The organism is Halomonas sp. NO4 (assembly GCF_010994375.1).
GTDB lineage: Bacteria > Pseudomonadota > Gammaproteobacteria > Pseudomonadales > Halomonadaceae > Halomonas.
The window spans coordinates 1-57,671 of the sequence record NZ_WHMA01000017.1 but is presented as its reverse complement, the minus strand read 5'-3'; the positions used below and the strand labels follow the sequence as shown (position 1 = coordinate 57,671).

At 67.2% G+C, this 57,671-nt stretch carries 45 protein-coding genes (1 of these 45 running past the window's edge); 29 read left to right on the top strand and 16 right to left on the bottom strand.

Annotation, left to right across the window (positions count from 1 at the left end; translation table 11 throughout):
- The 16 genes from cheA to FEF15_RS12580 all read left to right on the top strand — a co-directional run.
- Positions 1-1,536, top strand: the 3' portion of a protein-coding gene (gene cheA / locus FEF15_RS12655; protein ID WP_163559534.1) for a chemotaxis protein CheA. 654 nt of this gene lie to the left of the window's left edge; only the last 1,536 of its 2,190 coding nucleotides appear in the window; its start codon lies beyond the left edge, outside the window; the stop codon is at positions 1,534-1,536.
- The gene (locus tag FEF15_RS12650) at positions 1,533-2,027 is read left to right on the top strand and encodes a chemotaxis protein CheW (protein WP_163559533.1); all 495 of its coding nucleotides are present in this window, start codon (positions 1,533-1,535) and stop codon (positions 2,025-2,027) included. Before cheA ends, FEF15_RS12650 begins: the two co-directional genes overlap by 4 nt.
- 91 nt (positions 2,028-2,118) lie before the next feature.
- Positions 2,119-3,768 (top strand): methyl-accepting chemotaxis protein, encoded by a 1,650-nt coding sequence (locus FEF15_RS12645; protein WP_346427863.1) that lies wholly within the window; start codon positions 2,119-2,121, stop codon positions 3,766-3,768.
- 101 nt (positions 3,769-3,869) lie between these two features.
- Positions 3,870-5,222 (top strand): methyl-accepting chemotaxis protein, encoded by a 1,353-nt coding sequence (locus FEF15_RS12640; RefSeq protein WP_163559554.1) that lies wholly within the window; start codon positions 3,870-3,872, stop codon positions 5,220-5,222.
- 153 nt (positions 5,223-5,375) lie between these two features.
- On the top strand, positions 5,376-7,559 hold the full coding sequence (locus tag FEF15_RS12635) for a methyl-accepting chemotaxis protein (RefSeq protein WP_163559532.1): 2,184 nt from the start codon (positions 5,376-5,378) through the stop codon (positions 7,557-7,559).
- Positions 7,556-8,440 carry a CheR family methyltransferase gene (locus FEF15_RS12630; RefSeq protein ID WP_163559531.1) on the top strand — a complete coding sequence of 295 codons (885 nt, stop codon included), beginning with the start codon at positions 7,556-7,558 and terminating at the stop codon, positions 8,438-8,440. Before FEF15_RS12635 ends, FEF15_RS12630 begins: the two co-directional genes overlap by 4 nt.
- 86 nt (positions 8,441-8,526) lie before the next feature.
- Positions 8,527-9,588 carry a chemotaxis response regulator protein-glutamate methylesterase gene (locus tag FEF15_RS12625; protein WP_163559530.1) on the top strand — a complete coding sequence of 354 codons (1,062 nt, stop codon included), beginning with the start codon at positions 8,527-8,529 and terminating at the stop codon, positions 9,586-9,588.
- Between the two features lie 69 nt (positions 9,589-9,657).
- Entirely contained in the window at positions 9,658-11,412 is a 1,755-nt protein-coding gene (locus tag FEF15_RS12620) for a methyl-accepting chemotaxis protein (protein WP_163559529.1), read from the top strand.
- A gap of 25 nt (positions 11,413-11,437) precedes the next feature.
- Positions 11,438-11,827: a chemotaxis response regulator CheY gene (cheY, locus tag FEF15_RS12615; RefSeq protein ID WP_163559528.1), complete on the top strand. Its 390-nt coding sequence runs from the start codon at positions 11,438-11,440 to the stop codon at positions 11,825-11,827.
- 45 nt (positions 11,828-11,872) lie between these two features.
- A complete protein-coding gene (cheZ, locus tag FEF15_RS12610; RefSeq protein WP_163559527.1) occupies positions 11,873-12,568 on the top strand; it encodes a protein phosphatase CheZ in 696 nt (231 codons plus the stop codon).
- A 271-nt stretch (positions 12,569-12,839) separates the two neighbouring features.
- Complete coding sequence (gene flhB / locus FEF15_RS12605; RefSeq protein WP_163559526.1) at positions 12,840-14,009, top strand: flagellar biosynthesis protein FlhB; 1,170 nt, start codon at positions 12,840-12,842, stop codon at positions 14,007-14,009.
- Positions 14,006-16,087, top strand: a complete 2,082-nt coding sequence (gene flhA / locus FEF15_RS12600; protein WP_163559525.1) for a flagellar biosynthesis protein FlhA — start codon at positions 14,006-14,008, stop codon at positions 16,085-16,087. Before flhB ends, flhA begins: the two co-directional genes overlap by 4 nt.
- Positions 16,088-16,090: 3 nt before the next feature.
- A complete protein-coding gene (gene flhF, locus FEF15_RS12595; RefSeq protein WP_163559524.1) occupies positions 16,091-18,298 on the top strand; it encodes a flagellar biosynthesis protein FlhF in 2,208 nt (735 codons plus the stop codon).
- A complete protein-coding gene (locus FEF15_RS12590; RefSeq protein WP_240454159.1) occupies positions 18,299-18,940 on the top strand; it encodes a hypothetical protein in 642 nt (213 codons plus the stop codon).
- Positions 18,937-19,341, top strand: coding sequence for a flagellar protein FlhE (locus tag FEF15_RS12585; protein ID WP_240454158.1), 405 nt, complete (start codon positions 18,937-18,939; stop codon positions 19,339-19,341). Before FEF15_RS12590 ends, FEF15_RS12585 begins: the two co-directional genes overlap by 4 nt.
- 58 nt (positions 19,342-19,399) lie before the next feature.
- A complete protein-coding gene (locus FEF15_RS12580) occupies positions 19,400-20,104 on the top strand; it encodes an RNA polymerase sigma factor FliA (protein ID WP_163559523.1) in 705 nt (234 codons plus the stop codon).
- Between the two features lie 42 nt (positions 20,105-20,146).
- Here the strand turns inward: FEF15_RS12580 and FEF15_RS12575 are convergent, their stop codons facing one another.
- Both FEF15_RS12575 and FEF15_RS12570 read right to left on the bottom strand, forming a co-directional pair.
- Positions 20,147-21,352: an HDOD domain-containing protein gene (locus tag FEF15_RS12575; protein WP_163559522.1), complete on the bottom strand. Its 1,206-nt coding sequence runs from the start codon at positions 21,350-21,352 to the stop codon at positions 20,147-20,149.
- 105 nt (positions 21,353-21,457) lie between these two features.
- Positions 21,458-22,240 carry an EAL domain-containing protein gene (locus FEF15_RS12570; protein WP_163559521.1) on the bottom strand — a complete coding sequence of 261 codons (783 nt, stop codon included), beginning with the start codon at positions 22,238-22,240 and terminating at the stop codon, positions 21,458-21,460.
- A 223-nt stretch (positions 22,241-22,463) separates the two neighbouring features.
- Between FEF15_RS12570 and FEF15_RS12565 the strand changes: the two genes are divergently transcribed.
- The 3 genes from FEF15_RS12565 to FEF15_RS12555 are packed head-to-tail and all read left to right on the top strand — an operon-like array spanning position 22,464 to position 26,728.
- The gene (locus tag FEF15_RS12565) at positions 22,464-23,282 is read left to right on the top strand and encodes a MotA/TolQ/ExbB proton channel family protein (RefSeq protein ID WP_163559520.1); all 819 of its coding nucleotides are present in this window, start codon (positions 22,464-22,466) and stop codon (positions 23,280-23,282) included.
- Positions 23,275-23,979 carry an OmpA family protein gene (locus tag FEF15_RS12560; RefSeq protein ID WP_163559519.1) on the top strand — a complete coding sequence of 235 codons (705 nt, stop codon included), beginning with the start codon at positions 23,275-23,277 and terminating at the stop codon, positions 23,977-23,979. The genes FEF15_RS12565 and FEF15_RS12560 overlap by 8 nt, the downstream gene beginning before the upstream one ends.
- A 13-nt stretch (positions 23,980-23,992) precedes the next feature.
- Positions 23,993-26,728, top strand: coding sequence for an EAL domain-containing protein (locus tag FEF15_RS12555; protein WP_163559518.1), 2,736 nt, complete (start codon positions 23,993-23,995; stop codon positions 26,726-26,728).
- A gap of 18 nt (positions 26,729-26,746) precedes the next feature.
- Here the strand turns inward: FEF15_RS12555 and argF are convergent, their stop codons facing one another.
- The gene (argF, locus tag FEF15_RS12550; protein WP_163559517.1) at positions 26,747-27,667 is read right to left on the bottom strand and encodes an ornithine carbamoyltransferase; all 921 of its coding nucleotides are present in this window, start codon (positions 27,665-27,667) and stop codon (positions 26,747-26,749) included.
- A 164-nt stretch (positions 27,668-27,831) separates the two neighbouring features.
- Between argF and FEF15_RS12545 the strand changes: the two genes are divergently transcribed.
- On the top strand, positions 27,832-28,182 hold the full coding sequence (locus FEF15_RS12545) for a Grx4 family monothiol glutaredoxin (RefSeq protein ID WP_163559516.1): 351 nt from the start codon (positions 27,832-27,834) through the stop codon (positions 28,180-28,182).
- A gap of 81 nt (positions 28,183-28,263) precedes the next feature.
- On the opposite strand, the gene rnt is transcribed toward FEF15_RS12545, so the two are convergent.
- On the bottom strand, positions 28,264-28,929 hold the full coding sequence (gene rnt, locus FEF15_RS12540; protein ID WP_163559515.1) for a ribonuclease T: 666 nt from the start codon (positions 28,927-28,929) through the stop codon (positions 28,264-28,266).
- A gap of 175 nt (positions 28,930-29,104) precedes the next feature.
- Here rnt and FEF15_RS12535 point away from each other — a divergent pair, with 175 nt between their 5' ends.
- The 3 genes from FEF15_RS12535 to FEF15_RS12525 all read left to right on the top strand — a co-directional run bounded on the left by FEF15_RS12535 (position 29,105) and on the right by FEF15_RS12525 (position 31,982).
- Entirely contained in the window at positions 29,105-30,325 is a 1,221-nt protein-coding gene (locus FEF15_RS12535; protein ID WP_163559514.1) for an argininosuccinate synthase, read from the top strand.
- A gap of 67 nt (positions 30,326-30,392) precedes the next feature.
- The gene (locus tag FEF15_RS12530; protein WP_163559513.1) at positions 30,393-30,695 is read left to right on the top strand and encodes an HlyU family transcriptional regulator; all 303 of its coding nucleotides are present in this window, start codon (positions 30,393-30,395) and stop codon (positions 30,693-30,695) included.
- Between the two features lie 159 nt (positions 30,696-30,854).
- On the top strand, positions 30,855-31,982 hold the full coding sequence (locus FEF15_RS12525; RefSeq protein WP_163559512.1) for a DUF294 nucleotidyltransferase-like domain-containing protein: 1,128 nt from the start codon (positions 30,855-30,857) through the stop codon (positions 31,980-31,982).
- A 13-nt stretch (positions 31,983-31,995) separates the two neighbouring features.
- Here the strand turns inward: FEF15_RS12525 and FEF15_RS12520 are convergent, their stop codons facing one another.
- The 6 genes from FEF15_RS12520 to FEF15_RS12495 all read right to left on the bottom strand — a co-directional run bounded on the left by FEF15_RS12520 (position 31,996) and on the right by FEF15_RS12495 (position 40,379).
- Positions 31,996-33,990 carry a methyl-accepting chemotaxis protein gene (locus FEF15_RS12520; protein ID WP_240454157.1) on the bottom strand — a complete coding sequence of 665 codons (1,995 nt, stop codon included), beginning with the start codon at positions 33,988-33,990 and terminating at the stop codon, positions 31,996-31,998.
- Between the two features lie 303 nt (positions 33,991-34,293).
- Positions 34,294-37,026: a sensor histidine kinase gene (locus FEF15_RS12515; protein ID WP_163559510.1), complete on the bottom strand. Its 2,733-nt coding sequence runs from the start codon at positions 37,024-37,026 to the stop codon at positions 34,294-34,296.
- Positions 37,027-37,030: 4 nt separating this feature from the next.
- Positions 37,031-37,231, bottom strand: coding sequence for a hypothetical protein (locus FEF15_RS12510; protein WP_163559509.1), 201 nt, complete (start codon positions 37,229-37,231; stop codon positions 37,031-37,033).
- The gene (locus tag FEF15_RS12505) at positions 37,228-39,291 is read right to left on the bottom strand and encodes a 3'-5' exonuclease (protein ID WP_163559508.1); all 2,064 of its coding nucleotides are present in this window, start codon (positions 39,289-39,291) and stop codon (positions 37,228-37,230) included. The genes FEF15_RS12510 and FEF15_RS12505 overlap by 4 nt, the downstream gene beginning before the upstream one ends.
- On the bottom strand, positions 39,291-39,662 hold the full coding sequence (locus FEF15_RS12500; RefSeq protein ID WP_163559507.1) for a response regulator: 372 nt from the start codon (positions 39,660-39,662) through the stop codon (positions 39,291-39,293). Before FEF15_RS12500 ends, FEF15_RS12505 begins: the two co-directional genes overlap by 1 nt.
- Positions 39,663-40,106: 444 nt before the next feature.
- The gene (locus tag FEF15_RS12495) at positions 40,107-40,379 is read right to left on the bottom strand and encodes a hypothetical protein (protein ID WP_163559506.1); all 273 of its coding nucleotides are present in this window, start codon (positions 40,377-40,379) and stop codon (positions 40,107-40,109) included.
- Between the two features lie 95 nt (positions 40,380-40,474).
- Here FEF15_RS12495 and FEF15_RS12490 point away from each other — a divergent pair, with 95 nt between their 5' ends.
- Positions 40,475-41,533, top strand: coding sequence for a DUF3524 domain-containing protein (locus FEF15_RS12490; protein ID WP_163559505.1), 1,059 nt, complete (start codon positions 40,475-40,477; stop codon positions 41,531-41,533).
- Positions 41,534-41,577: 44 nt separating this feature from the next.
- On the opposite strand, the gene FEF15_RS12485 is transcribed toward FEF15_RS12490, so the two are convergent.
- The 6 genes from FEF15_RS12485 to FEF15_RS12460 form a co-directional block, all read right to left on the bottom strand.
- Positions 41,578-42,651 (bottom strand): carboxysome shell carbonic anhydrase domain-containg protein, encoded by a 1,074-nt coding sequence (locus FEF15_RS12485; RefSeq protein WP_163559504.1) that lies wholly within the window; start codon positions 42,649-42,651, stop codon positions 41,578-41,580.
- Positions 42,652-42,742: 91 nt separating this feature from the next.
- A complete protein-coding gene (gene nth / locus FEF15_RS12480) occupies positions 42,743-43,378 on the bottom strand; it encodes an endonuclease III (protein WP_163559503.1) in 636 nt (211 codons plus the stop codon).
- Between the two features lie 112 nt (positions 43,379-43,490).
- Complete coding sequence (rsxB, locus tag FEF15_RS12475; RefSeq protein ID WP_163559502.1) at positions 43,491-44,297, bottom strand: electron transport complex subunit RsxB; 807 nt, start codon at positions 44,295-44,297, stop codon at positions 43,491-43,493.
- Complete coding sequence (gene metG / locus FEF15_RS12470; RefSeq protein WP_163559501.1) at positions 44,294-46,336, bottom strand: methionine--tRNA ligase; 2,043 nt, start codon at positions 46,334-46,336, stop codon at positions 44,294-44,296. Before metG ends, rsxB begins: the two co-directional genes overlap by 4 nt.
- Positions 46,337-46,436: 100 nt before the next feature.
- A complete protein-coding gene (gene thiI, locus FEF15_RS12465; protein ID WP_163559500.1) occupies positions 46,437-47,912 on the bottom strand; it encodes a tRNA uracil 4-sulfurtransferase ThiI in 1,476 nt (491 codons plus the stop codon).
- Between the two features lie 176 nt (positions 47,913-48,088).
- Positions 48,089-48,370, bottom strand: coding sequence for a hypothetical protein (locus tag FEF15_RS12460; RefSeq protein WP_163559499.1), 282 nt, complete (start codon positions 48,368-48,370; stop codon positions 48,089-48,091).
- Between the two features lie 533 nt (positions 48,371-48,903).
- Between FEF15_RS12460 and FEF15_RS12455 the strand changes: the two genes are divergently transcribed.
- The 5 genes from FEF15_RS12455 to FEF15_RS12435 form a co-directional block, all read left to right on the top strand.
- Positions 48,904-51,006 carry a TolC family outer membrane protein gene (locus tag FEF15_RS12455; RefSeq protein WP_240454156.1) on the top strand — a complete coding sequence of 701 codons (2,103 nt, stop codon included), beginning with the start codon at positions 48,904-48,906 and terminating at the stop codon, positions 51,004-51,006.
- Between the two features lie 76 nt (positions 51,007-51,082).
- Positions 51,083-53,257 (top strand): type I secretion system permease/ATPase, encoded by a 2,175-nt coding sequence (locus FEF15_RS12450; protein WP_163559497.1) that lies wholly within the window; start codon positions 51,083-51,085, stop codon positions 53,255-53,257.
- Complete coding sequence (locus FEF15_RS12445) at positions 53,257-54,684, top strand: HlyD family type I secretion periplasmic adaptor subunit (RefSeq protein ID WP_163559496.1); 1,428 nt, start codon at positions 53,257-53,259, stop codon at positions 54,682-54,684. Before FEF15_RS12450 ends, FEF15_RS12445 begins: the two co-directional genes overlap by 1 nt.
- Positions 54,684-55,292 carry a response regulator transcription factor gene (locus FEF15_RS12440; RefSeq protein ID WP_205598528.1) on the top strand — a complete coding sequence of 203 codons (609 nt, stop codon included), beginning with the start codon at positions 54,684-54,686 and terminating at the stop codon, positions 55,290-55,292. The genes FEF15_RS12445 and FEF15_RS12440 overlap by 1 nt, the downstream gene beginning before the upstream one ends.
- 157 nt (positions 55,293-55,449) lie before the next feature.
- Positions 55,450-57,671 (top strand): retention module-containing protein (locus FEF15_RS12435; RefSeq protein WP_163559494.1); only part of this gene is annotated, 2,222 nt, incomplete at its 3' end.

Sequence of the window (57,671 nt, the reverse complement as noted above, 5' to 3'; positions counted from 1 at the left end):
ACGGTCAGCGACGACGACATCGAGGCCGTGATGTGCTTCATCATCGATGCCGACCAGCTCGAGATCGGCGCCGCAGACGGCCCGGCAGCGGCCAAGGCCGGTGAGGCGGCGCCCGCCGATGACGAGGCCGCCCCCGAGGCGAGCGCCGGCCAGGAAGCCGCAACGCCGGCGGCCTCGGCGGAGAAGCAAACGGCGGATAAGGCCGCTGCCCAGTCGCCGACATCGGCCAAACCTCAGTCTGGGGGTAAACCCAAGGCCGCCGACAAGCCCAAGGCGAAGGCCAAGGGAGGCAGTGAGTCGACCTCGATCCGCGTTTCCGTCGACAAGGTGGACCAGATCATCAACCTGGTGGGCGAGCTGATCATCACCCAGTCGATGCTCGATCAGACCGTCAGCGAGCTGGAGGGCCCGGCCAACGGCAACCTGGTCAACGGCATGAGCCTGCTGCAGCGCAATGCGCGGGACCTGCAGGAATCGGTGATGTCGATCCGCATGATCCCCATGGACTTCGTGTTCAGCCGCTTCCCGCGCGTGGTGCGCGAGACCGCCGGGAAGCTCGGCAAGGAGATCGAACTGGTCACCGAAGGGGCGGCCACCGAGCTCGACAAGAGCCTGACCGAGCGCATCATCGACCCCCTCACCCACCTGGTACGCAACAGCCTCGACCACGGCATCGAGCCGCCCGAGTTGCGCGAGGCGGCGGGCAAGCCGCGGACCGGCAAGCTCACCCTCTCGGCCAAGCACCAGGGCGGCAACATCATCATCGAGGTGATCGACGACGGTGCCGGCCTCAATCGCGACAAGCTGCTCGACAAGGCGCGGGAGAGTGGGCTCAACGTCTCCGACACCATGAGCGACGACGAGGTGTGGCAGCTCATCTTCGCCCCGGGCTTCTCCACCGCCAAGGAGGTGACCGACGTCTCCGGGCGTGGGGTGGGCATGGATGTGGTCAAGCGCAACATTCAGGGCATGGGCGGCAACGTCCAGATCATGTCCCGGCCCGGCGAGGGCACCACCATCCGCATCGTGCTGCCGCTGACCTTGGCGATTCTCGACGGTATGTCGATCAAGGTGGGCAGCGAGATGTTCATCCTGCCGCTCTCTGCGGTGCTGGAGTCGCTGCAGCCGGCCAAGGAGGACCTCTACGCCATGGCCGGCGACGACGTGGTGCTCAAGGTGCGCGACGAATACCTGCCGGTAGTCGCCGTGCACGAGGCCCTCGATGTCGCCGATGCCCGCACCGAGCTCACCGAGACCATCGCGGTGATCGTCCAGGGGGAGGGGCGTCGCTACGCGCTGCTGGTGGATGATCTCGTCGGCCAGCAGCAGGTGGTGGTCAAGAATCTCGAGACCAACTATCGCAAGGTGCCGGGCGTATCCGCCGCCACCATCCTGGGCGACGGCAGCGTGGCACTGATCCTCGACATCACCGGCTTGCACAGGCTGAGCCGCCAGAAGAAGGAGGCGCGCCGCCCGCGGCGTGCCGACCGCTCGCTTGAATCCGTAACCGACAACGAGATGGAGACGTCATCATGAATCAAACGACCGATGCCGCCATGGCCACGGCAGAAGCGCAAAACAGCGAGTTCCTGGTCTTCTCGCTGGGCGACGAAGAGTACGCCATCGACATCCTCAAGGTGCAGGAGATCCGCGGCTACGAGAACGTCACTCGCATCGCCAACACTCCCGACTTCATCAAGGGCGTGACCAACCTGCGCGGCGTGATCGTGCCCATCGTCGACCTGCGCATCAAGTTCCATCTCGACAAGGTCGAGTACGGCGGCCAGACCGTGGTCATCGTGGTCAACGTCGAGGACCGCATCGTGGGTATCGTCGTCGACGGCGTTTCCGACGTCATGACCCTGTCGCCGGACCAGATCAAGCCGGCGCCCGAGTTCGGCGTGACCCTCTCTTCCGACTTCCTCAGCGGCCTGGGCAGCCTCGACGACCGCATGCTGGTGATCGTCGACATCGACAAGCTGCTCACCAGCGACGAGATGGCCCTGGTCGAGAAGGTGGCCGAGTGAGTCTTGGCCGGGGCCAAGTTTCATTTGCCCGGCTACTTTAGAATAAGCACAAACAGCGCCAGTGAGCCGTTTGGAAACAGGGGGTTGTAAGTTGAAACTGACGACGATGCAGAAACTGTGGGGCTCGTTCGCCTTCATCTGGCTGGCGATGATCCTGCTGGTCGCCTGGGGAGCCTGGGAGAATCGCCAGATCATGATCGAGGAGCGCAAGACCGCACTCACCGACTACATCGACATGGCGATGAACGCCATCGAGGGGTACACCCAGCGGGTCGAGGCCGGCGAACTCGACGAGAGCGAGGCCAAGACCCAGGCCGCCAGCGTGGTGCGCGACATGACCTATGACGAGGGGCGCGGCTACGTCTATGTCTTCAACGAGGACTACGAGCTGCTGGCTCACCCGCGTCTCCCCGTGGGCACCTTCGTCGGTGACTACCAGAGCGACGAGGGGCGCTACCTGTTCCGCGAGTTCTATGAATCGGTACGGAACGACGACGGTTTCGTCAGCTACCTGTGGGCCCACGAGGAGCAGGACTCGCTGGCCAAGAAGACTTCCTTCCACGAATACCATGCCGACTGGGGTTGGGTCGTGGGCACCGGCGTCTACGTCAACGACATCAACGCGGCCTTCTTTTCCACGTTGACCTGGAGTCTGGTGCGGCTGGTGGTCATCGGGCTGCCGCTGACGCTGCTGATCGGTGCCGTGTTCCGCGACATCGCCCGTCGCCTCGGCGGGGAGCCGCGCACGGCGGCCGAGTTCGTCGGCCATATCGCCGACGGCGATCTGGTCTCGGACGTGGCGCTGCGCAAGGGCGACGACAGCAGCCTGCTCTACCATATCGACCGCATGCGCGGCTCGCTGGCATCCACCATCGGCGAGATCAACCGCCGGGCGGACGAGGTCGACCACGAGGTGGAGAGCATCGTCGCCGTCAATGACGAACTGGCCACTCGCACCGAAGAGCAGGCGGCCTCGCTGGAGGAGACCGCCTCCAGCATGGAGCAGCTCACCCAGACGGTGAAGCAGAACGCCGAGCATGCTGATCAGGCCCGCCAACTGGCCGGCAATACCGAGCAGAGCGCCAAGCGCGGCAGCGAGGCGATGGAGAACGTCATCGCGGCGATGTCGAGCATCAACGACAGCGCCGTGCAGATGACCGGCATCGTCGACACCATCGAGGCGATCGCCTTCCAGACCAACATCCTGGCGCTCAACGCCTCTGTCGAGGCGGCGCGTGCCGGCGAGCACGGGCGGGGCTTTGCCGTGGTGGCCGAGGAAGTGCGCAAGCTGGCCAGTCGCAGTGCCGAGGCCGCTCAGGAGATCAAGGCCCTGATCGAGAAAGCCGACGGTCAGGTCACCAACGGCAGCCAACTGGTGCGCGAGACGGGGCAGGTGATCCAGGGCATGGTGCGCGACATCACCCAACTCAGCACCCTCGTCGCCGAGATCTCGTCCGCCTCCGTGGAGCAGAGCAGCGGCATCGAGCAGGTCAACCAGGCCGTCACCCAGATGGATCAGATGACCCAGCAGAATGCGGGTCTGGTGCAGAGCAGCAACAGCGCCACCCAGCGCCTGCGCGAGCAGAGCTGGCGGTTGACCCAGCAGGTGGCGCACTTCCGCGTCCCCGGGGTGGCGGCATCACCGGCGGCCATCGACCCCAAGCCGCCCCGGCTGGCCGATGCCAGCGCGCGCCGCCACGAGGATGCCTGGGCGTCACACCGCGAGCCGGCCGAAGCCTGAGACCGATGCGCCCGGTCGCGCTCGCGGCCGGGTGCATACCGATAACCATCAGGCTGCGTGCCTGTCGATCATGAGGGAATGACGTGAAGCTTCTCGACAACATGACCGTCCGGGTCAGCTGGAGTCTGGTGCTGGTGTTCTTCGCCGGCATGATCGTGCTGCTCAGCGGCCTGGGGCTCTACGCCCTGCACATCGGCACCAATGCCGTCGCCGACATTGCTCCCGAAGCCGGCGAGACGGGCCTCGCCCTGTCGCAATCCTACGCGGAAATCGCCGACTGGATGCGCCTAGGCATCATCGCCATCCTGATCGGCTCCGCCCTGGTCATGGCGATCGTGATGTGGGGCATCACCGTCAACGTGCTCAAGCCGCTGGCGCGCCTCGTCGGCTACTTCGAGGGCCTGGCCCAGGGCGATCTCTCCCAGCCGGTGGAGGAACGCGGCAGCAACGAGATCGGTCGTCTGTTCAATTCCCTGAAGCACATGCAGGACGGCCTCTCCGCCACGGTGGGCTCGGTGCGTGGCAGCAGCGAGGGCATCTACCTGGGCTCACAGGATATCGCCCAGGGCAACAGCGAGCTCTCGTCGCGCACCGAGCAGCAGGCCGCCTCGCTGGCCGAGACGGCGTCGAGCATGGAGCAGCTCGCCTCGACGGTGGAGCACAACGCCGACAATGCTCGCCAGGCCAGCCAGCTGGCCGCCGAGGCCTCGCGCACGGCCCAGCAGGGCGGTGAGGTGGTGGGGGAGGTCGTCTCCACCATGCACGAGATCAACCAGAGCTCGCACCAGATGTCGGACATCATCGAGGTGATCGACAACATCGCCTTCCAGACCAACATCCTGGCGCTGAACGCCTCGGTGGAAGCCGCACGGGCCGGCGAGCACGGGCGCGGTTTCGCCGTGGTCGCCCAGGAGGTGCGCAATCTGGCCGGACGCAGCGCCAACGCCGCCGGCGAGATCCGCACCCTGATCGAGGCTTCGCTCAAGCGCGTCGATGTGGGTACCCAGCGCGTCGACAAGGCGGGCAAGACCATGACCGAGATCGTCGAGGCCGTGCAGCGCGTCAGCGACATCATGGACGAGATCGCCTCCGCCTCCCAGGAGCAGAGCAGCGGCATCGGGCAGGTCAACCAGGCCGTCACCCAGATGGACGAGGTGACCCAGCAGAACGCCGCCCTGGTGCAGCAGGCCGCCACCGCGGCCACCCAGCTCGAAGCCGAGGCGGCCCGCCTGCGCGACGCGGTGATGCGCTTCCGCCTGGCCGGCGAGTCGGCGCGGGACGCCACCTCGGAAGCGCCCGCGGCGAATCGCGACGAGCCCCGGGGGGAAGCCGCCGCTATCGATCCCCGACCCGCCGATCGGCGCCGGGCGGCGCCGGCCTTGCCGGCGACACGCAGCGTCGCCCGCAAGGGGGAAGAAAAAGTCGACGAGGAAGAGGAGTGGGCCTCCTTCTGAGTGCCTAGCGGCTCGTATCGGCCGTGTCACGTCGCCATCACGACACTATAAAAAAATTGCACCACGCCGGCTCCCTCTGACGGACTCTCTTGCGCAGGCACATCGCCATGGCTCGCTTGAGAACGAGGGGCAAGAAGAAGAGCAGGAGAACACATGCGCAACAATCAGCCCGTCACCCAGCGGGAATTCCCCCTCGAGACAGAACACCTGCTGATCTCGCGGACCGACCTTAAGGGACGGATCACCTACGCCAACTCCGGGTTCATCGAGGTCAGCGGCTTCAGCTGGGATGAACTGGTGGGTTCGCCGCACAACATCGTGCGGCATCCCGACATGCCGGAGGCGGTGTTCGACGATCTCTGGGCGACGCTCCAGAAGGGCGACAGCTGGCAGGGGGTGGTCAAGAATCGCTGCAAGAACGGCGACCACTACTGGGTCCAGGCCACGGTGACGCCGATCGTCGAGGATGGCGAGTGCCTGGGCTACACCTCGGTGCGCACCAAGGCCGACCCCGAAGCGGTGGCGCGCGCCGACAGGCAGTATGCGCGTATGCGCGAGGCCAAGGGGAGCGGCCTCGCGGTGCACCGCGGCCAGGTGACGCGTCGCGGTGTCGTCGGCTGGTGGTCGCGCCTCAACCTGGGCAGCATTCGCGCCAAGCTGGTGCTGATGACCCTGGTGCCGCTGCTGATGCTCGCCGTGAGCAGTGGCGTCGGGCTCTTCAGCCTGCAAGTGTCTGGCGAACGCGTCAACGAGCTCAACCGCGATGGCCTGCAGGACGTCATCCGCCTGCAGCAGATCGGCCAGCTGGTGACAGAAGGACACCAGCGGGTGGGCAGCCAGGACCGCATGGAGATCCTCTCCGCCCGCGCGGAGCATGCCGCGGCGCTCGACGACACCATCACGCGCCTGCGTGATCTGTGGAGCCAGTACCGAGAGCGTGACGTCAATGCCACCGCGCTGGCCGATCGCTTCGGCGCGGCACTCACGACCTACCTCGACGAGGGGCTCGCCGATATGCGCGACGCCCTGGCCTCCGAGGATTCCCTGGATACCTTCACGGCGCTCAACAACGACGTGGCGCCGCTGCGGGCTCAGGGCGCCGAGCTCAGCGGCACGGTCAACGAACTCATCGAGCAGAAGCGCCAGGCGGCCCTGGCCATGTCGGAAGCGGCCGAGCAGGGCCAGCAGCAGATCCTGATCGGCCAGTCCGTCTTTCTGGTGATCGGTTTCCTCGTGCTGATTGCACTGGGCAGCTGGATCATGGCGTCGATCAACCGACCGCTCAAGCGGGCAGGCAACATCGCCCTGCAGATCGCCTCGGGCAATCTCGCCACCACGGTGCCCAAGCTCAAGAATGACGAGTTCGGCCGGCTGATGGCCACCCTCGGCATCATGCGCCACAGCCTCTACAACACCACCCTGGGCGTGAAGCAGGGCGTCGAGATCGTCGCACCCGCCAGTCAGTCGATCGCCGACGGCAACGACGCACTCGCCTCGCGCACCGAGCAGCAGGCGGCCTCGCTGCAGCAGACCGCCTCCAGCACCGAGGAGATGACCACCACGGTGCAGCAGAACAGCGACAACGCCCGTCAGGCCAGCGGCCTGGCCATGGACAATGCCACGCGCATGCAGGAAACCGGCGAGCTGATGCATGGCGTCGTGCAGAGCATGGAGCGCATCACCGCCAGCTCCCGCAAGATGAAGGACATCATCGGGGTGATCGACGGCATCGCCTTCCAGACCAACATCCTGGCGCTCAACGCCTCGGTGGAAGCGGCGCGCGCCGGCGAGCAGGGCCGCGGCTTTGCGGTGGTGGCCGGCGAGGTGCGCAGCCTGGCCGGGCGCAGCGCCGAGGCGGCCAAGGAGATCCGCGCGCTGATCGACGGCACCAACGGCGAGATCCAGGGCGGCGCCGACCGGGTGCAGCAGGCCGAGAGCGCCATGGTCGAGGTGGTGGAGACCGCCACTCGCGTCAACGACATCATCGGCGAGATCACCGCGGCTTCGGAGGAACAGAGCAACGGCATCGGGCAGATCAACCAGGCGATCACCGAACTCGACCAGGTCACCCAGCAGAACGCGAGTCGCGTGCAGGAGAGCGCGCGCGCGGCCGGCGAACTGCAGGCGCAGGTGGCCCGGCTCGCCCGCGACATGCAGGTCTACCGCATGCGTGGCATGGGGGTGGAGCAGGTGCCCGCGTCGACGTCGCGGCGCGACGCCGGTGGTCCGCGTCGCGACGCACCGCGCGAGGTACAGGGCGACCCCCTGCCCGTGACGCATCAACCGAGCCCGGCTCGCCACCGTGCGGCCGCTGAAGAGGAGTGGGAAACGTTTTGACCCAGCCAGTGGAAGGCCCGGCACCCGACTCGGGGCAATGGTCAGGGGGAGGTCAGCTGGAACGCGACCTCATCCTGACCGACACGGACTTCACGACCATCCGTCAGCTGATCTATGAGCGGGCGGGGATCGTGCTGGCCGAGCACAAGCGTGAGATGGTCTACAGCCGGCTGGCCAAGCGGCTGCGCCATCACGGGATGACGCGCTTCAGCGACTACCTGGCGCGCCTGGCGCAGAACCCCCAGGCACGGGAGTGGGAGGCGTTCACCAATGCGCTGACCACCAACCTCACCGCCTTCTTTCGCGAGGCGCACCACTTTCCGCTGCTCGCCGAGCATGTCCGCGAGCGCCGCGACGCGGTGTGCGTGTGGAGTGCCGCCGCCTCCACCGGCGAGGAGCCCTATTCCATCGCCATGACCCTGATGGAGACCCTGGGGGCGCGGGCCGCTGATGCCCGGGTCATCGCCACCGACATCGACACCGATGCGCTGGACCGGGCCCGGGCGGGCATCTACCCGGTGGAGCAGGTCAACAAGCTCGACGAGGAGCGGGTCAAGCGCTTCTTCCAGCGCGGGCGCGGTCGCCACGAGGGGCTGGCGCGGCTGAGGCCGGAAGCCGCCAATCTGGTGGAGTTCCATGCCCTCAACCTGCTGGCGCCGCAGTGGCCACCGGTGAAGGGGCCCTTCGACGCCATCTTCTGCCGCAACATCATGATCTATTTCGACAAGCAGACCCAGGCGCGCATCCTCGAGCGCTTTGCGCCGCTGCTCAAGCCGGACGGTCTGCTGTTCGCCGGTCACTCGGAGAACTTCTCCTACATCACCGAGGTGTTCCGGCTGCGGGGGCAGACCGTCTACACCCTGGCCGATCGCGGCCGCTAAAGTTACCCCCGCCCTGGCCGATAGGTCACTTAGTTCAATTTCGCCTTGGGTTGCAGGCAGCGACCCGGGAGACAAGGAGGCTTGCCTTGGGATCGAACCCGATCAAGGTGCTGTGCGTCGATGATTCGGCCCTGATACGCGACCTGCTCAGCGAGATCATCAACGAACAGCCCGACATGGAAGTGGTTGCCGTGGCGCCGGACCCGCTGGTGGCCCGCGATCTGATCAAACGCCACAACCCCGATGTGCTGACGCTGGATGTGGAAATGCCGCGCATGGATGGCCTCGATTTCCTCGAGCGCCTGATGCGCCTGCGGCCCATGCCGGTGCTGATGGTGTCGTCGCTGACCCAGGCGGGCTCCGAGATTACCCTGCGCGCGCTGGAGCTGGGCGCCCTGGACTTCGTCGCCAAGCCGTCGCTGGGTATCCGCAGCGGCATGCGCGAGTATGCCGACGACATCGCCGAGAAGATCCGCGCCGCCGCCAAGTCGCGCCCGCGCCAGGCACGCAAGCACGACACACCCGCCCCGGCGCGGCTCAAGGCGCCGATCAGCACCAGCGAAAAGCTGATCATCATCGGCGCCTCCACCGGCGGCACCGAGGCGATCCGCGCGGTGCTGGAGCCGCTGCCGGCCAACAGCCCGGCGATCCTGATCACCCAGCACATGCCGGGCGGCTTCACGCGCTCCTTCGCGGAGCGGCTCGACCGGCTGTGTCGCATCACCGTCAAGGAGGCGACCGACGGCGAACGGGTGCTGCCGGGGCACGCCTACATCGCTCCCGGTGACCATCACCTCAAGCTGGCGCGCAGCGGGGCCAACTACGTGGCACGCCTCGACGACGGGCCGCCGGTCAATCGCCATCGCCCCTCGGTGGATGTGCTCTTCCACTCGGCGGCGACCCAGGCCGGCCGCAACGCCATCGGCGTGCTGCTCACCGGCATGGGCAAGGACGGTGCCGCCGGCCTGGTGGAAATGCGCCAGGCCGGCTCGTCAACCATTGCCCAGGACGAGGCGAGCTGCGTGGTCTTCGGCATGCCGCGCGAAGCCATCGCCTTGGGCGGAGCGCAGGAGGTGGTGTCGCTGGAGCACATCCCCGAGCGGGTGATGGCGCTGATAGCCGCTTCGGGCCGAGCGCAGCGGGTATGATGGCATTCACCAATATCCGATAGTTTCCATTACACCCCTGATCGCAACGTGCTTTAGGAGCCGCGCTACATGTCCCGTCTATTACGCAATCTGAGCATCCGTGCTGCAGTGATCGTGGCTTTGACAACGCTGTTGTTGGCATTTTTCGCCACCATCGTCACCAGCATCCTGGCTGATCGCATGACTCAAGAAACGCTCGACACCCTCGAGCAGATCAATGTCGCGCAGCTCAACGAGATCAACCGGGCCGATGGACTGATTAGTGGCGCTCTCTATGACCTGGAAGTGGCCTCCAACATGTTCATGCTGGGGCGCAGCGGCCAGGCAGACGACCGCCTGGTCTCGGCTCTCGGCCAGCTGGAGCGTGCCGAAGCGCGCTTCGCGGACTTTGCTTCCGTGCCCCGTACTTCGCAGGGCGAAGCGCTGGGGGCGCGAGTCGAAGAGACGTTCCAGGCCGTTCTCGACCTGGCATACGACCAGCATGCGGCACTCGATCAGATGGACACCACGGCGTTCAACGTCCTGCGCGAGGAGATGGCCGAACCGGTAGCCGCTCAGGAGGAAACGTTGACCGAATTCGTGCGCTATGCCAGCGAGCGTGGCGATGCGCTAAAGGTAGAGCTCGAGGAAATCTCGACATTGTTCACATGGATCGAGTGGGGGCTTTTGGTTGCCGTTATTGTCGTTGCCGGCCTGATTTATTTCGGGTTGCGCAGCGTGGTGATTCGTCCCCTCAACGTGGCCGTCGAGAACCTGGACGCCATCGCCAAGGCCGATCTCACCTCGCGCATCCCCGAGGGCGGGCGCAACGAGATCGGACGGCTGCTCAACGCCATGCGCGGCATGCAGCAGAGCCTGACTGGGATCGTCGGCGACGTGCGCACTAGTAGCGACTCCATCCACGTGGGTACCCGTGAGATCGCCAGCGGCAACGCCGATCTTTCCTCGCGCACCGAGCAGCAGGCGGCCTCCCTGGAAGAGACCGCCTCGAGCATGCAGGAGCTCACCTCCACGGTGCGCCAGAACGCCGACAACGCCCGCCAGGCGAGTGGCCTGGCACTGGAGGCCTCGACCACCGCCGAACGCGGCGGCAAGGTGGTCGGCCGGGTGGTGACCACCATGGACGGCATCTCCGCGAGTTCCCAGAAGATCAGCGACATCACCGGGATGATCGACTCCATCGCTTTCCAGACCAACATCCTGGCCCTCAATGCCTCGGTGGAGGCTGCGCGGGCCGGCGAGCAGGGCCGCGGCTTCGCCGTGGTGGCCGGCGAGGTGCGCAACCTGGCCAGCCGCAGCGCCACGGCGGCCAAGGAGATCAAGACGCTGATCGACGAGTCCGTCACTCAGATCAAGGATGGCTCGCTGCTGGTGCGTGATGCCGGCGAGACCATGCAGGAGGTGGTCCAGGCCGTGCGCCGCGTGACCGATATCATGGACGAGATCTCGGCAGCCTCGCAGGAGCAGAGCGACGGCATCGAGCAGGTCAGCCATGCCGTCGAGCAGATGGACCAGGTGACGCAGCAGAATGCGTCGCTGGTTCAGGAGGCCTCGGCTGCCGCCGCCTCGCTGGAAGAGCAGGCCAATCGGCTCGAGCGGGCGGTGGCGGTCTTCCGCCTGGCCAGTGATGCTCAGCATGCCGCCCCGGCCGCGAGCCGCGCGCCGAGCACTCGCGAAGGCGAGAGCAGCCGTTCGGCGGCGACTTCCGCCAGCCTGCCGGCTCCCCGTGAGTCGCGCCGGGCGGCACCAGTGGATCCCAAACCCCAGCCCCGCCCGGCGGCCAGGCGTGAAGCCGTCGGCGAAGAGGATTGGGAAGAATTTTAATCAGTGAACGCAACGAGGAATTCCGATGGCCGATAAAAACATGAGCTTTCTGGTGGTCGATGATTTTCCGACCATGCGCCGGATCGTTCGCAGCTTGCTGAAGGAGTTGGGATACACCAACGTCGAAGAGGCCGAGGATGGCCAGGACGCACTGACCAAGCTGCGTGCCGGCAACTTCGAGTTCGTGGTGTCCGACTGGAACATGCCCAATCTCGACGGGCTGGAGATGCTCAAGCAGATCCGTGCCGACGACGCCCTCAAGGAGCTGCCGGTACTGATGGTTACCGCCGAGGCGAAGAAGGAGAATATCATCGCCGCCGCCCAGGCCGGTGCCAGCGGCTACGTGGTCAAGCCGTTCACGGCAGCGACCTTGGAAGAGAAGCTGAACAAGATCTTCGAGAAGCTGGGCAAATGACAAGACCGGCGGGCGCTTGGCGTCCGCCGGCACGAGGAGAAAGAGATGAGCGCAAACGAGCAGCCGGGCCAGGCTCGGTCATCGGGTGCTGCGGGCGATGATCTGGTTCTGCGCATCGGCCAGCTGACGCGCATGCTGCGCGAGAGCATGCGGGAGCTGGGGCTGGACAAAGAGATCGAAAAAGCCGCCGAGGCGATCCCCGACGCCCGAGACCGCCTGAGCTATGTGGCCAGCATGACCGAGCAGGCGGCGGAGCGAGCGCTGAACGCCATCGATCGCGCCCAGCCCCTGCAGGACTCGCTCAACGAGCGTGCCGTTGAGCTGGACAAGCGTTGGGCCGAGTGGTTCGCCGAGCCCAAGGAGCTCGATGACGCGCGTGACCTGGTCAAGGAGACACGCAGCTACCTTGCCGATGTGCCCGACAAGGCCCAGGCCACGCAGAAGGAGCTCCTCGAGATCATGATGGCCCAGGACTTCCAGGACCTGACCGGCCAGGTGATCAAGAAGATGATGGACGTGATCCGCGAGATCGAGCACCAGCTCGTGCAGGTGCTGATCGACAACGTCCCCGAAGAGCTGGCTCGCGAGAGCATGCAGCGCCAGGCCAACGACCATTGGGAATCGGACGCCCGCAAGCGGGAGGAGGGCCTGCTCAATGGTCCCCAGGTCAAGCAGGACGCCGCCGACATCGTCACCAACCAGGATCAGGTGGACGACCTGCTGGACCAACTGGGCTTCTAGCCTGCTGCGCCTCGGCTCTGCGTCCGAGGCTCCGCCCCGCGTACTCGCCGCGTCTGTCGACGCCGTCACTGACGACCGCTGCGGCGGTCTCTCCCCCCTGGCCTGCCACCGGCGGGCCCCGCCGGCCTCTCCACCCGGCTGCCGCTTTACCTGTCCCGGTGCCTCGGCTCCGGGTGGATAAGCCCACGATCATCAGCGCTTTTTGGCGTATGGCTTGTGATCTCTTGCCGCCACAATGGCAGGCTTGCAACCCTGTGCCTGGTAGTGGGCCATGGCCGACGAAAGCAGCGATCAGGAAAAGACCGAAGAACCCACGCCACGACGCCTGGAAAAAGCCCGTGAGGAGGGCCAGGTCGCACGCTCGCGCGAGCTGACCACCTTTCTCATGCTGCTGGGGGGCGTCGTGGGCATGTGGTCCATGGGTGGCTTGCTCTACGACCAGCTTGGGCTGGTGATGGAGCAGGCCTTCCTCTTCGAGCGGCGCCAGGCCTTCGACACCGGACCGATGCTCGCCAAGGTGCTGGAGCTCGGCGAGCGCACCCTGGTCGCCATGCTGCCGCTGTTCCTGCTGCTGGCGTTGATTGCCCTGGTGGCGCCGGCTCTGCTCGGTGGCTGGCTGATTTCGGCCAAGTCGCTCAAGCCGCAGCTCGGCAAGCTCAATCCGTTCAAGGGCCTCAAGCGCATGCTGGGGACCCAGGCGCTGGTGGAGCTCGCCAAGGCGATCGCCAAGTCGCTGCTGGTGGGCGGGGTCGGCATGGCCTTTCTCTATCTCAAGCGCCATGACTTCCTGGCGCTGCTCGATTTGCCCACCACCCAGGGCCTGGCTCGGGCGATGATGCTGGCGGCCCAGGCCTGCGGGCTGATGGTGCTGACCCTGCTGGTGGTGATCCTCATCGACGTGCCTTACCAGCTGTGGAGCCACACCAAGAAGCTGCGCATGAGCAAGGAGGAGGTCAAGCGCGAGCACAAGGAGTCGGAAGGGGATCCGCACGTCAAGGCCCGCATTCGCTCCCAGCAGCAGGCCATGGCGCGCGGACGCATGATGAGCAAAGTGCCCGAGGCCGACGTCATCATCACCAACCCCACCCACTATGCGGTGGCGTTGACGTACGACGAGGCGAGCATGGGCGCGCCGCGGGTGGTGGCCAAGGGGGCCGATGCCGTGGCGGCGCGGATTCGCGAACTGGGTGCCGAGTCGCGGGTGCCCATGCTCGAAGCCGCCCCGTTGGCCCGGGCGCTCTATCACCACGTGGACCTCGACAGCGAGATTCCGCTGGATCTGTATACTGCCGTGGCGGAAGTGCTGGCCTGGGCCTTCCGCCTCAAGCACGTGAACGACGAAGGGGGAGACGTGCCGCCAACGCCCGAAAACCTGCCGGTGCCGCCTTCCATGGCGGTGCCGGGTGATGACGACGCAGAACCGACCGGGGCGCGCGAATGAAATCCCTGAGCCAATTCCTGGGGCGCCGTGACTGGCTGGGTGACGTGCGCATGAAGCTGCTGGCAGGGCCGGTCTTGATCATGATGATCCTGGCCATGATGATCCTGCCGCTGCCCCCCTTCGCGCTGGACCTGCTCTTTACCTTCAACATCTCCCTGGCGGTGATGGTGCTGCTGGTGAGCATGTTCACCGAGAAGCCGTTGGATTTCGCCGCCTTCCCGGCAGTGCTGCTGTTCACCACCCTGCTGCGCCTGTCGCTCAACGTGGCCTCCACCCGCGTGGTGCTGATGGAGGGCCACGCCGGGGGCGATGCGGCGGGTAAGGTGATCGAGGCGTTCGGCAGTTTCCTGGTCGGCGGCAACTTCGCCGTGGGCCTGGTGGTGTTTTTGATCCTGGTGATCATCAACTTCATGGTCATCACCAAGGGCGCGGGACGGATCGCCGAGGTCGGGGCGCGCTTCATGCTCGACGCCATGCCGGGCAAGCAGATGGCCATCGACGCCGATCTCAACGCCGGGCTGATCGGTGAGGACGAAGCACGAACGCGCCGCGCCGAGGTGGCCCAGGAGGCCGATTTCTACGGCTCCATGGACGGCGCCAGCAAGTTCGTGCGGGGCGATGCCATGGCGGGTCTGGTGATCATGGTGGTCAACATCATCGGCGGGCTGCTCATCGGCATGATGCAGCACGGCATGAGCTTTGCCGACGCGGGACGCACCTACACCCTGCTGACCATCGGCGACGGCCTGGTGGCGCAGATCCCGGCGCTGGTCATCTCCACCGCGGCCGGTGTCACGGTATCGCGGGTCAACACCGACCAGGACGTCGGCCAGCAGATGATCAGCCAGCTCTTCGTCAACCCCCAGGTGATGATCCTGGCCGCCGGGGTGATGGGGCTGCTGGGCCTGGTGCCGGGCATGCCCAACCTGGTGTTCTTGATCTTCACTGCGGTGCTGGGCGGCATCGCCTGGTGGCTCTTGCGCCAGCAGGAGCAGCGCCTGGTCGAGCAGGAGATGCAGACCGAGCCGCCGCCCCCGCCCGAGGCGCCCGAGGCGAGCTGGGACGACGTGCAGCTCGTCGATACGCTGGGGCTCGAGGTGGGCCACCGGCTGATCCCGCTGGTCGACCAGCGCCAGGACGGCGAGCTGCTGGCGCGCATCAAGAGCGTGCGCAAGAAGTTCGCCCAGGAAGTCGGCTTCCTGCCCCCGGTGGTGCACATTCGCGACAATCTCGAGCTGGGCGCCAACGCCTACGTGATCGCGCTGAAGGGCGCCGAGATCGGCCGGGCCGAGGCCTTTCCCGGCCAGTGGCTGGCCATCGATCCCGGCCAGGTCACCGGCCAGCTGCAGGGCACGCCGACCCAGGACCCCGCCTTCGGGCTGCCCGCGGTGTGGATCGACGCTGCCCAGCGCGAGCACGCCCAGGTCTATGGCTACACGGTGGTGGACGCCGGTACGGTGGTGGCCACCCATCTCAATCACCTGCTCCATCGCCATGCCGCCGCCATGCTGGGGCGCCAGGAAGTGCAGAAGCTGCTCGACAAGCTGGGCGACGAGCAGAAGTCGCTGGTCGAGGAGGTGGTGCCCAAGGCGATCAGCCTCACCGCTCTGCAGCGCATCCTGCAGAATCTGCTCGAGGAGGAGGTCTCCATTCGCGACCTGCGCACCATTCTCGATACCCTGGCCGAGTGCGCGCCCCAGCAGCAGGACCCCAACGAGCTCACCGCGCTGGTGCGCATCAGTCTGGGGCGGGCGATCACCCAGCAGTGGTTCGCCGGCCAGGAGACCCTCAATGTCATGGGGCTGGAGGCCCAGCTCGAGCAGGTGCTGATGCAGGCCATGAACGGTAACGGTGCTCTGGAACCGGGGCTCGCCGAGACCCTGATGAGTCAGACCGAGCAGGCGCTGGAGCGCCACGAGGCGAGCGGCGAACCGCCGGTGATGGTAGTGCAGCACGTGCTGCGGCCGCTACTGGCGCGCTTCCTGCGCCGGCGGCTGCGGCACCTGGTGGTGATGTCCCAGGCGGAGATACCCGATGATCGAACACTGCGCGTCACGACTCTGGTGGGAGGCCGATAAACCATGAGCGTCATACGGTTCACCGGCGCCAACAGTCGCGATGCCATGCGCCAGGTGCGCGAAGCGCTGGGCGACGAGGCGTTGATTCTCGCCAATCGGCGCACCGACAGCGGCGTCGAGATTCTGGCCATGGCCGAGTCGGCGGCCGAAGAGAGCCCCGAGCCGGCCCCCGCTGCTGCGCCGCCGACAGCACCGCCGCCTGCGGGCGGCGGCCAGAGCGCCGCGCCCGCCAGCGCCTTCGAGGCGATGAGCGAGAAGCTGCTCGAGGAGATGCGCGACATGCGCGCTCTGCTCGCGCGCGAGCAAGGGGGGCGCGAGCCGGCCGCCGGCGTCGACGGCCAGGTTCGCCAGCTGCTGCTGGAGGTCGGTTTCGGCGCGACGCTGGCCGTGGAGATCGCCGCCGCGCTGCCCGATGAGCTGCGCGGCGCCGAGGCGCTGAACGAGCGCGTTCTGGGCTGGGTCAAGCGACAGTTGGTGGCCCGCCTCGAGGGGCTCGACGATGAAGCCGCCTTCCTCGATCGCACCGGGGTGGTGGCGCTGATCGGCCCCACCGGCGTAGGCAAGACGACCACCACGGCCAAGCTGGCGGCGCGCTACGTGATGCGTCACGGCACCCGCCCCGTGGCACTGGTGACCACCGACAGTTTCCGTATCGGCGCCCACGAGCAGCTGCGTATCTACGCGCGGCTGCTCGACGTGCCCATGTACGCGCTGACCGCCGACCAGCCGGTCAACGATCTGCTGGGCCGCATGCAGGGCAAGTCCTGGGTGATCATCGACACCGTGGGCATGAGCCAGCGCGACCAGCGGGTCATCGAGCAGGTGGGCCACCTGGGCGGCGGCAAGACCCCGGTGCGGCTGGTGTTGCTGCTCAATGCCGCCAGCCACCCGGAGACGCTCGATGAAGTGGTGCTGCGCTACCGCCAGGCTGCCCAGGCGGCGGGGGCCGAAATCGGCGACTGCGTGATCACCAAGCAGGACGAAGCCGGCCGGCTGGCCCCGGCGCTGGATGTGGTCATCCGCCATGGCCTGCGTCTGCTGTTCGTCTCCCACGGCCAGCGGGTGCCCGAGGACATGTCGCTAGCCGAGCCGCCGGCCCTGATCGACGAGGCGCTGACCCAGCGCCGAGAGGCGCCGCTGCCCGCGTCGGCACCCGCTGCCCGCGAGTCGTCGGGCGGTCGCGCCTCGACGCTGATGGGGCAGGGGCGACGCCTGGCCGGCACCCTGCAGGCGCTGCGCCGTCGCCTGGAGGGCTTCGACGCCCTCGAGCGGGTCTGGGACCTGCTGGGGCTGCCGGTCTCGGTGCAGCAGCCGCGCCTGGAGGCGCTGCTGGCGGACTATCCCGGGCATGATCGCGCGCTGGGCATACTGTGGAGCGAGCGGCGGCGGGTGAGCGGGGCGGCCTGGTCGATGCCGGATATCGCCCTCAACGCCGACGGCGACTGGCTTGCCCTGCCGCTGCTCCAGCATCGCCAGGTGGCCGGTCAGCAGCCGCGGCTGGCCGAGGCCGAATCCCGGCTGGGTGCGAGCGTCCATCTGATGACGGGGATGCCCGACGCCGAGGCGTGCCAGTGGCTCGAACAGCGCGCGCTGAGCTGGGTCAGCCAGGTGCGTGGCAGCCAGCGCGTCGCGCATGGCGGCGAGCGCCACCCGCTTAAGGCGCTGGTTGCGCTTGCCGAACCCCTCGACGAGGCCCGCTGTCGCTATCGCGGGGTGGCGGCACGGCTCCGGCTGGCCAGCCTGCCGGTAAGCATGACCCCCAAGCCGGTGCGCCGCGGTGACGACCCCCAGAATGTGCTGGCCTGGTTGGGTGAGGTGCGCGATGCCGAAAGTGGCCAGATGGTGGCTCAGCGCTACTGGCTGACACCGGCGCGTCTCGGCCGCCAGCCGGTCCCCCTGCTGCTGCATCAGCTGCAGGGGGACGGTCTGGCTTTGCTGACCCGGCGCGCCTGGCAGCAGATCGAACCGCAGGCCCTGGGCGAGATGCGTCCCGACGTGCGGCTGCTGATGGCCAGCGGTACGGCTGCCGTAGCGGCCCACCTCGACCTCGCCGAGGACGAGGCGGCCATGGACCTGCGCGCCGAGCTGCTGGGGCTCGCCGGTGCGCGGCGGCGACGTCGCGACGTGGCGCTGATGGAGGCGCTGGTACAGCTGTTCCTGGTGCGCGACGCCATTCGCCACCTGGGACTCGGTGAACGGGAGGCAGGCTAGATGGGCATGGATCAGGCCGCGGGATTGCGGCAGTGGGCCAGCGGTGGCGGTGCCGCCGGGCAAGAGGCGGAGTGCCCGCGCCATGTGGCCGAGGCACTGGTCGAGCTGTCGGCCAGCGCCGAGGCGGCGTCGCTGACCGCGCCGGCCCCGCCTGCGGCCAGCGATGCCGTCGCGCCCGCCTCTGCCCCGGCGCAGGCCGCAGCTCGCCCCCAGGAGTCGAGGGTACAGCCCTCGGCGCGCCCGGCGCAGGGCGCGGCGGTGCGCACGCTGATGGTGCTCGGTCTGCCGGGCAACAGCGAGCGTCAGGCGCGCAAGGTGACGGCGCTGCTCAACGCCTGGGCCGAGGAAGGGCGGCAATGGGTGGGCGATCCCGACCGCTGGCGCGTAGTGCCGCTGTCGGCCTCGAGTTCCCACCTGCCGGTGCTAGCTGCCGAGCAATCGCGCTGGGGGCTGTGGGTCGACAGCGACGAAGAGGCGTTCCGCCGTGCCTATCGGGTACTCAAGCAGGTGGCCGAACGTGGCGGTCCGCAGCGGCTGCTGGCCGTGCATCCGCCCGATGTCGGGCCCAAGGGCTTGCTGGACAACCTGCAGCGGGTGGCCGCGAGCTATTTCGGTATCGAGCTGCTGGTGCTGGCGCGATGAGGGGCCTGGGCGGGATGCTGCTGGTGGTGGTCGGCCTCTGGGCGGCCACGGCGGTGGCGGCCGGGAGCTGGGTGGCCAGCGCCCCGGCGGTGACGGTGGCCATGGCCGAGCGTACCGCCTCGTCGGCGCCACTGATCTCGCCGGCGGTCGAACTGGCCGGGGGGCAGCGGATCGGCAGCGTCAGCTGGCAGTACCGCACGCCCGCCGGCGCACCGGTGAGGGCCTGGCTCTGCCACGCGGAGGAGTGCGTGCGGCTGGCCGGCCCGCGCGGGCAGACCCGGGCACTGGCCGGGCGGGCGGCGCAGGGCCCCTTGCACTTCCGCTTCGCGCTGGCCGAGCCCCGCCAGCGTCCCGTTCGGGTGGAGGGGCTACAGGTGATCGTGAACCACCAGGATTCATGAAGTGGGCAGGGGGCGCGCCGCTGGCGTGAGCCCCAGGTGACGGCCGCGAGACGAGAGCATGTACACAGCACGAGGCAAGATCGAACAGGGTGACCTGCTGGACGAGTACCTGCCGCTGGTGCGACGCCACGCGTTGTCGCTGCAGGTGCGGCTGCCGGCTAGTATCGAGCTGGACGACCTGATCCAGGCCGGCACCGTCGGCCTGCTCGAAGCCATGGGTCGCTTCGATGCCGGCCAGGGGGCGAGCTTTGCCACCTTTGCCAGCCAGCGCATCCGCGGCGCGATGCTCGACGAACTGCGCAGCCGCGACTGGCTGCCGCGCAGCGTGCGGCGCAATGCCAGGGCGGTGGACGAGGCCGCCCGCCGCCTGGAGCAGCGCCTGGGTCGGCATGCGGAAGAGACGGAGATCGCCGCCGAGCTGGACATGGCGCTCGAACAGTACCGCCAGCTGCTCAGCGACACCAACAGCGGCCACCTGCTGCCGTTCGAGGCACTGCTCGAGGAGGGCATCGAGCCGGGGGTCGAGAACGCCGAGGCGGACCGGCCCTTCGATCAGCTCATCGACGCGGAGAAGCGAGCGCAGCTGGTGGCGGGGATCGAGGCACTGCCCGAGCGGGAGAAGCTGCTCATGGCGCTCTACTACCAGGAGGAACTCAACCTCAAGGAAATCGGTGCCGTGCTAGGGGTGACCGAATCCCGGGTGTGCCAGCTGCACAGCCAGGCCGTGAGCCGGCTGCGCACGCGCCTGCGCGACGCCGATTGAGCGACCGACCCGGCCCGGAGCCGGGTGGCGTCGGTTCGTCGGCTAGAGATTGCCCATCAGCGCGCGGGTACTATCCAGCGCGGCCATGTAGCAGCGGTGCAGCTGGTCCGGGCGCGGTTCGTCGGGCATCGTTTCGACCTGGTGCTCGTGGCCCTCGCACAGGCTGAGCACGGCGCCCAGCGGTCCCGAGCGGTCCTTGAGCGCGCGGATGATGGTGGCGTTGAGCGGCAGTTTGTCGAGCAGGCTCTCGCGGTCCTCCTCCAGCAGCGCATCCATCATCGAGAAGAGCCCGGTATTGAAGGCGTCCTCGGGGTCCAGGTCGGGGAAGGGGGCCGCCAGGTTGCGGCACATGAAAGCACGCACCAGCGCCATGCGCAGCACGATGTGCGAGGAGGGCTGAAGGCTCGCCAGGGTCAGCGTGAGGATCAGGCGGCGCAGTTCGATCAAGCCGAGAATCTGCATGCCGCGGCGTAAGTCGACCACTTCCTTGCCACCGCGGTTGAAGTAGCTGGAATTGGCGCGACGCAGGATGGCGACATGCAGGTGCGGCATCTGCACGACCAGCTCCTGCAGCCGCTGCAGGTCGGTGTTTTCGTCGTAAAGGGCCTGGATGAGGCGGATCTGGGCGGCTCGGTTGCCGTGCCGGCCGCGCGGGCGCGAGGCGAGGAAGCTCGGCTTGGCCAGGTATTGGCCGTCATAGTAGTGGCAGCCCAGCGCCTGGTAGCGCGCGAGCTGCTCCGCGTTGTCGATGTGCTCGGCGAGCAGGGCGATGTCGCCCTCGGCAAGGTCCTTGCGCAGGCTGTCATCGAGGTCGTCGGGCGAGGTGAGCTGCACGATGTCGGTACGCGGCAGCAGTAGCGTCGGGTCCCGTTTGACCAGACTCGCCGGCAGAATGAGTCGATAGCCGCGTTCGCGCATCTCGTCGAGCTGGCGTGCCAGGGAATGGCTGGGTTCGGCGGCGGCGTCGAGGCCGATCACCAGGCGGCTGGCCGGCGTGGGCAGCAGTTCGGGGCGCTGGAGCCACGCCATGGGCAGGCTCACGAACAGCAGCCGTTCGGCGAGCAGGCCCGTATCGCCGAGCTCGTAGACGGCGGCCGTCAGCGCGCGGGCAGTGGCCGCCATGACATCGTCGCTGGCTTCATCGGCCGGCAGGCGGTAGAGGAGCCGCTCGGCGACGTGACGGTGCTCGCTGTCGTGAATGGGCTGGAGGGCAAGGGTGCAAGGATCGAGATCCCGTGACTCCGACATGCTGCTGGGCTCCGTGCTGGATGCGGATGGACGCCTGGGCATGATACGGCAAGTCGGCGGTCGCGTCCTCAACGGCGCACGGTCGGGGGCCTGCTTGCCCCGGCGTTACTCGGCGAGCGCCCGGCGCAGTGCCTGCAGGTGGGGCTCGAGCCCGCTGGCCAGGGCCTCCAGGGCGGGGCGCGCGTGGAAGAAGCCCTGCTGATGCGTCAGGCCGTGGCGCGCCAGCCACAGCGCCTCGTCGCGGGTCTCCACCCCCTCGGCGATGAGGTCGATGTCGAGCTCGGAAGCCAGGCTTACCAGCGAGCGCAGGATCGCCTGGCGGCGCGGGTCTTGGTCGCAGTCGCTGACCAGGGTGCGGTCGATCTTGAGGCGGTCGGGGCGCAGCACGGTGAGCAGGTCGAGGTTGGCGTAGCCGTTGCCGAAGTCGTCGAGGGCAGTGGCGAAGCCCATGCGCCGGTAGGTGTCGATGATGTTGCGCAGGTGCTGCTGGTCCTGCACCGGCTCGGTCTCGGTGACCTCGAAGACCAGTCGCTCGGTGGGCCAGCCGACCTTCTTCGAGACATCGAGGGTCGCCTGGATGCAGGCGGTGGGTTCGTAGACCGCGTTGGGCAGGAAGTTGATGGAGAGATCACTGGTCATGCCCAGCTGGCTGGCCAGCTCGATGGCGCGAATGCGACACGCTTGGTCGAAGCGGTAGAGCAGCTTGGGCGTGACCCTCGAGAGGATGCTGTAGGCCGATTCCCCCTTGGGGCCGCGCACCAGGGCCTCATGGGTGGTCACGCGGGCCTTGGCTACATCGACGATGGGCTGGAAAGCCATGGTGAAGTCGAAGGGCAGGGACGCTTCACAGCGCGGGCAATGGTCGTCGCGGTCGAGGCATCGGCTCATGTCCACTCCTGGCTGGTTGGGGGGCGGGCCACCGCAGTCCGGCCGCTACGTCGGCTATCGGCCGACACGAGGGGAACTTGAGGGGGGTGGCATTTACTTGTCCAAGATCAAGTTCAATGCCGTCAAGTCATTGCTGCCGTTTGGGGCGGCAGTCTAAAGTCGGGGCTCGCGGTGCCGATATGCTCGTATCGAGAACGCGCGCCCTCGCAGTCAGGAGCACTGAATGAATCCATCCACTCTCATCGGCATGTTTGCCAGCATCGTGCTGCTGGTCAGCGTGCTATTTTTCACCGCCGAGTCGCCGCAGAGCTTTCTCAACCTGCCGGGGCTGGCCATCGTGCTGGCGGGCACCATGGCGGCCACCTTCATCAGCTATCCGCTGCGCGAGGTGCTGCGGGTGGTGCGCCTGGTGGGGTTGGTGTTCCGGCGCGAGAACACCTATACCCGCGACGACATCAAGGAACTCGTCGACATGGCGCGGCTCTGGTTCAAGGGCGACGTGCGGGCCGTGGAGGACGCCCTGGAGCAGACGCGCAACCCCTTCCTGCGGACCGGCATACAGCTGGTCATCGCCAACACCAAGGAGGAGGAGATCTTCGATCTGCTGCGCTGGCGCATTGCCCGGCTCAAGGCGCGCGAGCACGCCGAGGCGCAGATCTTCCGTACCATGGCCACCTATGCGCCGGCCTTCGGCATGATCGGTACCCTGGTGGGGCTGGTGAACATGCTCGAGGTGATGGAGGCGGGCGACCTGCACGTTATCGGGCCGCGCATGGCGGTGGCGTTGCTCACCACCTTCTACGGCATCCTGCTCGCCAACCTGGTGTTCAAGCCCATTGCCGTGAAGCTCGAGCGCCGTACCGAAGAGCGCCTGATCGCCATGAACATGGTGCTCGAGGGCATCTCGCTGATCACCAAGCGCCGCCTGCCCTCCTTCATCGAGGAGACTCTCAACTCCTTCGTGGCCAACTACCACGACGAGATACGCGATCCTGCCCCGGGCGGCCGCAGCGACCCGACCGAGGTCGGACAGAATGCTTGACAGCAATACCCGCAACACCCTGCAGCCCTCGCCGACAGGCGACGGCGACGGGGAAGGGTGGCTGATGAGCTATCTGGACGTGTTGACGCTGCTGATCACGCTCTTCGTGCTGCTGGTATCGATGATGGGCAACGGCATGTCGAGCATGGGCAGCCAGTACGGGGGGCAGGCAAACCAGGCGATCTCCGCGGAAGCTCAGCTGGCGGCGCTGATCGTTTCCGGTCAGCTCGCGCCGGGCCTGAAGCCGCGCCACGACGGCCTGAAGCCGCGCTTCTCCGGGCTCGAGATCGATGGCGTGAGCGTTGCCGAGGGCCAGCAGGGAATCACCCTGCGCATCGACGACAATCTGCTCTTCGCCAGCGGCCAGGCCGACCTCACGGCTCAGGGGCGTGAGGTGTTGACCAGTCTCCATGACGCCCTGGCCACCTTCGAGGGCGACATCTCGGTCGAGGGGCACACCGATGATGTGCCTATCACCACGCCGCGCTTCCCCTCCAACTGGGAGCTCTCCACGGTGCGGGCCATTGCGGTGCTGCGTTTCTTGACCGAACTCGGCGTGGAAGCCGAGCGTTTACGGGCCGTGGGCTATGCCGATACGCGACCCATGGCGAGCAACGATACGCCCCAGGGACGGGCGGCCAATCGACGTGTGGAACTGCTGCTGCGCCAGGATGCCAGCCAGTCACCCGGACCGTAACCGAGGAGACCCCTTGTCGTCAGAAAACGACACGCCCGCAACACGGCGCTGGAGCGCCTGGCAGGCCATTGCGCTCTATGCCGTGGCGCTGCTGTGCCTGCTGCTGGCGATGGGCTGGGTGATCAAGGATCGCTACGCCCGCGACATGGAAGCGGCCCGGGGCGCTACCCTGGCCCACGCCGAGCTGATGGCGGAGTGGGGCAAGTCGGCCTTCACGCGCGTCGACGATACCCTGGGCGGGCTGGCCAATCTCTTTGCGGTCGCCCGCGACGACGCGACGGCGCCCGCGGCTCGCCTGACCGAGAATTTCGAGGTGCTGCTCGACCGGCGCCGCGAACGGCTGCCGTTCCTCGAGGCCGTGGGGCTCTTCGACGCCGAGGGGCGGCTGCGCTATGCCTCGGGCCCCCCGGATTCCGCGCGCGCGATGTCCGCTCCGGCCGAGGCCGTCGAGGCCTTCCTGGCCGACCCTGAAGAACCGGACTCTGCCGTGCGCTGGGAGCGGCAGGAGCAGGAGAGGGGGCCGCAGCTGTTCTATCTGCGGCGCCTGGTCGATGCAGATTCGCGAGTCATCGGCGTGGCGGTGGCGCGCATGGATCTGCGGTTCTTCTCCCAGGCGCTGTCGCGGCTGCAACTGGGCGCGGGACAGAGCATCGCCTTTCTCGATGACCACATGCGCTTGGTGGCGCGACGCCCCCCGGTGCCCGGCATGTCGGTCAGCGAGGCGATGGGCTTGCCCGTGGAGGCGCCGAGCGTCGCCGAGGCGATCGCCGAGCCGGGGGCAAGCTCCCACACCCTGACTTCGCCCCTCGACGAACGGCGGCGAATGTTCAGCGTGGTCGGCCTCGAGGGATTGCCGTTTTCGGCGGTGGTCGGTCTGGCCTCCGACACGGTGCTCGCCGACTGGCGCCAGAAAGTGCTGGTGCTGGCTCTCGGCTGGATGCTCGTTGCCCTGATCGGACTGCTGGCCCTGGTGCACTACTTGCGCCTGACCCGCACCGAGGCTCAACTCGTGCGCAGCGAGCAGCGGCTGTGGGATATCAATCGCTCGCTGCAGGCGGAGCTGCGCATCGCCGCCATGGCCTTCGACACCCATCTGGGCATGTTCATCACCGATGCCCAGGGCCGTATCCAGAAGGTCAACCGGACCTTCGAGGCGATCACCGGCTACACGGAAGCGGAGGTGCTGGGGCGCAATCCGCGCATGCTCAACTCCGGGCGCCATCCGCCCGAGCTCTACCAGGAGATGTGGCAGCGCCTCGACGCGGAGGGGCGCTGGCAGGGCGAGCTGTGGAACCGCCGCAAGAACGGCGATACCTATCCCCAGCGCCTGACCATCAGTGCGGTGAGCGACGAGGCAGGCACGGTCACCCACTACGTGGCCACCCTCAGCGACATCACCACCCGCAAGGCGGCCGAGCAGGAGGCGCATCGCCTGGCCTTCTACGACCCGCTCACCGGCCTGCCCAACCGGCGCATGATGCTCGACCGCATCGGCCGCGCCCTGGAGGCCCAGGCCCGTACCCAGCAGCAGGGCGCGCTGCTGTTCGTCGACCTCGACGGGTTCAAGCACATCAACGACAGCTTGGGGCACCAGCAGGGCGACGACATGCTGCAGCTGGTCGCACGGCGCTTCGAAGCGGTGAGTGGTGACAGTGACCTGGTGGCGCGCATCGGCGGCGACGAGTTCGTGATCCTGGCCGAGGGGCTGGGCGAGGATCTCGAGGCCGCCTCCCAGCTCGCCGAGCGAATCGCCAACCGCCTGCTGGGGGCGCTCGCCGAGCCGTGCGGGGTCGGCGAGCAGCGCCACCCGGTCTCTGGCAGCGTCGGCATCACGCTGCTGGGCGACGGCACCGGCAGTGTCGATGAGTGCCTGCAACAGGCTGAGATGGCGATGTACCAGGCCAAGCAGGCCGGACGAAACACGCTGCGCTTCTTCGACCCGCTGATGCAGGCCGAGGCCGTGCGTCGCGCCACCCTGGAAACGGACCTGCGCCAGGCCGTGGCGCGCGATCAGCTGCGTCTCTTTTATCAGGTGCAGGTGGACGCGTCATGGCAGGTGACGGGGGTGGAAGCGCTGCTGCGCTGGCAGCACCCGGAACACGGCATGGTGCCGCCCGGCGACTTCATTCCGGTGGCGGAGGAGAGCTACCTGATCGTCTCCATCGGTCGCTGGGTCCTGGAGACCGCCTGTCGTCAGTTGGCGCGCTGGGCCGAGACGACGGAGACGGCGGGCTTGACCATGGCTGTGAACATCAGCCCCCACCAGTTCCAGCAGCCCGACTTCGTCACCGAGGTGGAAACCGTGCTCGCCGCCACCGAAGCGCCGCCGGAGCGGCTCAAGCTGGAACTCACCGAGACGCTGTTCATGGAAGAGCCGGAGATCGCCTGCGCGACCATGCAGCGCCTCAAAACGCTGGGCGTGCGCTTCTCGCTGGACGATTTCGGCACCGGCTTTTCGTCGCTCACCTATCTCAATCAGTTGCCCCTCGACCAGCTTAAGATCGACCAGTCCTTCGTGCGACCGCTGTTTCAGGACAGCGCCAACGAGGTGATCTCGGCCTCGATCATCCAGCTCGGCCGCAACCTGGGGCTCGAGGTGATCGCCGAAGGGGTGGAGACCGAGGCGCACTGCGAGTGGCTGGCCGAGCAGGGGTGCCACGCCTACCAGGGGTATCTCTTCTCGCGGCCGCTGCCGCTCGACGAGCTGATGGAGCGGCTGGCGTCTTGGAGCTGTGTCGCCGGCCGCTGAGCCGGCGACGCAATTCGCTCAATCCTCGACGCGGCCGAGCAGCAGGAACTCGATCAGGGCCTTCTGGGCGTGGAGGCGGTTGCCGGCTTCCTGCCACACCACGGCGCGCGGGTCGTCGAGCAGGGTCTCGCTGATCTCCTCGCCGCGATGGGCGGGCAGGCAGTGCAGGAAGAGGGCGTCCGGCCTGGCGCGGTCGAGTAGCGCCTCGCTGACCTGGAAGCCGGCGAAGTCTGCCTCGCGCTTGGCTTGTTCCTCTTCCTGGCCCATGGAGGCCCAGACGTCGGTGGTGACCAGGTTGGCGTCCGCCACCGCTGCCTGCGGGTCGTGGAGGATCGTCACGCGCTCGCCGGCGGCGGCGAGGATGTCCTGGCGCGGCTCGTAACCCGCCGGGCAGCACACGCGCAGCTGGAAGTCGAACTGGCGGGCGGCGTTGATCCAGGAGTGGCACATGTTGTTGCCGTCGCCGATCCAGACGGCGGTCTTGCCCCGGGGGCTGCCGCGCAGCTCGGTCCAGGTCATGATATCGGCGAGCAACTGGCAGGGGTGGTAGTCGTCGGTCAGGGCATTGATCACCGGCACTTCGCTGGCGCCGGCGTACTCCTCGAGGCCGGCGTGGGAGAAGGTGCGGATCATGACGATGTCCACCATCTCGGCGAGCACGCGGGCGGTGTCGCCGATCGGTTCGCCGCGACCGAGCTGGGTGTCGCGGGGCGAGAGAAAGAGTGCATGGCCGCCGAACTGGGCCATGGCGGTCTCGAAGGAGACGCGCGTGCGGGTCGAGGACTTCTCGAAGATCATCGCCAGGGTGCGATTGGCGAAGGGCGCATAGGTGGGACCCTGGGCCCGCAGGCGGTTCTTGATGGTGATGGCGCGCTGGATCAGGTAGTGCAGTTCGTTGGGGTCCAGGTCCAGCAGGGTCAGGAAATGGCGCGTCGCCATGAGGGTCTCTCCCGCGAAAAAACCCCCATCCTAGCCAGCCGCCGGGGGATGCGCAATGCGCTCGGCATGGGTAGAATGACGGTCATGAAGAAAGGCTGAGCACCGTACTCGGGTATTGCTCGAGCAGCGGCCTCGGCATCCATGTGATTCAACCGGGAGCGCACATGAGCACGACCATCGAGAACATCCAGCGCCAGATCAGCGATAACCCGATCCTGATCTACATGAAGGGCACGCCCCAGCTGCCCCAGTGCGGCTTCTCCGCCCAGACCGTGCAGGCGCTGATGTCCTGCGGCGAGCGTTTCGCCTTCGTCAACGTCCTCGACAATCCGGACATTCGCGCCGAGCTGCCCAAGGTCGCCAACTGGCCGACCTTCCCCCAGCTGTGGGTCGAAGGCGAGCTGGTGGGCGGCTGCGACATCGTCGTCGAGATGTACCAGAACGGCGAGCTGGAGAAGCTCGTCAAGGAGGCGGCGGCCCGGGCCCAGGAGAACGAGGACAACTCCCAGGCCTGATACCCGCCTTTCCGGCATCCAAGACCCCCGACGGCCGGCCGTCGGGGGTCTTGCGTGTCTGGGCTCCGGCGGGTGAGCGGGTCAGGTCCCTTGGCCGTTCTGCTCGCGCTGCGCCAGCGCCCAGCCGCCGAGGTCCTTGTAGCGATTGACCATGGCGCAGAAGAGATCTGCGGTGCGCTCGGTGTCGTAGCGCGCCGAATGGGCTTCCTGGTTGTCGAAGGGAATGCCCGCCGCCTGGCAGGCGCGGGCCAGCACCGTCTGGCCGTAGATCAGCCCGGCGAGGCTGGCGGTATCGAAGCTGGAGAAGGGGTGGAAGGGGTTGCGCTTGATGCCGCAGCGCGCCACGGCGGCATTGAGGAAGCCGTGATCGAAGGCGGCGTTGTGGCCGACCAGCACGGCGCGGGTGCAGCTGTGGGCCTTGATGGCCTTGCGCACGGGGCGGAAGATCTCGCCCAGGGCCTCGGCCTCGGAGAGGGCCACGCGCTGGCGCAGCGGGTCGTCGAGCTTGATCCCGGTGAAGTCCAGCGCCGACTGCTCGATGTTGGCCCCCTCGAACGGGTGGAGATGGAAGGCGTAGGTGGCGTCGGGCAGCAGGTTGCCGTTGGGATCCATGGTGAGGGTGACGGCGGCGATCTCCAGAATCGCGTCCCGCTGGGGGTCGAAGCCCCCGGTTTCCAGGTCCACCACCACGGGCAGGAAACTGCGGAATCGCTGGGCCATCAGGTCGCGGGCGATCGCCTCGCTCATGCGCCTCTCCTTGTGTCTGCGCCGGTTGCGGTCGTCGAGCGGGGCTGCCCGGGCAGCCCGCCGAGAATGCGCGCCAGTCTAGCAGGTTGGCCGTGAGGCGTCCCGCGCCGGTATTCGCCGCCGGGTTGCCACGCTATAATCTCCCCTTTAGTTGCTTATCAGAAAGGAGCCCCGAATGTCCGATGTCAAGAAGGTCGTGCTGGCCTATTCCGGCGGCCTGGACACATCCGTCATCGTCAAGTGGTTGCAGGAAACCTATGACTGCGAGGTCGTGACCTTCACCGCCGACATCGGCCAGGGCGAGGAAGTGGAGCCGGCCCGCGCCAAGGCCCAGGCGCTGGGCGTCAAGGAGATCTACATCGAGGACCTGCGCGAGGAGTTCGTGCGCGACTACGTCTATCCGATGTTCCGCGCCAACACCATCTACGAGGGCGAGTACCTGCTGGGTACCTCCATCGCCCGCCCGCTGATCGCCAAGCGCCTGATCGAGATCGCCAACCAGACCGGTGCCGACGCCATTTCCCACGGCGCCACCGGCAAGGGCAACGACCAGGTGCGCTTCGAGCTGGGCGCCTATGCGCTCAAGCCGGGCGTCAAGGTGATCGCCCCGTGGCGCGAGTGGGATCTGACCTCCCGCGAGAAGCTGATGGCTTACTGCCAGCAGCACGACATCCCGGTGGACTTCACCAGCCAGAAGAAGAAGTCGCCGTACTCCATGGACGCCAACCTGCTGCACATCTCCTACGAGGGCGGCATTCTCGAGGATCCCTGGGCCGAGGCCGAGGAGGACATGTGGCGCTGGAGCGTCTCGCCGGAGGCGGCGCCCGACCAGCCCACCTATGTCGAGCTGACCTTCGCGCGTGGCGACATCGTGGCCATCGACGGCGAAGCCCTCAAGCCCCATGAGGTGCTCTCGAAGCTCAACCAGCTGGGCGGCGACAACGGCATCGGCCGTCTCGACATCGTCGAGAACCGCTACGTGGGCATGAAGTCCCGCGGCTGCTACGAGACCCCCGGCGGCACCATCATGCTGCGCGCCCACCGCGCCATCGAGTCGATCACCTTGGACCGCGAGGAGGCGCACCTCAAGGACGAGCTGATGCCCAAGTACGCCGAGGTGATCTACAACGGCTACTGGTGGAGCCCCGAGCGGCGCATGCTGCAGGCCGCCATCGACGAGACACAGGCCAACGTCTCCGGCGTGGTGCGCATGAAGCTCTACAAGGGCAGCGCCACCGTGGTGGGCCGCAAGTCCGAGCAGTCGCTGTTCGACGAGTCCATCGCCACCTTCGAGGACGACGCCGGCGCCTACGACCAGAAGGATGCCGAGGGCTTCATCAAGCTCAACGCCCTGCGCCTGCGCATTGCGGCCGGCAAGGGTCGCCAGCAGGGCTGAGCGGCCGCACGTACCGTCATGACCTGCGCCGGCCCCTCGGGCCGGCGCTTGTGCCTTGGGAGGTGACATGCTGAAGAAACTGTTGGGTGGGTTGTTCGGGGGCGGTGGTGATGCGGAGTCGAGCAGCGCGGCCGCCGCCGAGCCCGTGGAGTACCAGGGTTACCTGATCGTCTCCGAACCGGTGGAGCAGGGCGGTCAGTACCGCGTCAGCGGCTGGATCCGCAAGCCGGGCACCGATGGCGAGATGCGCGAGCACCGCTTCGAGCGCTCCGACCTGGTGCCCGGTCGAGACGCCTGCGATGAGCTGATGGTGCGCAAGGCGCAGGTCTACATCGACCAGGTTGGCGAGGAGATGTTCACGCCGCGCTGACTCTACCTCACCCACGCTCTCCCACGACCCTCACCCGTCCCCTGGCCTGCCGGGGGCGGTCCCCCTCTCTCGGTTCTACGCCTTTTGCGCAAGTGCTGCCCGAGGGCGCCCTCGCTACACTTCAGTCATTGCCGATTGATGCCGTGACCGGGAGTGTCCATGCGCCTGCTGCACCGCGCCTCGCCGTGGCGTGACCTCTTCGCCACCGATAGCCTGCCCGACGCGTCACAGTGGCCCGCGCTGCTGGCGCCGCTGCGTGAGGCCCTGGCGGAGCTTGGCCCCGTGCCGAGTCTGGCCGAGACGCACGCCTGGCAGGGGCGGCTGGTCGAGGCGCTGGACCGTCTCGATCTGCCCGCCGGGCGCATCAGCCAGCTGATCAGCGACCACAACGACTGGCTTTACCGCCGCGCCATCCACCTCTCCCTGGAGGAGATGGTCGGCCTGGGCTGGGGGCCGCCGCCGGTGCCCTACTGCGTGCTGACGCTGGGCTCCGGGGCGCGCCACGAAAGCCTGCTGGCGCCGGATCAGGACAACGCCATGATCGTGGCCGACTACCCGGATGGGCAGCATACTGCGATCGACGGCTACTTTCAGGCGCTGGGCGAGCGCTTCACGGCGCGCCTGGACGAGGCCGGGATCCCGCTGTGCAACGGACACGTGATGGCGCGTTGGCCGATGTGGCGCAAGCGCCTCTCGGAATGGCGGGAACAGCTGGCGATCTGGACGGCCGAGCGACGCGTCAAGCGGGTGCAGCAGGCCAATATCCTGCTTGACTTCCATCCCGTCCACGGCGATGCCGCCCTAGCCGAGTCGCTGCGCGACACGGTGGCCGGCTGCCTGCCTCGGGCTGGGCTCTTCCTCGATGAAATGGCCGCGCTGCTGGATGAGTTGCCGGTGGCGTTGGACCGCTTCGGCCGGCTGGTGGGAGGCGGCGAGGGCGCGCCCCACGAGCGCGCCCTCGATCTCAAGCACCAGGGGCTGCTGCCGCTGGTGGGCGCCGTGCGCCTGCTGGCGGTTCGCCACGCGGTGCGCCCGCCGGATACCCGACTGCGCCTGGCAGAACTGGTGAGCCGAGGCGCACTAGATGGGCGCGAGGCTCAGGGGCTGGGTGCGGCCTTGGAACGGCTGCAGGAACGGCTGCTCACCGCCCAGCGTCACACCCTGGTGGCCGGCGGCACCCCCGACGGCTGGATCGACCTGGCGCGCCTCGACGAGGATGCACGCCTGCTGCTGCGCCACGACCTTCTGGCGATCCGCCGCCTCATGCGTCGGCTACGACACCCCTGAGTTGGCTGCCTTCCTAGAACGCCTCCCATTCCGGCTCGGCTTCGCGGGCCGGCTTGCGCGGTGCCTGGCTGGCCGCAGGCGGGCGAGCTGCTGGCAGGCTGGCGCCCAGCTGGGGAAGGGCCGCAACCGTGGGTCGGGGCGCATTGGTGGCAACCGGAGCGTCGCCGAGCACGAACTCACCCATCAGGGCGTCGAGTCGGTGGGCGTTGTCGCGCATGGTGGCGGCGAGACTGGCGTTCTGGTTCACCATGGCGGCGTTCTGCTGGGTCATGGTGTCCATCTCGGCGACGGCGGTGTTGATCTGCTGGATACCGGCGGTCTGCTCGCGGGTACCGGCGGTGATCTCGCCGATCACGTCGGCCACCTGGGTGACGCTCTGGCCGATGTCGTGCATCCGTTCCGCCACTTCCTTGACCAGGCCTTCCCCGTCGCGGGTGTGCTGCACCGAAGCGTCGATCAGCTCGCGAATATCGCGGGCGGCGTCGGCAGCGCGGCTGGCCAGGGTGCGCACTTCGCCGGCCACCACCGCGAAGCCGCGGCCCTGCTCGCCTGCCCGCGCGGCCTCTACGGAGGCGTTGAGGGCCAGGATATTGGTCTGGAAGGCAATGGAGTCGATCAGGGTGATGATCTCGCCGATCTTGGCGGCCGAGTCGGTGATGGACGCCATCTTGTGCTCCATCTGCGACATGGCGTCGCGGCCCCGTTCAGCGGCACCGGCAGCGTCGGTGGCCAGGGTGCTGGCCTGCTCCGCGGACTGGGCGGTGTGGGTGACCGTGGAGTGGATCTCCTCCATGGAGGCGGAGGTTTCCTGAAGGTTGGCGGCGGCCTGCTCGGTGCGCGACGAGAGCTCACCGGTGCCGTCCGCCATGTCGCTGGCGCCGGCCAGTACGGTGCGGGCGTTGCCGCGAACCTCCTGCAGGGTGTGCTGCATGCGTTCGACGAACGCGTTGAACTGGGTGGCGAGCTCGCCGAGTTCGTCGCCGCTCTCGACCTCCAGGCGGCGAGTGAGATCGCCCTTGCCTTGGGCGATATCGGCCAGGGCACTGGCGGTGCGGCGCACGGGTGCCAGCGTCTTGCGCGCCGAGACACCCACGATCAGCAGCAACACGGCCAGCGTCAGCACGGCGGCGATCAGCAGGGCTTGCAGCAGGTTGGTGGTGATGGCGGTGAACAGCTCGCGGGGCATCGTCACCCCCGCCGTCCAGGACGTGCCGGGAATGGGATGCCAGAGGATCTGGTTGTGGCTGCCGTCGGGCAGGGTGGCCTGTCCGAGCCCGGGCTCGCCGGTGAGCATCGCCCGGCCCAGCTCGTTCATACCCTGGTAGCCGTCGGCGTCCGCCTCGGTGAGGTTGAGCGCCATGCGTGCCGACTCGTTGGGATGGGCGACCAGGGTGCCGTCGCTGTCGATCATCCAGCCGTAGCTGCCCTTGCCGACATCGATGGCCGAGGTGATCTCGGAGACGGCGGCCATGGAAACGGTGATGCCGAGCAGGCCGATGCGTCGGCCGTTGGCATCGCGAATCACCTCGGCAATGACTGCGGTGGGCTTGCCGCTGACCAGAGAGAGCACCGGGTCACCGATCAGACGGTCGGCGCTGCCCTCGACGACCAGCGTCTGGAAGTAGTCGCGCTCGGAAATGTTGGCCTTGGCGCCGGTGTGGGTGATGACATTGCCTCGGGCGTCAGCGACGTAGAGCGACTCGATGGTGTCGCCGCCGGGATGGCGCTCGGCCAGCCAGTCGCGGTGTTGGCTGACATTGCCCGGTTTGGCGAGGCGTTCGTCCTGGGCCAGGCCGGAGAGCCAGAAGCGATAGCCCTCGATCCAGTAGCCGATCTCGGCGGCCCGCCCCTCGACCTGGCGCAGGCTGGTGTTCTCGACCATGGGGGGAATGGCGTTGTTGAGCTGGCTGTTCACCACCCAGCCGAGGGCCAGGAAGGCGAGCAGCAGCGGAATGCCCAGCGCTCCCAGGAGTTTCTGGGTCAGGGTCAGGCGAGTCAGGATTTTCAATGCAGTGCCCTCTGTGTATTCAAGTCCGTGGGGTGAGCGTGAGGCAACCTCTACGCACGGGCAGCCGTGCACATGCCGGCTCCGCATATGGCGTCAGGTAGTGCTGTCACACGTCGTGTTGCCCTGCAGCAGCAGGCACGATCGCCATTGGTCTTGTTATTGGGGCGGGAGGCAGGCCTGTCGGCACCCGGTGTCGGGGGCGGCGGCCCTGCCAGGAAGGTTCATCGGCCGCGGCAGGGGCTTCTTGAGGCGACTAGCGACAAAAAGGGGTCGATTAGACCATGGTCGATAACGCGTCCCCGCTCAGCCGGGGGCGCTGGGAAGCTCCATGACCAGGCAGGCGCCCTTGAGGATGGGGGCGTCCTCCACCCAGAGCCGGCCGCCCAGGTGGGCGACGATACCGCGGCTGATGGGCAGGCCCAGGCCGCTGCCGCGCGGGCGGCCGCGCACCGTTTCGGCGCTCTCGCCCTGGCGCTGGATCTGGTGGAACTTCTCGAAGACGCGTTCGCGCTCATCCGGGGCGATGCCGGGGCCATTGTCCTCGACGCTGAGGCGGAAGTGCGCCTTGTGACGGGCCAGGTGGAGGCGTACGCGGGGCGCGTCGTGATCGGCGAACTTGCCGGCATTGTCGAGCAGGTTGATGATCACCTGCTCCAACCGGTCGGGGTCGCCGACCACCGGGGCCTCGTCGAGGTCGATTTCGACCTCCAGGGCCACGCCACGATCCTCCTGCAGGCGATGCACGGCATCCACGCTGTGGCGGGTCAGGGCCACCAGGTCGAGGCGCTGGGGGTGGAGCGTCAGCCGCCCACTCTCCAGCCGGGCCAGGTCGAGGATCTCCTCGATCAGCCGCGACAGGCGCTGGCTCTCCTTGACCACCACGTCGAGGAAGTGCACCCGCTTTTCGTCGGGCAGCGAGTCGCTGTCGCGCAGGATCTCGGCGAAGGCGCGGATCGAGGTGAGCGGGGTGCGCAGCTCATGGCTGACCATGGCCACGAACTCGTCCTTGAGGCGGTCCAGCTCGCGCAGCCGCTCGTTGGCCGCGCGCAGTTCCTCGCCGATGCGCGACAGCTCCCGCGACTTCTGCTCCAGCTGGCGGTTGTACTCCAGCGTCTGGGAGGTGGTGTCGAGGATGCTGAGGATCGACTCCAGGTCCAGCGCCTCGCCGCGCACCACCGAGTTGATCAGCACCCTCGCCGAGGCGTTGCCCAGGGCCCCGGAGAGGGCCTGCTCGGCGCGGGCGATCAGCTCGGAGGGCGCCGGGTCACTGTCGTCGAGCCGCGCATCGCCGGGATTGTCGAGCACCCTTGCCGTGGCGCTCGCGCCCAGGTAGCGGCCCAGCAGGCTGCGCAGCTCGCCGCGGGTGGTCTGGCCGCGCCACAGCGGCGTGTGCTCGAGCCCCGGGTGCATGGCCTCGGTGAACAGCGCTGCCTGGGTCTGCTCCAGCGGGCTCTGGCGGGTGAACAGCGATATCCCCACCAGCAGCCCGACGTTGGCGGTGAGACTCCACAACAGCGAGTGGGCGTAGATGTCCCACCCCTCGAGACCCAGCAACGCATAGGGCTTGAGCCAGGCCAGGCCCCAAGGCCCCTGGTGAAGGAAGGCGTCGTCGAGCCAGCCGGACTGGGCGAAGCCCGGCAGCAGCAGCGTCCAAGCCCAGACCAGGAAGCCGGCGATGAGGCCGAGGCTGGCGCCGGTGCGGTTGGCGCCGCGCCAGTAGAGTCCGATAAGCATGGCCGGGGCGAACTGGGCGGCCGCGGCGAAGGAGACCAGGCCGATGGTGACCAGGCTGTAGGAATCGCCGATCAGCGCGTGGTAGAGGTAGCCGAGCAGCAGAATCAGCACGATGGCCACCCGCCGGATACCCAGCAGCCAGCCGGCCAGCTCGCCCTGGGAGCTCAGGTGCAGGCGGCGCGAGCGCAGCAGCAGCGGCATCACCAGCTGGTTGCTGACCATGGTGGAGAGGGCGATGGTCTCGACGATCACCATGCTGGTGGCCGCCGAGAGCCCACCGATGAACACCAGCAGCGGGATGCCGTCGAGCCCCGCCGCCAGCGGCAGGGTGAGCACGAAACTGTCCGGGTCGTTGCTGCCGCCCAGCAGCAGGCCGGCCATGGCGATGGGGATCACGAAGAGGTTGATGGCCAGCAGGTAGAGCGGGAAGAGCCAACTGGCGCGCTTGAGGTGGCGCTCGTCGACGTTCTCCACCACCAGTACCTGGAACTGCCGCGGCAGGGCGAGAAAGGCGAGAAAGGCGAGCACCAGGGTGCCGAACCAGCCGGTGGCGCCGCCGGGAACCGCACCCAGCCCCAGGGCATCGCCCAGCGCGGGATCGGCCGCCACCTGGCCGAAGAGGTCGGCCGGCCCCTGGAAGAGCCCGAACAGCACGAAGACACCCACGCTGACGAAGGCCAGCAGCTTGATCAGCGATTCGAAGGCGATGGCGGCCACCATGCCCTCGTGGCGTTCGCTGGCGTCCAGGTGGCGGGTGCCGAAGAGGATGATGAACACGGCGAGCACCAGCGCCACCCAGAACGACTTGTCGTTCCAGAAGCTCTCGTCGGCGAGGCGGAAATCCGCCGCCTCGGGGTAGTTCACCAGCACCGCGTGGCTCAGGGTGATGGCCTTGAGCTGCAGGGCGATGTAGGGCGTGATGCCGATCAGGGCGATGACCGCCACGAGGGCGCCGAGGCTCGAGCTCTTGCCGTAGCGGGCGCTGATGAAATCGGCGATGGAGGTGATCCGCTGCGAGCGGGCGATGCGCACCATCTTGCGGATCAGCAGCGGCCCCATGAGCATCGCCAGGGTGGGGCCCAGATAGATGAGCAGGAAGCTGGGCCCGAACTCGGCGGCGCGACCCACGCTGCCATAGAAGGTCCAGGCCGTGCAGTAGACGGCGATGGAGAGCGCATAGACGGTGGGAGAGCCGATCAACGAGCGGCCTTGCTCGGCGCGTCGGTCGCCCCAGGCGGCAATCACGAACAGCAGGGCGAGGTAGCCGAAGGCGAACGTCAGTACCAACGCTTCGCTGCGCATTGCCCTAGCGCTCCTCCTCGCGGCTCTCCATCAGCCAGGCCGCCAGGCCGATGACCAGCCCCCAGGCCAAGAAGAGATAGAGCGGCAGCCAGGAGGGGCCCGCCTCCGAGGGGCGGTCGAAGATCACCACCAGCGGCGGCGAGAAGAGCAGGGCGGCCAGCGCGGTGAGCGCGATCAGGCGAGCGCGGCGGCGCGGCTCGGTCATGTGCAGGCGTCCTCCTTGTCGAAGGCGCTGGTCTGCAGCGTCAGGGCCTGCTCGAGGGTCTCGATGCCGCGCGCCTCCAAACGCGGCAGCAGTGCCAGCCACAGCTCGGCGGTGACGCGGGCATCGCCAAGGGCCGTGTGGCGCGTGCCGGGCGGGAAGCTCAGGTCGTAGCGCTCGGCCAGGCTGTCCAGGTCGTGGCCGTCGAGGCTTTCGTCGAGCGCCCGCGAAATCAGCAGGGTATCGAGCACCGGCATGTCGAGGGTCACGTTGCTGCCCGGCAACTGCAGGGCCAGCAGGTCGAAGGCGGCATTATGGGCCAGGATCACGGCGTCGCCGATGTAGTCGCGAAAGCGCGGCAGGGCGACCGAGAGCGGCGGGGCGCCAGCCACGTCGGCGTCGGTCAGGCCGTGGATGGCGGTGCTGGCCGGGGGGATCGGCTTGCCCGGGTCGACGCGCAGGTCGAAGACCTCACTGGCCAGCAGGCGGGCGTTGACGATGCGGCAGGCGCCGATGCTGATCACCGTGTCTCCACGGCGCAGCTCCAGGCCGGTGGTCTCGGTGTCGAAGGCAACGATCTCCAGGGCGCGTAGCGGCCGGCAGGCGAGCTCGGCATCGGGGGGCGGCAGCTTGGCGATGCCGAAGTCGTGGAATTCGGGGCGCGGTGCCGTCTTGGCACGGGGCGCGCCGACCCGCTCCACCGCGGGCAGCGGCAGGCGCAGGCGAGCATGCTCGCCGTCGGCATCGGCCAGGCTCCAGGCGTCGCTGGCGTGCTGGCGCAGCAGGTCGCGCACGCGCGGCGCCAGCGGCAGGCTCTCCAGGTGCTGGTCGCTCCAGATGGCCAGTTCGCGTTGGGGCAGCGGCGTGCCGGACCACACCAGGTCGAGATAGACGCGGCGGTTGCCGAGCAGCATCTCCCCCTCGAAGGTGGCCGTGCCAGCGTGCGACCGGAGGTGTTCGAGCAGCGAGGCGAGCAGCACCAGCAGCGCCGGGGCATCGCCGCGGAACCAGGCGGGCATGCCGATGGGCACCACTTCCAGCGGCGAGTCGGCCAGGCGCTCGTTGAGGGACTGCCAGAGGTCGTTGGACCACAGCGGTACCAACCGCTCGCCTTGTTGTTGCATATCCTCGATGAGCCGGCCGAGGCGGTCGATGGTCTGGCTCAGCTCACGGCTCTCCTCGTCGATGACCGCTTCCAGGCGGCGGCGCAGGCCGTCGTCTTCCTGATCGGGCTGGCGCGTGCGACCCAGCGCCTCGGCGGCACTGCCCAGGCTGGCGCCATGGCGGCGCAGGGCCGGCAGCATGTCGGTGAGCTCGGCGCGGGCGCCCATCTCGCTGGTCCAGGCTGCCGTGGCATCGGTGAGGGTCAGCAGCGTCTCGCTCTCGCTGTGCGGCACGCGGCGCAGGATGACGTGCAGCCACCGCTCCCGGCAGGGGGTGAGCAGCTCGCGCGGCGCGCCATCCTGGGGCAGCTGGCCGAGGGCGTCCTGCAGGCTCGCCACCGGGAGCAGGGTATCGAGCCGCTTGCCGAGCCCCAGGCCGGGATGGTCCTCGAAGAGCGTTTCGGCGGCCTGGTTGAACAGCAGCAGGCGGCGGTGGTGGTCGCACAGCAGCAGCGGGGTGTCGAGCACCTGCAGCAGCGTCTCCAGCTCCTGGCGAATGCGTGCCGCGCTGCGCGCGCCTTCGGTGTGGGCGGTGGCCAGGCGCTGGCGGTCGGAGCGCCACGCCTCGCGCACGCGCATCAGGTCGGGGCCGAGGCCGCGCAGCCAGCCCTCGGGGGGGTAGTCCTCGCGGGCGTCGGGATTGGCGACGAGGCGCGCAAGCTGGACCTGGAGGTGGCGCAGCGGCGTGAACAGCATGCGCTCGAGCAGCAGGCCGCACAGGAAGATGGTGCCGCCGCCCGAGAAGCAGCCCAGCCACAGCACCAGACGGGCGAGCCCCTGGGGCTGGAAGAGGCTATCCAGCCAGGCGGCGAAGAGGGCGCCGCCCAGCAGGCTGATGCCGCTAAGCAGTAACCACAGGCCGATGAGCCGCTGTCGGCGGGGTAGCTTCTGCCCGAACATCACGCATCCTCGGCCAGCAGCGCCTTCACCTTTTCGACCAGCGCCTGGGTGGAAAAGGGCTTGGTGACGTAGTCGTCGGCGCCGAGGGCGAGGCCCTTCTCGCGTTCCACCTCGCGGCCATGGGCGGTGAGCATGATGATCGGCAGGCGCCGGTGGTGGGGGTCGCCGCGCAGCTGCTCGAGCACGTCGAAGCCGCTGATGCCCGGCAGGCTGATGTCGAGCAGGACCAGGTCGGGGGTGCTGTCGCCCACCGCGGCCAGGGCCGCTTCGCCATCCTCGGCGGTGATCACCTCGAAGCCGGCCTGCTGCATCAGGAATTCCAGTGACAGGACGATGTTGGGTTCGTCGTCCACCACCAGTACCTTGGCCATGGCGCTCTCCTTTATAGATTGTTGTTGTCAGTCTAGTGATCGCGACAGGGGCGGCAAAGACGACCTTGGGCGCAGGATTGTGGCGACTCGTTTATGGCTATCCTGCATTGGTGTGAAGCCAATCATTCTGTAAGGGAATATTGAGTCGAGCCACTCAGGCTACTTATTTCTGCGGCGACAACCAGTCGCCGGCTGCCCAGGCACCCGGCACGATTCCGGGGGCGCGCAACCTGCCGCACCACAGCCTGCTGCAGGCCAGTGACGATGCCTGGTACCTGAACCGCGAGGTGTTGCAGTCGCTCATCAACGAGGCCGAACTCGACAGCGAACCTCGGTACTCGCTGATCACTACCCCGCGCCCGATGCCATCGGGTGCGCCCCTGACGAGCGGATCACGATTGCCCATGAACGAAACTCTCTCCCCCGACGGGACGCGAGTGCGATTCAGGGGTCGCGGCGGCGGTCGAGCCTGGGGCCCAGGGGACCCAGCCACAGCCACACCTGGAGTACCACCAGCAGCGGCAGCAGCCAGGGCGGGGCGCCGGTGGTCACGGAGAGCAGGTAGTAGATGAGGTAGGCGACGACGCCGGCCCCCAGGCCGATCATCGGAAAGAGCAGCGGCCGCTGGTGGCCGGGTCGCCGCGTCAGGCGAAACAGTGAACCGATGAAGACGCCGAAGGCGGCTGCCATGGCGAGGTGCAGGAGAATGGCTTGCATAGCGTCGGATCGCATTCGTGTGGCTGTGATGGCAGCCTAACGCCTTCCGGCGTTGGCCGACTCTACGACTTTGGACACCCCTGGGAGGAAGCACCATGAAGGCGTTGCTGCTGTCGGCCTATGCAGCGGTGAGTCATCGCCACTGGGCGCAGGGCGTGATCGAGTGGCTGGATGATATCCAATGGACCCTGCTGGAGCTGCCGCCGCGCCACTTTTCGTGGCGAATTCGTGGCAATCCCCTGACCTGGATGGTGCGGGAGCACGAAACGCTGTCGCAGGAGTACGACGTCATCCTGGCCACCTCCATGGTCGACCTGGCGACGCTGTGCGGTCTCTACCCCCATCTGGGTCAGGCGCACAAGGTGGTCTACTTCCACGAGAACCAGTTCGCCTACCCGCTCTCGGCCCACCAGCGCCCGCAGGTTGAGGCGCTGATGGTCAATCTCTACAGCGCACTGGCGGCCGACCGGCTGGTTTTCAACACCGCCTATAACTGCGACAGCTTCCTTGCCGGTGCCGAGAGCTTTCTCAAGCGGATGCCCGACAACCTGCCGATGACGCGCCCCCTGGCACAGCTGGCCGAGCGGGCCGAGGTGGTGCCGGTACCGATTTCGCCGCTGCGTCGTCCACCACCTGATCGACCCCCGGGCCATCGCTTGATCTGGAACCATCGCTGGGAGTACGACAAGAATCCCGACGACTTCTTCGCCGTGCTGGTTTCCCTGGCAGAGCGCGACCTCGACTTCGAGGTGGCGGTGATGGGGCAGCAGTTTCGCGAGCGCCCCGCGATCTTCGACGAGGCGCGCGAGCGCCTGGGGGACCGGGTGGTGTGCTGGGGAGCGCAGCCGGAAGTGCGTTACCGGGAAATGCTGGCCAGCGGCGATATCGTGATCTCCACCACCTGGCACGAATTCCAGGGGCTCTCGATCATGGAGGCCGCGCAGCTGGGCGTGCGGCCGCTGGTGCCGGATCGCCTCTGCTTTCCCGAACTCTACCCCGCGGCGTATCGCTACGACGGCACCCGAGACGGGCTGGAAGCGACCCTGGCCGCCTGGCTGACCCACTCCCAGCAGCGGCCGCCGCCACTCGACGTCGGCGCCTGGGAGTGGCCGGCCATGGTCGGACGCTATCGGGCGCTGCTGCAAACGCCATAGGGCGGGCAGGGAGCGCCGTATTGCCGGGCCGCTTTGTGGGTGTCCTAGGGGTGCCCTGTAGTGGCTTCGTCCAGGCGGTCGAGACGGCGTGTGGGCCAGTGCACCACGGCCGTGTGACGAACCATGTGTTCGGCCAGGCGGGGGTGGCGCTGGCCGATCACCGTGCTGGCGAAGTCGGCCAGAAAGCGCGACTTGAGCTCGGCCCGGGCACGGTCGACGCCCACCCTCTGGTAGGGCGTCGAGGCGAGCAGCATGAAACCGTCGTCCGGAATGCGGCCGGCGCGCATGTTGGCATCGATGATATCGGCGGCGGTGCCGATGGGTTCGGCCAGGTCCGGGCCGTAGGGGCCGATGATCAGCGCGGTGTTGGGCAGGTGCAGGAAGTCGAAGCCACGTCCCACGCAGATCACCCACTCGCGGTGCTCGATGTCCAGCGCGCGTGAGACGCCGCGCAGGCTCGTCACATGAGCCAGGTTGCCCTCGAACAGCGGCAGCAGGTCGCGGCGGATATCGCCGGGCATGTCGGGGCAGAGACGGGCGACGCGGAGCTCGAGGGCGGCAGCGGCCGGGGAAAGTGCGCCGATGTCCAGGATCTCGTCGCCGTCGCCATGCACGATCAGGGCGTCGCCGTCGGTTTCGAAGCCGCATACCAGCGGGTAGACGTTGCGACGGTCGCTGCCGAAGAGCCGTTCGGCCTGGGCCTGAAGGCAGCGGGCGTGGGCCAGCGCCGCCTGCTGGTCGCAGCCGAACCCGGCGCAGCCGCGGGCGCGCGCACCGCGAGAGAAGTGGTAGGTGATCATCAGCAGCGCGCCGTGGCCGGCGTGGATCGCCTCCGCCACTGCTTCGGTGAGCAGTTCGCCCAGGTAGGGCCAGCCCAGATCGAAGATGCCGCCCAGATTGCGGAAGGGGGTGATAATGCCCAGCGGCGTGCGGGTGGCATGGGGAATGTGGATGCGCCCGTCCATGCACTTCATGACCAGCAGGCGCGTCGGGTGATTGGCCAGGTAGCGCGCACGAGCCAGGCTGGCCGAGGGGCTGCAGAAGGTGGCGGCATGCGCCCGGGACAGGGAGAGCAGCGTCTCGATGCGCTCGAGGATGGGTCGGTCGTGGATGGGCATGGGCGCGGCGACTCGGTTCTTGTTATGAGGCGATATCCGCCCATCGTCGCCGAGCCCAGGCCCGATGCCAACTCGTCCTTTGGCGCACGGCCTAGAGCGTGGTCTTGTCCGGAAACTCGCAGAGGTCCTCGATCACGCAGCTCCCGCAGCGCGGCTTGCGTGCCACACAGGTGTAGCGGCCGTGGAGGATCAACCAGTGATGGGCGTCGCGGCGGAATTCGCGGGGCACGTGGCGCAACAGCTTCCGCTCCACCTCGTTGACGTTGGCGCCCTTGGCGATGCCGGTGCGGTTGGCCACGCGGAAGATGTGGGTGTCCACGGCGATGGTGGGTTCGCCGAAGGCGGTGTTGAGGATGACGTTGGCCGTCTTGCGCCCGACGCCGGGCAACGCCTCGAGCTCGGACCGGGTTCGGGGTACCTCGCCGCCGTGCTGCTCGACCAGCATGCGGCAGGTCTTCATCAGGTTCTCGGCCTTGGTGTTGTAGAGGCCGATCGTCTTGATGTGCGCCTTGAGACCCTCCAGGCCGAGATCGAGGATGCCCTGGGGCGTGTTGGCCACGGGGAAGAGGCGCGCCGTGGCCTTGTTGACGCCGACATCGGTGGCCTGGGCGGAGAGCAGCACGGCGGCGAGGAGCTCGAACGGGGTGGACCAGTTCAGCTCAGTGGTGGGTTCGGGATTGTGGGCGCGCAGCCGCGCAAAGATCTCGTGGCGTTTCTGGGCGTTCATGGTGCTTCCGTGGCGGTGGCAAGGCGGAAACCGGTGAGTAGTATTGCTCCGACCTGTCTCCGGCGCCCCTCACGTGGGTGGTAGTTTGATGCCAGTCGTTGTCTGGCATTCGTTAAGCTTTTCGGGCCTCTTCCAGTGCCTGGCGGGCGCTGGCGAGCAGCCGCTCGGCCTCGGGCAGCTGGGCCTGGGCGGTGGCCTCGGCCTCGGCGTCGCCGCGCCGCCGCGCGCTCTCCAGCTGCTGGCGCACCCGTTTCAGCGCCTGTTCGGCGGCCTTCACTGCCATCTGCCTCTGTCGTTGCACCTTGGCGTCGCCCTGATCGGTGCTCGTGGCGCGGTTCGAACCCGCCGGCTGGCGCTGACGCAGCAGCCGGCGCTGGCGCTCGAGGCGTTTCTCGCGCGCGTCCCGGGCCAGCCGACGCTGGTGCGCCTGGAAGCGGCGCCGCCCCTTCTCGGCGCGCCGGGCCAGATAGGCATCGCGCTCGGCCTCGCTTTCCGCTGCTTGCCAGCGGGGATGGGGCAGCAGGTCGATGCAGTCCACCGGACAGGGGGCCACGCACAGCTCGCAGCCGGTGCATTCGTCGGCGATGACGGTGTGCATGCGCTTGGCCGCGCCGAGAATGGCGTCCACCGGGCAGGCCTGGATGCACTTGGTGCAGCCGATGCATTCGTCCTCGCGGATCCACGCCACCAGCGGCTCCTGGGCCGGTTCGGCCAGCGGCAGCGAGGGGCGGTCGGTCACCTCGGCGAGCCGCTCGACGGTGCGCTGGCCGCCCGGCGGGCAGCGGTTGATCGGCTCACCCGCGGCGATGGCCTCGGCGTAGGGTCGACAGCCAGGCTCGCCGCACTTGCCGCACTGGGTTTGCGGCAGCAGGGCGTCGATGGCGTCGATCAGGTCCGCGTCGAGGGTGGGGCGATTCATCTCACTCGCTGGCCCGGCTCGGCGCCGGAATGCGGCTCGAGCAGGTAGATGCCGCCGTTGCTGCCGGCGGCCAGCACCATGCCCTCGGAGACACCGAAGCGCATCTTGCGCGGAGCGAGGTTGGCGACCATCACCGTGAGGTGGCCTTCCAGCGCTTCCGGTGCATAGGCGGCGCGAATGCCGGCGAAAACGGTGCGTGTTTCGCCACCCAGGTCGAGGGTGAGCTTGAGCAGCTTGTCGGCGCCCTCCACGTACTCCGCCGTGGCGATGCGGGCGATGCGCAGGTCGACCTTGGCGAAATCGTCGAAGCTGATCTGCGGGGCCAAGGGCTCCTCAGCCAGCGGCCCCTTGGCGCCCTCCTTGAGTTTCTGTTCTTCCACCAGGTCCTCCTTCGACGCCTCGATCATGGCGTCGATCTTGTCGCGCTCCACGCGGGTCATCAGCGGCTTGAACTTGGCGATGGCGTGGTCGACCAGCACCTCGCGGCGGCTCTCCCAGTCCAGCGTTTCCAGCTGCAGGAAAGCACGCGCCTGCTCGGCCATGGCGGGCACGATGGGCGCCAGGTAGACCATCAGCTGACGGAAGAGGTTGATGCCCACCGAGCAGATGTCGAGCACCTCCTGGTCGCGGCCTGCCTGCTTGGCGAGCACCCAGGGCTCGGCCTCGGCAATGTAGGTGTTGGCCTCGTCGGCGAGCTCCATTATCTTGCGCACGGTGCGGCCGAACTCGCGCGTCTCGAAGTCCTCGGCGATGGCGTCGCCGGCGGCGATGAAGCGGGCAACCAGATCGGGCTCGACGCAGTGGGCGGAAAGCCGGCCGCCACCCAGCTTCTTGACGAAGCCGGCACAGCGGCTGGCGATGTTGACCACTTTGCCCACCAGGTCGGCGTTCACACGCGCTGCGAAGTCCTCGAGGTTGAGGTCGAGGTCATCGAGGCGCGCGGTGAGCTTGGCCGCGAAGTAGTAGCGCAGGTACTCGGGGTTCAAGTACTCGGCATAGGTGGCCGCCTTGATGAAGGTGCCGCGCGACTTGGACATCTTGGCGCCGTTGACGGTGACGAAGCCGTGGCAGTTCACCGCCGTGGGCGTGCGGAAGTCGGCGCCGTGCAGCATGGCGGGCCAGAACAGCGCATGGAAGTAGACGATGTCCTTGCCGATGAAGTGGTAGACCTCGGCCTGGGAGTCGGGCTTCCAATAGGCATCGAAGTCGAGGCCCTCCCGGTCACACAGGTTCTTGAAGCTGGCCAGGTAGCCGATGGGCGCGTCGAGCCACACGTAGAAGTACTTGCCCGGGGCATCGGGAATCTCGAAGCCGAAGTAGGGGGCGTCGCGGGAGATGTCCCACTCATTGAGCCCGGCCTCGAACCACTCCATGAGCTTGTTGCGGATCTGCGACTGGACGTGCTCTTCGTCGATCCAGTGCTTCAAAAAGTCGGCGAAGTCCGGCAGCTTGAAGAAGAAGTGGGTGGAGCTGCGCACCTCGGGGGTGGCCCCGGAGATGGCGGAGACCGGGTCGATCAGTTCCGCCGGCGTGTAGGTGGCGCTGCACGCCTCGCAGTTGTCGCCGTACTGGTCCGCGGCGCCGCACTTGGGACAGGTGCCCTTGATGAAGCGGTCGGCGAGAAAGAGCCCCTTGACCGGATCGTACATCTGCTCGATGTCACGGGTGGCGATGTGGCCGGCGTCGCGAAGCCGGGTGTAGATCAGCTCACTGAAGTGGCGGTTCTCGTCGGAGTGGGTCGAGTGGTAGTTGTCGAAGCCGACACCGAAGGTGGCGAAGTCCTGCTGGTGTTCGCGGGAGACCCGCTCGATCAGCGCCTCGGAGGTGATGCCCTCCTGCTCGGCGCGCAGCATGATGGCGGTGCCGTGGGCGTCGTCGGCGCAGACATAGTGACACTCGTGACCGCGGCTCTTCTGGAAGCGCACCCAGATGTCGGTCTGGATGTACTCCAGCAGGTGGCCCAGGTGAATGGCGCCGTTGGCATAGGGCAGGGCGCTGGTGACCAGGATCTGACGCGTATCGCGAGTGGTGTTCGGCATGGTGGCTCTGCTTGTCCCGTTGAAAACAGGCCTCGATTGTAGCCATCTTCGCCGGGTGCTGCATCCGGGCGGGGCGGTGATGGCCGCCTTCGGGACCGGTTCAGGTGCGCAGCACCCCGAAGTGGGTGAGGCCGCGGTCGGCGAGGTGCAATGCCTGCATGCGACTCATCACCCCCTGGTCGCAGTACAGCAGGTATTCCCGGTCGTGGGGCAGGGAGTCGGCCTGCGCCTGAAGCTCGTAGAAGGGGATCGCCAGCTGCTCCACCTGGGGCAGGTCGAGCGGGTCGGCCTCGCGCTCTTCCGGGGGGCGGATATCGATCACGCTAACCGGCCCCTGGTCGGCCAGGGCTGCGGTGCCCTCGACGATGCGCACGTCGAACTCGCTGCCGTCGGTCTCGCTTTCCAGCAGACGGTCCGAACGGGTCGACGTCGCCGCCGCGATGGCGTCTTCGAGCACGCGGAAGTCGAAATCCTGCTCGGCGGCCAGCACCTTGTCGCGGCGGGCCTGGGTGTTGGGACGGCGCGAGACGGCGCCGCACACCTCCGGCATGCCTTCGGCGAAGCGGTCGGTACCGATTCGGCGCGCAGTGGCGATGATGTCGAGCTTGTCTTCGGCGATCAGCGGGCGCAGCGTGGGCAGCTCGCTCACTTCATCGATCAGGGCGAGGTTGGTCAGGCTCTGGCTGGAAACCTGGGCGATGGCATCGCCGGTGGCGAGCACCGGAATGCGGGCCCGCTGGGCGAGACGGCCGGCGGCGCGCAGCATCATGCGCTTGAGCACCACGCCGATCAGCCCGTCGGGAATGGTGCGGTGCATCTCGCCGACGACGCCCTCGAAGGGCACGCTGATGAACTGGACGCGATGGGAGCGGCTGTAGCGTTCCCAGAGATGGTGGGCCACGTCGCGCACGATGTGCTCATGAGCCGGGCCGCCGAGATCGAAGAACAGGAAGTGGGTCTTGATGCCGCGACGAATCAGCTTCCAGGCGGCGACGGGCGAGTCGAAACCGCCCGAGATGAGGCAGAGCGCCTGGCCCTGCTGACCCAACGGGTAGCCACCCAGCCCCGGCCAGCCCTGATGGATCAGCCGCAGGCGCCGGTCGATGACATCCAGGCGCACGTTGACCTCGGGATGGTTGAGATCGACGCGGGAATCGGGGGCGGCATCGAGCAGGACACGACCCAGGAAGCGTTCGAGATCGGCCGAGGTGAAGTCGTGATTCCCTCGCCGCTTGGTGCTGACCCGGAAGCGGCGTCCGGCGATAGCCGTTTGCCAGAGGGCTACCAGCCGCTGCCCGGCGTCCTCGAAGGTGGTGAACGGCACTTCCTCCACCACCTGCACGGAGTGGATTCCGGGAATGCGGGTCAGGGCGCTTTCCAGGTCGCCGCGCTGTCCCGCGGAGAGCGACTCGTCGGTGCTGACCTGCAGCGAATCCCAGCCGCCCTTGACACGCACCGACTCGCCGAGCGGCGAGAGCGTATTGCGCACGTTGCTGACCAGGCAGCGGGTCATCTGCCGTCGCACGGGTCGTGACTTGATGGTGATTTCCGGGAACAGCTTGAGCAGGTAGTACATCGGCGCTCGCTTGTGGAACAGTCGTGAAAACAGATGCTTGTAGTATACCAGAGGCGACCCGGAAGCGTGACAGGCGGGGTCGAGCGACCTATCTACGCGCCTATTCCCCGCAGCCCAACGCAGTGCGCCCGGCCGAAGCCGGGCGCCGAGGTCAGGTTGCCTGCTCGCGACGGGGGTCAGTAGAGGGCCTGCTCCTCGCTGACGACTTCCTTCAATAACTCCAGGAAGAGCTTGTCGGCTTCGGAGTGCTCTGCCGGGTCGTCGGGAATGTGCACGCTGGTGGTGTCGGAGATTTCGTTGGCGATGCGCGCCATCACGTCCTGGGGGTTGTCCTGGCCAAGGTGGCGTCGGGTGATCTCCAGCGACTGTTCGAGAATCTTTGGGTCCTGAAGCAGTTTCTTGATGAAGCTGCGCAGTTCATTGATCACGCGCGTCTTCTGGATTTCCGAGGCTGACATGGCGCTCTCTCCTTGTCGTGATGAGCCGTGATGAGCCCTGTTCGGTCGTTGCCGCGACGATAGCACGTTTGCGCGGCTCACACAGTCTCGGGGCTGCGGCATGGCACGTTGCTGGTGCGGCTTGCCGAGGTCGTTCGACCCGGTTTTGTAGGAAATCTCGCACAAATGGCGAGGCCAATGGATTAACTCGTATGGCCAGGGAGGGGTAGATGCAACGGAAAAAATCGTTACACTGGGTTACATGGGTGTGTCCTCATGCTCGTGCATGAATGAGATGCTGCTTGACACTGAGCTGATAGCCTCATATCCAGACAGTAAAAAGACAATAACCAGCATTGGATCTCTTTGATGTCGAAAGGTGGGTAGTGCCAGCCGCCGAGCGTCGAAGAGCGCCACGCATCGGCAGGTGCAGGCTTGCCGGAACGCATGAAGACGAACAGGGAACTGAGATGACACAACAAGGTGCAACGCAACGCGCAAGGTGGGGACAACATGCCGGGCGAGTTGCCGGCTCGCTGGCGGTAGGCTCGGCCATGACGCTGATGCCGCTGGCGGCTGCAGTAGCTCAGAGCCTGCCTCAGGGCATGGCGTCCCCCGGATCCGCCGACCTGCCACAGGTCGTGCAGCAAGCCATCGCCACTAACCCGGAAGTGCGTGCCGCCTGGAACGAGTTCCAGGCCTCCGGGCATGACAGGCGCGAGGCCTGGGGCAATTACCTGCCAAGCATCGATGTCTCCGCCGGGGTCGGGGTCGAGGATCGGGAGGATGACGCCCGTGGCAGCTACGACACCCGCTTCGCCGAACTCAGCCTGAACCAGATGATCTACGACGGCTTCGCCACTCGCAGCGAGGTCGAGCGTCTGGATCGCGCTCGCCTGGTGCGCTATTACGAGCTGCTGGGTGTCAGCGAGGAGGTGGCCCTGGAGGCCGCACGCGCCTACCTCGACGTACGGCGTTATCGCGAACTCGTGACCCTTGCCCAGCAGAATTACGCCGAGCACCTTCGCGTCTACGATCAGATCGAGGAGCGCGTGCGGTCGGGGGCCGGTCGCGGCGTCGATCTGCAGCAGATCAACGGCCGCCTGGCGCTGGCCGAGTCCAACCTGATGACCGAAGCCTCCAACCTGCACGACGTCTCGGCCCGCTACCAGCGCATCGTCGGCGGCCTGCCCGCAGAGAGCCTGGCGCCGGCTCCCGACCTTGACGAGCGCATACCCCCTTCCATGGCCGAGGCGGTGAACCTGGCGTTCCAGGGCAACCCGGATTTCCATGCCGCCATCGAGAACATCGAGGCCAAGCGCGCCGAGGAGAGCCAGACCCAGGCGGCCTTCCAGCCGCGGCTCGATCTGCGCGCGCGCACCGGCGTCTACGAGAACAACGACGGCAGTTTCGACCCGCTGGGTCAACGCGACCGCCACAGGGTCGAACTGGTCGCCAGTATGAATCTGTACAACGGCGGCAGCGACCTGGCCTCGTTCCGGGCCGCCAGCAATCGCGTCGAGCAGGCCGTGGACGAGCGTGACCTGGCGTGCCACAACGTGCGCCAGACCACCCAGATCGCCTACAACGATGCGCAGCGCCTTCGCGAACAGCTCGAGTATCTCAACGAGCACCGCCAGTCCATCGACCGCGTTCGCGGGGCCTATGAGCAGCAGTTCGACATCGGCGAGCGATCGCTGCTCGATCTGCTGGACAGCGAGAACGAGTACTTCGAGGCCAGTCGCGCCTATGCCAATGCCGTATACGATATACGGCTGGCCGACACCCGTATTCTGGCGGCCACCGGGCAGCTCATGCAGACCCTTGGCGTGATGCGCGAGGACATGCCGACGCTGGCCGAACTGGGCAGTGACGGCGTGGCGCTTGATCCGGAGGGGCTGTGTCCCGTACAGGGGCCGGCCGGTTTCACGCTGGAGGACCTGACCCGGGGGTTGGGCAGCGCGCCGGCACCCGAGCGGGCGCCGGATGTGACGCTGTCGGCGGATGCGCTCTTCGCGGTCAATAGTGCCGAACTCGGCTCGGATGCCCGTAGCGAGCTCAACGCCCTGGCCGAACGGATCCAGGAGCGCCGTGACCTGGCGCGCGTCTTCATTGCCGGCCATGCCGACAACACGGGCAGCGATGCCATCAACGACCCGCTCTCGCAGCGTCGGGCCGATAGCGTCGCGGCCTATCTGGTGAGCCAGGGCGTCAGCGCCGAGCTGATCGAGACGCGCGGTTACGGCTCTCGCCGGCCGGTGGCCAGCAACGATACCGTGCAGGGGCGTCGCCAGAATCGCCGCGTCGAAGTGACCCTCGAGGAACGGGGAGAAAGCGCGGCCGGTTTCGAGCTCGAAACGCCCAGTGTGAGTCAGCAAGTACCCTCCCCGGAGCCGGCCGGTGAGTCGGTGACCTCAACGCCCGTGGCATCGAGTGCGGAGCGAACCTTCCTCCAGGTGGCCGCGCTGTCTCGCCAAGAGGCGGCCGAGTCGCTGCGCGATTCGCTCACCCAGTCGCTGGGCAAGCCGGCACGCCTCGCCAGTCGCGGTGGCGTTCATCGCGTGCAGGTAGGGCCGTTGAGCGACGGGGATCTCGCCGCAGTCCAGCAGCGCCTGGACACGCTGGGCTATCACGACGCCTACGCCACTCAGGGCTGAGCCGGGATCCGGCCGGCCTTGTGCGAAGGGCCGGCCGGGTATCGTCACGCTTTCCGGCTAATGGCAAGAGGTGCTCGTGAGCCAACAGGAAAATCTGGAGGCGACGCTTGGCGATGCCGGTGCTTCCGCAGTGAAGGACGAACTGCTGGAATGCCTGCTGAGCGTGGCCCGGTCGCATGATCATGATGTCAGCCCCGACTCGCTGGTGGCGGGTCTGCCGCTCGAGGAGGGGCGCCTGACCCCGGCGGTCTTCCCGCGGGCGGCGGCGCGTGCCGGCATGACGGCACGCATCGTCAAGAGCCGGCTGGTGCAGTTGAACCCGGACTTGTTCCCGGCGGTGCTGCTGCTGGAGCCGGGCCGAGCCTGCTTGCTGGTGGCCTTGGATATCAAGGCACGCAAGGCGCAGGTCATTTTCCCCGAGCTCGGCGATGCGGTTTCCGAGGTAAGCCTCGATGGCCTGCAGCGTAGCTACAGTGGCCAGGCCATCTATGTGAGGCCGCGCTTCCAGTTCGATGCGCGCGGCCCCGAGGTCAAGAAACAGCGCGCGCGCCATTGGTTTTGGGGCGTTATCCGCGAGAACCGCAAGCTGTATCGCGACGTCATCGTCGGTTCGGTGCTGATCAATCTCTTTGCGGTGGCGATGCCGCTCTTCGTGCTCAACGTTTATGACCGGGTGGTGCCCAACCAGGCCACGGAGACGCTGTGGGTGCTCGCCATCGGCATCTTCATCGTGCTGTGCTTCGATCTGGCGCTGCGCCTGATGCGCAATGCCTTTGTGGACCTGGCGGCCAGTCGTGCCGACGTCAAGCTCTCGTCGTCGATCATGGCTCGTGTACTGGGCATGCGCATGGAGGCCAAGCCGGCCTCGACCGGTTCCTTTACCGCGACGCTGCAGTCCTTCGAATCGGTGCGCGCCTTCATCGGCTCGGCCACGGTCGTGGGGCTGGTCGATCTGCCCTTCGTGCTGATGTTTGCCGGCATCATTGCCTTGATCGGCCCGCCCCTGGTGATTCCGGTGCTGGTGGGCATCGCGGTGGTGCTGCTCTATGCGCTGGCGGCCCAGAGCAAGCTGCACGAGCTCTCCGAGACGACCTGGCGCGTCGGTGCCCAGCGCAATGCCACCCTGGTCGAGTCGGTCTCGCACCTGGAAACCGTCAAGGCGCTGCGTGCCGAGAGTCGCATTCAGGGCTCTTGGGAAAAGTCCAGCGCCTTTCTGTCGCGCACGGCGGCGCAACTGCGTCTGGTCAGCTCGTCGGTGTCCAGCATGGCGCTGTGGACCCAGCACACCGTGGCGGTGGCGGTGATCGTCATTGGGGTCTACCAGATCATCGAGGGCAACCTGACCCAGGGCGGACTGATTGCTGCCTACCTGCTCTCGTCGCGGGCCATGGCGCCGGTGAGTCAGGCGGCAGCGCTGCTGGCCCAGTACCATCAGTCCTCCACGGCGCTCGATTCGCTCAATGGCGTCATGGACAAGCCCGTGGAACGCCCCGATGACCGCCACTTCGTGAGCCGCCCGGTGGTGCGGGGCGACATCGCCTTCGACAAGGTGTCACTGCGTTATCCCGAGGCGGAGCGCGAGGCGCTGCGCGATGTTTCGCTCAAGATCAACGCCGGCGAGAAGGTGGCCCTGCTGGGGCGGGTGGGCTCAGGCAAGTCGACCCTGCACAAGCTGTTGCTGGGACTCTACCAGCCCACCGCCGGGGCGGTGATGATCGATGGGGTGGATGTCCGCCAGTTCGACCCCCTCCAGCTGCGCCGCCATATCGGCTATGTCCCCCAGGATGTCAGCCTCTTCTTCGGCACGCTGCGGGAGAACGTCGCTGCCGGCGGCGGCAGCGACGGCGTCGACGACGAAGCCCTGCTGCAGGCACTCGAGCTGAGCGGACTGGAAAGCCTGGTCAACAACCACCCCCACGGCGTGGAGCTCCAGGTCGGCGAGCGCGGCGGGATGCTCTCCGGGGGCCAGCGCCAGGCGGTGGCCATTGCGCGTGCGGTGGTGCATGACCCCCAGATCCTGCTGCTCGACGAGCCGACCAGTTCCATGGACCACGCCAGCGAGGAAGCCTTCAAGAGCCAGCTCACGACCTATGCCGAGGGCAAGACGCTGCTGCTGGTTACCCATCGCACTTCGCTGCTCTCGCTGGTGGATCGCATCATCGTCGTCGACGGCGGCAAGGTGGTGGCCGACGGCCCGCGCGACAAGGTCGTCGAGGCCCTGCGCAAGGGACAGATCGGGAGGGCCAACTGATGGCGAGTCGCAAGCCAACCGCCGAACAGCAGGGCTTCGAGGCCATCGGTCGTTTCTCCACCGTCGGCAGCAAGCCGTTTCGCCCCCTGATCGATCGCCTCTTTGCGCGACGGGTGACGGCGGCGCACTTGAACCGAGACTGGGCCAGCGATGCCGACTGGGCGCGCATGCAGCAGGATCCGATGCGGGCGCGGGCCTTGCTCTATACCTTCTTTCTCGCGGTGGCCGTGCTGCTCACCTGGGCCTACTTCGCGGAAATCGATGAAGTCACCCGGGGCGCCGGACGCGTCATCCCGGCGCAGCAGCTGCAGCGGATCCAGTCGCTTGATGGCGGAGTGGTGCAGGAAATCCCCGTGCGTGAGGGGCAGTTGGTCGAGAAGGGCGACGTGCTGATGCGCATCGATCCCACCCGCTACGTCTCCGATTTTCGCGAGAATCGCGCCAACGCGCTGGCCTTGCGAGCGCGGATCGAACGTCTGCGGGCGCTCGTCACCGACACGCCGTTCAACCCCGCCGATGAGCTTCGCGATGAAGTGCCCGACATCGTGATACAGGAGCGCGAAGTCTACGAGAGCCGGCGCGAGGAGCTGCGGGAACAGGAGAACGTGCTTCGTGACCGTATTCGCCAGCGCGAGGAAGAACTGCGCGAGGCGCGGGCCCGGACCGAGACGGCCCGGCGCGAACTCAGCATGGCATCGCGCGAGCTTAACCTCACGCGCCCCTTGCTCGAATCCGGTGCCGTTTCCGAGGTGGACGTGCTGCGGCTGGAACGCGAGGTCTCGCGGACACGTGGTGAGTTCGAACAGGCACAGGCGTCGGTCAGTCGTCTGGAAGCCGCGGTGGAAGAGGCCGAAGGCCAGCTCACTGAGCTGGGCAGCGAGCGCCGCAGCGAGTGGCGCAATGACCTGGCCCAGACCCTGGCCGATCTCAATGCCCTCAACGAGGCGAGTACCGGCCTGCAGGATCGCGTGCGTCTTGCCGAGCTGCGTTCTCCGGTAGAAGGCGTGGTGCAGCAGCTCGAGATCAATACCATCGGCGGCGTGGTCCAGCCCGGCCAGGAAGTGGTCAGCGTTGTACCCAACGACGAGCAGTTGCTGGTGGAAGCACGGATTGCACCCCAGGACATCGCTTTCCTGAGTCCCGGCCAGCCCGCCACCATCAAGCTCACCGCCTATGACTACAGCATCTACGGTGGTCTCAAAGCCGAACTGGACCACATCAGCGCCGATACCATCACGGATGACAACGACAACACCTTCTACCTGGTGCGGGTCCGCAGCCTCGAAGACGAGACGCTGGGCAGCGACATGCAGGTGATTCCCGGCATGACCGCCGAGGTCGACATCATGACCGGCAAGCGCACCGTGATGCAGTTTCTGCTCAAGCCCGTGTTGCGGGCGTGGCGCGATTCCATGGGAGAACGATGATGGCACACTGGTTTGTCAGTCACGGACGTGACGAATTTCCTCGCTGGCGCCGCGCCTTTCCAGAAGCGCGACTGGCATCGGCGTCTGCAGTACAGCAATCCGCTGGAGCCGGCGATGCCGTCTGGCTCATGAACGACACGCCGGCGTGGCCGTCGCTGGCCATGCAACTGAGCCAGCAGGGGGCTGCCGTCGTGGTGCTCAGCCTCTCGCCCAACGATCGCGAGGCCTTGCAGGCTCTCCAGGCGGGCGCACGGGGCTATGCGCACGCGCTGGCCTCGGCGGCAATGCTGACGCAGGTGGCGATGGTGACGGCCAACCAGGGCATCTGGGTGCCGGCCGACCTTTTGGGACGTGTGCTCGGCGCCACCTACCAGGCTCTGGGAGGCGAGCCGCGCATGTCGAATGACGAGTTGGCGACCTTGACCGAGCGGGAGCGCGACGTGGCCCTGGCCGTTGCCAGTGGCCAGAGCAACAAGGAAGTGGCGCGGCGCCTCGACATCACCGAGCGCACGGTGAAGGCGCATCTTGGCGCCGTGTTCCGCAAGTTGGGCGTGCGCGACCGCATGCAACTCGTGCTGCTGCTCGCCCATCACCCCGAGATATCCTGATACCACGGTAACTTGTCGTTACCTGTCCATCGGTCCAATACCCCGCCGTCGATGGGTCACCTACCTTTGAATCAGATTCTTCATTCGGGAGACGAGTGCCGACTCGTTCTCGAGTGAATCAATAACATTATCTTCGCCGTACGCAGGGAGTCACACCATGAGCATTGCCACTGTTGTGTCGATCACCGGTCAGGCCTGGGCCCGGGACGAGCAGGGTAACCTTCGCGAATTGAGCGTGGGGGACACCCTTCAGGAAGGCGAGGTGCTGGTCACCTCGGACAACGGCAGCGTGCAACTCGACTTCGGCGACGGCCTCGAGCCGACGCAGATCCCTGGCGGTCAAACGGTTGCCATGACGCCCGAACTGAATGACGAGGCGCCAGTCGATGAAACCGATTTCGCGGCGATGGACGAGGATATCGACGCCCTGCTCACGGCACTTGAAGAAGAAGACGGCGACCTGCTTGAAGCCCTCGACGCCACCGCAGCCGGGGCCGGCGGCGGTGGCGGCGCTGGCGGCGGCCATGACTTCGTGCGCCTCGCCCGCATCAGCGAAGACGTCGACCCGTTGGCGTTCACCTTTGCCGGGGCCGCTACGCCGGGGCCGGAGTTCGATGAGGACTTTGCACCCGCCGACGTCGAGGAAGATGCCGAAGTGATCGCTCCCACCGCGAATGCTTCCACCATCGAATTGCAAGATGCCGAAACGGTGGGTGAGAGTGCCTCAGTCGCGACCGGTGTTCTCGATTATTCCTTTGGCTCCGGCGGCGCGGGCAGCGTCACTTTCGCCGGCATGGACGGTACCCAACTGCAGGTAGGGCGCGAGCTGCTCCAGTTTAGCTGGGACGGCGATAGCAATACGCTGTTCGCGGTATCGCCCGGCCGTGAGTCTCTCGTATTCACCGTGGAAGTCGATCCTACTACCGGCGAGTTTACGGCGACGCAGGTCAGCAACCTGCTGCACGAAGAGAGCCTCGACGAGGCGCTGGCCGGCCTGACCTTCACCGTCACCAGTGGCGACGGGTCCACCGCGGACGGCGATTTCGACATCACCATCCTCGACGACCTGCCCAGCATCACCGAGTTCTCAACCGGCGATCTCGATGAGCTGACCCTGACCACTTTCGATGTCGCGACCGGCGAAGGCGGCTATCCCCCACGAGAGATTCCGCAACAGGAGGTGGCTCTCGAGCCGGGACAAGATGACTTTCCTGGCAATGATCAGCCTCTTCCCTGGATGCCCAACAGTGCCAGCCAATCACTGGCCAGTTTCTTCGATGCCTCCATTAATTACGGTGCCGATGGCCCGGGTAGTGCGGAATGGAGCTATGGCCTCTCCCTTACCAGCGGCGAAGGCGACGGCTCTGTCGACTCGGGACTGACGACCGGTGATGAGACCATCTACCTACATGAAGTCGAAGGTCCAAATGGCAGCATGGGCATCGTCGGCAGCACTAACTCTACGCCTCCTGAAGCGGGTGGCGAGTTGCCTAGCGACGTCGTCTTCCTCCTAGCCATCGATGGTGAAGGCGAAGAGGCATCGATCACCCTGATGCAGTTCCAGGCCATCGATCATCCCGAAGGTGGCGAGCCCGGCCAGACGATCTCCATCCCCAGCGATCTAATCACCCTCACCGGCACTCTCACCGTGACCGATGCCGACGACGACAGCGTCTCGGCGAGCCAGGATATCGACCTGGCCAGCCTGATCAACTTCGTGGATGACGAGCCCGAAATCATCGAGTTCGATACCACTGAAGCTGATCTTGCAGTCGACGAGTCGTTGGAGCCCGACACCGACACCGATCCCAACGCCGGTGACGAAACCGCAGCAGGGGCGCCCGAAGGCGCCATTGGCTACGCCACCCTGGCCGGTGACGAGCTGTTCGACGTCAGCGTCGACGGCGGCGCTGACGGCGAGAATGACGCAGCGCGTAGCTTCGCCCTGAACCTGGCGCTGGCCGAAGAAGCCAGCAGCGTCGATTCCGGGCTGGATGTCACCGGCGGCGGCAACATCCTGCTCTCCATGGATGGCAGCGATGTGGTGGGCCGGGACAGCCAGACCGAGTCTGAGGTCTTCCGCATCGAGATCGATGCCGAGACTGGCGCGGTCACCGTCACTCAGTACCAGGCCATCGATCACGGCGAAGACGGCAACGATCACGATGCCGGTCTGTCCATCGACCCGGAGCTGCTCAGTGCCGAGTTGACCATTGAGGATAACGACGGCGACAGCGATAGCCAGAGCGTGGAGCTGGGCAGCCTGATTACTTTTGAGGACGACGGCCCGAGCGCCCAGCGCGCCGAGCTGGGCCAAGACGACGCCCCCGTGGTCAGCCTCGACGAATCGCCGATGGAAGGCGAAGGCAACGATGGCCT

Coding starts and splice junctions, on each gene's coding strand:
- FEF15_RS12455 (WP_240454156.1), top strand. CDS start 48,904: ATGACGCTGATGCCGCTGGCGGCTGCAGTAGCTCAGAGCCTGCCTCAG.
- FEF15_RS12525 (WP_163559512.1), top strand. CDS start 30,855: ATGCGCCTGCTGCACCGCGCCTCGCCGTGGCGTGACCTCTTCGCCACC.
- FEF15_RS12580 (WP_163559523.1), top strand. CDS start 19,400: ATGTACACAGCACGAGGCAAGATCGAACAGGGTGACCTGCTGGACGAG.
- flhB (WP_163559526.1), top strand. CDS start 12,840: ATGGCCGACGAAAGCAGCGATCAGGAAAAGACCGAAGAACCCACGCCA.
- flhA (WP_163559525.1), top strand. CDS start 14,006: ATGAAATCCCTGAGCCAATTCCTGGGGCGCCGTGACTGGCTGGGTGAC.
- FEF15_RS12495 (WP_163559506.1), bottom strand. CDS start 40,379: ATGCAAGCCATTCTCCTGCACCTCGCCATGGCAGCCGCCTTCGGCGTC.
- argF (WP_163559517.1), bottom strand. CDS start 27,667: ATGGCGACGCGCCATTTCCTGACCCTGCTGGACCTGGACCCCAACGAA.
- FEF15_RS12575 (WP_163559522.1), bottom strand. CDS start 21,352: ATGTCGGAGTCACGGGATCTCGATCCTTGCACCCTTGCCCTCCAGCCC.
- FEF15_RS12570 (WP_163559521.1), bottom strand. CDS start 22,240: ATGAGCCGATGCCTCGACCGCGACGACCATTGCCCGCGCTGTGAAGCG.
- FEF15_RS12590 (WP_240454159.1), top strand. CDS start 18,299: ATGGGCATGGATCAGGCCGCGGGATTGCGGCAGTGGGCCAGCGGTGGC.
- FEF15_RS12505 (WP_163559508.1), bottom strand. CDS start 39,291: ATGTTCGGGCAGAAGCTACCCCGCCGACAGCGGCTCATCGGCCTGTGG.
- FEF15_RS12510 (WP_163559509.1), bottom strand. CDS start 37,231: ATGACCGAGCCGCGCCGCCGCGCTCGCCTGATCGCGCTCACCGCGCTG.
- cheY (WP_163559528.1), top strand. CDS start 11,438: ATGGCCGATAAAAACATGAGCTTTCTGGTGGTCGATGATTTTCCGACC.
- FEF15_RS12440 (WP_205598528.1), top strand. CDS start 54,684: ATGGCACACTGGTTTGTCAGTCACGGACGTGACGAATTTCCTCGCTGG.
- rnt (WP_163559515.1), bottom strand. CDS start 28,929: ATGAGCGAGGCGATCGCCCGCGACCTGATGGCCCAGCGATTCCGCAGT.
- FEF15_RS12545 (WP_163559516.1), top strand. CDS start 27,832: ATGAGCACGACCATCGAGAACATCCAGCGCCAGATCAGCGATAACCCG.
- FEF15_RS12620 (WP_163559529.1), top strand. CDS start 9,658: ATGTCCCGTCTATTACGCAATCTGAGCATCCGTGCTGCAGTGATCGTG.
- FEF15_RS12565 (WP_163559520.1), top strand. CDS start 22,464: ATGAATCCATCCACTCTCATCGGCATGTTTGCCAGCATCGTGCTGCTG.
- FEF15_RS12585 (WP_240454158.1), top strand. CDS start 18,937: ATGAGGGGCCTGGGCGGGATGCTGCTGGTGGTGGTCGGCCTCTGGGCG.
- FEF15_RS12500 (WP_163559507.1), bottom strand. CDS start 39,662: ATGGCCAAGGTACTGGTGGTGGACGACGAACCCAACATCGTCCTGTCA.
- thiI (WP_163559500.1), bottom strand. CDS start 47,912: ATGTACTACCTGCTCAAGCTGTTCCCGGAAATCACCATCAAGTCACGA.
- metG (WP_163559501.1), bottom strand. CDS start 46,336: ATGCCGAACACCACTCGCGATACGCGTCAGATCCTGGTCACCAGCGCC.
- FEF15_RS12640 (WP_163559554.1), top strand. CDS start 3,870: ATGACCGTCCGGGTCAGCTGGAGTCTGGTGCTGGTGTTCTTCGCCGGC.
- cheZ (WP_163559527.1), top strand. CDS start 11,873: ATGAGCGCAAACGAGCAGCCGGGCCAGGCTCGGTCATCGGGTGCTGCG.
- FEF15_RS12460 (WP_163559499.1), bottom strand. CDS start 48,370: ATGTCAGCCTCGGAAATCCAGAAGACGCGCGTGATCAATGAACTGCGC.
- FEF15_RS12650 (WP_163559533.1), top strand. CDS start 1,533: ATGAATCAAACGACCGATGCCGCCATGGCCACGGCAGAAGCGCAAAAC.
- FEF15_RS12515 (WP_163559510.1), bottom strand. CDS start 37,026: ATGCGCAGCGAAGCGTTGGTACTGACGTTCGCCTTCGGCTACCTCGCC.
- FEF15_RS12490 (WP_163559505.1), top strand. CDS start 40,475: ATGAAGGCGTTGCTGCTGTCGGCCTATGCAGCGGTGAGTCATCGCCAC.
- FEF15_RS12635 (WP_163559532.1), top strand. CDS start 5,376: ATGCGCAACAATCAGCCCGTCACCCAGCGGGAATTCCCCCTCGAGACA.
- nth (WP_163559503.1), bottom strand. CDS start 43,378: ATGAACGCCCAGAAACGCCACGAGATCTTTGCGCGGCTGCGCGCCCAC.
- FEF15_RS12485 (WP_163559504.1), bottom strand. CDS start 42,651: ATGCCCATCCACGACCGACCCATCCTCGAGCGCATCGAGACGCTGCTC.
- FEF15_RS12535 (WP_163559514.1), top strand. CDS start 29,105: ATGTCCGATGTCAAGAAGGTCGTGCTGGCCTATTCCGGCGGCCTGGAC.
- FEF15_RS12560 (WP_163559519.1), top strand. CDS start 23,275: ATGCTTGACAGCAATACCCGCAACACCCTGCAGCCCTCGCCGACAGGC.
- flhF (WP_163559524.1), top strand. CDS start 16,091: ATGAGCGTCATACGGTTCACCGGCGCCAACAGTCGCGATGCCATGCGC.
- FEF15_RS12530 (WP_163559513.1), top strand. CDS start 30,393: ATGCTGAAGAAACTGTTGGGTGGGTTGTTCGGGGGCGGTGGTGATGCG.
- rsxB (WP_163559502.1), bottom strand. CDS start 44,297: ATGAATCGCCCCACCCTCGACGCGGACCTGATCGACGCCATCGACGCC.
- FEF15_RS12445 (WP_163559496.1), top strand. CDS start 53,257: ATGGCGAGTCGCAAGCCAACCGCCGAACAGCAGGGCTTCGAGGCCATC.